Annotated in this window: 38 protein-coding genes; 25 read left to right on the top strand and 13 right to left on the bottom strand. The window is 64.3% G+C overall.

Annotated features, from left to right (window positions below):
* Positions 1–90 precede the first annotated feature (90 nt).
* From VK98_RS20485 to VK98_RS20495, 3 genes are all read right to left on the bottom strand, one after another.
* The gene (locus tag VK98_RS20485) at positions 91–498 is read right to left on the bottom strand and encodes a VOC family protein (RefSeq protein ID WP_048415810.1); all 408 of its coding nucleotides are present in this window, start codon (positions 496–498) and stop codon (positions 91–93) included.
* A gap of 334 nt (positions 499–832) precedes the next feature.
* Positions 833–2,011 (bottom strand): MFS transporter, encoded by a 1,179-nt coding sequence (locus VK98_RS20490; RefSeq protein ID WP_053077514.1) that lies wholly within the window; start codon positions 2,009–2,011, stop codon positions 833–835.
* A gap of 6 nt (positions 2,012–2,017) precedes the next feature.
* Positions 2,018–2,752 (bottom strand): hypothetical protein, encoded by a 735-nt coding sequence (locus VK98_RS20495; protein WP_048415811.1) that lies wholly within the window; start codon positions 2,750–2,752, stop codon positions 2,018–2,020.
* A 497-nt stretch (positions 2,753–3,249) separates the two neighbouring features.
* Between VK98_RS20495 and VK98_RS20500 the strand changes: the two genes are divergently transcribed.
* The 3 genes from VK98_RS20500 (at position 3,250) to VK98_RS20510 (ending at position 6,037) form a co-directional block, all read left to right on the top strand.
* Positions 3,250–3,552, top strand: coding sequence for a hypothetical protein (locus VK98_RS20500; protein WP_048415812.1), 303 nt, complete (start codon positions 3,250–3,252; stop codon positions 3,550–3,552).
* 419 nt (positions 3,553–3,971) lie between these two features.
* Positions 3,972–4,523 (top strand): GNAT family N-acetyltransferase, encoded by a 552-nt coding sequence (locus VK98_RS20505; RefSeq protein ID WP_048415813.1) that lies wholly within the window; start codon positions 3,972–3,974, stop codon positions 4,521–4,523.
* 188 nt (positions 4,524–4,711) lie between these two features.
* Positions 4,712–6,037 (top strand): PAS domain-containing methyl-accepting chemotaxis protein, encoded by a 1,326-nt coding sequence (locus VK98_RS20510; RefSeq protein WP_048415814.1) that lies wholly within the window; start codon positions 4,712–4,714, stop codon positions 6,035–6,037.
* A 235-nt stretch (positions 6,038–6,272) separates the two neighbouring features.
* Here VK98_RS20510 and VK98_RS20515 read toward each other — a convergent pair whose 3' ends face one another.
* Complete coding sequence (locus VK98_RS20515; RefSeq protein WP_048415815.1) at positions 6,273–7,736, bottom strand: hypothetical protein; 1,464 nt, start codon at positions 7,734–7,736, stop codon at positions 6,273–6,275.
* Between the two features lie 296 nt (positions 7,737–8,032).
* Between VK98_RS20515 and VK98_RS20520 the strand changes: the two genes are divergently transcribed.
* The 5 genes from VK98_RS20520 to frdD are packed head-to-tail and all read left to right on the top strand — an operon-like array spanning position 8,033 to position 12,656.
* Positions 8,033–9,358 (top strand): anaerobic C4-dicarboxylate transporter, encoded by a 1,326-nt coding sequence (locus VK98_RS20520; protein WP_048415816.1) that lies wholly within the window; start codon positions 8,033–8,035, stop codon positions 9,356–9,358.
* Positions 9,359–9,371: 13 nt separating this feature from the next.
* A complete protein-coding gene (gene frdA, locus VK98_RS20525; protein ID WP_048415817.1) occupies positions 9,372–11,156 on the top strand; it encodes a fumarate reductase (quinol) flavoprotein subunit in 1,785 nt (594 codons plus the stop codon).
* On the top strand, positions 11,153–11,899 hold the full coding sequence (locus tag VK98_RS20530) for a succinate dehydrogenase/fumarate reductase iron-sulfur subunit (protein ID WP_048415818.1): 747 nt from the start codon (positions 11,153–11,155) through the stop codon (positions 11,897–11,899). Before frdA ends, VK98_RS20530 begins: the two co-directional genes overlap by 4 nt.
* The gene (locus VK98_RS20535) at positions 11,896–12,294 is read left to right on the top strand and encodes a fumarate reductase (protein WP_048415819.1); all 399 of its coding nucleotides are present in this window, start codon (positions 11,896–11,898) and stop codon (positions 12,292–12,294) included. The genes VK98_RS20530 and VK98_RS20535 overlap by 4 nt, the downstream gene beginning before the upstream one ends.
* On the top strand, positions 12,291–12,656 hold the full coding sequence (gene frdD / locus VK98_RS20540; protein WP_082159154.1) for a fumarate reductase subunit FrdD: 366 nt from the start codon (positions 12,291–12,293) through the stop codon (positions 12,654–12,656). The genes VK98_RS20535 and frdD overlap by 4 nt, the downstream gene beginning before the upstream one ends.
* Before the next feature lie 84 nt (positions 12,657–12,740).
* Here frdD and VK98_RS20545 read toward each other — a convergent pair whose 3' ends face one another.
* Both VK98_RS20545 and VK98_RS20550 read right to left on the bottom strand, forming a co-directional pair.
* Positions 12,741–12,989 (bottom strand): hypothetical protein, encoded by a 249-nt coding sequence (locus tag VK98_RS20545; RefSeq protein WP_156187990.1) that lies wholly within the window; start codon positions 12,987–12,989, stop codon positions 12,741–12,743.
* Between the two features lie 98 nt (positions 12,990–13,087).
* Entirely contained in the window at positions 13,088–13,981 is an 894-nt protein-coding gene (locus tag VK98_RS20550) for a LysR family transcriptional regulator (RefSeq protein WP_048415822.1), read from the bottom strand.
* A 109-nt stretch (positions 13,982–14,090) separates the two neighbouring features.
* Here VK98_RS20550 and VK98_RS20555 point away from each other — a divergent pair, with 109 nt between their 5' ends.
* Entirely contained in the window at positions 14,091–15,470 is a 1,380-nt protein-coding gene (locus VK98_RS20555; RefSeq protein ID WP_048415823.1) for an MFS transporter, read from the top strand.
* An 11-nt stretch (positions 15,471–15,481) separates the two neighbouring features.
* The gene (locus VK98_RS20560) at positions 15,482–15,889 is read left to right on the top strand and encodes a DUF4440 domain-containing protein (RefSeq protein WP_048415824.1); all 408 of its coding nucleotides are present in this window, start codon (positions 15,482–15,484) and stop codon (positions 15,887–15,889) included.
* Between the two features lie 21 nt (positions 15,890–15,910).
* On the opposite strand, the gene VK98_RS20565 is transcribed toward VK98_RS20560, so the two are convergent.
* The 3 genes from VK98_RS20565 to VK98_RS20575 all read right to left on the bottom strand — a co-directional run bounded on the left by VK98_RS20565 (position 15,911) and on the right by VK98_RS20575 (position 19,202).
* Positions 15,911–17,539, bottom strand: coding sequence for a methyl-accepting chemotaxis protein (locus VK98_RS20565; protein ID WP_048415825.1), 1,629 nt, complete (start codon positions 17,537–17,539; stop codon positions 15,911–15,913).
* A 151-nt stretch (positions 17,540–17,690) separates the two neighbouring features.
* Entirely contained in the window at positions 17,691–18,653 is a 963-nt protein-coding gene (locus tag VK98_RS20570) for a sugar-binding transcriptional regulator (RefSeq protein WP_048415826.1), read from the bottom strand.
* A gap of 75 nt (positions 18,654–18,728) precedes the next feature.
* The gene (locus VK98_RS20575; protein WP_048415827.1) at positions 18,729–19,202 is read right to left on the bottom strand and encodes an RpiB/LacA/LacB family sugar-phosphate isomerase; all 474 of its coding nucleotides are present in this window, start codon (positions 19,200–19,202) and stop codon (positions 18,729–18,731) included.
* A 303-nt stretch (positions 19,203–19,505) separates the two neighbouring features.
* Between VK98_RS20575 and VK98_RS20580 the strand changes: the two genes are divergently transcribed.
* The 7 genes from VK98_RS20580 to dhaL are packed head-to-tail and all read left to right on the top strand — an operon-like array spanning position 19,506 to position 26,659.
* Complete coding sequence (locus VK98_RS20580; RefSeq protein ID WP_048415828.1) at positions 19,506–20,984, top strand: sugar ABC transporter ATP-binding protein; 1,479 nt, start codon at positions 19,506–19,508, stop codon at positions 20,982–20,984.
* A 40-nt stretch (positions 20,985–21,024) separates the two neighbouring features.
* Positions 21,025–22,017, top strand: coding sequence for an ABC transporter permease (locus tag VK98_RS20585; RefSeq protein WP_082159153.1), 993 nt, complete (start codon positions 21,025–21,027; stop codon positions 22,015–22,017).
* Between the two features lie 57 nt (positions 22,018–22,074).
* Positions 22,075–23,076 (top strand): substrate-binding domain-containing protein, encoded by a 1,002-nt coding sequence (locus VK98_RS20590; protein ID WP_048415829.1) that lies wholly within the window; start codon positions 22,075–22,077, stop codon positions 23,074–23,076.
* Between the two features lie 11 nt (positions 23,077–23,087).
* A complete protein-coding gene (locus tag VK98_RS20595; protein ID WP_156187992.1) occupies positions 23,088–24,182 on the top strand; it encodes an alcohol dehydrogenase catalytic domain-containing protein in 1,095 nt (364 codons plus the stop codon).
* 11 nt (positions 24,183–24,193) lie between these two features.
* A complete protein-coding gene (locus tag VK98_RS20600) occupies positions 24,194–24,973 on the top strand; it encodes a GolD/DthD family dehydrogenase (RefSeq protein ID WP_048415831.1) in 780 nt (259 codons plus the stop codon).
* Positions 24,974–24,983: 10 nt separating this feature from the next.
* Positions 24,984–25,994, top strand: coding sequence for a dihydroxyacetone kinase subunit DhaK (locus VK98_RS20605; protein ID WP_048415832.1), 1,011 nt, complete (start codon positions 24,984–24,986; stop codon positions 25,992–25,994).
* Positions 25,988–26,659 (top strand): dihydroxyacetone kinase subunit DhaL, encoded by a 672-nt coding sequence (gene dhaL, locus VK98_RS20610; RefSeq protein WP_048415833.1) that lies wholly within the window; start codon positions 25,988–25,990, stop codon positions 26,657–26,659. The genes VK98_RS20605 and dhaL overlap by 7 nt, the downstream gene beginning before the upstream one ends.
* 20 nt (positions 26,660–26,679) lie before the next feature.
* Here the strand turns inward: dhaL and VK98_RS20615 are convergent, their stop codons facing one another.
* Positions 26,680–28,365 (bottom strand): S8 family serine peptidase, encoded by a 1,686-nt coding sequence (locus VK98_RS20615; protein WP_048415834.1) that lies wholly within the window; start codon positions 28,363–28,365, stop codon positions 26,680–26,682.
* Between the two features lie 422 nt (positions 28,366–28,787).
* Here VK98_RS20615 and VK98_RS20620 point away from each other — a divergent pair, with 422 nt between their 5' ends.
* Complete coding sequence (locus VK98_RS20620; protein WP_197083119.1) at positions 28,788–29,162, top strand: hypothetical protein; 375 nt, start codon at positions 28,788–28,790, stop codon at positions 29,160–29,162.
* Between the two features lie 22 nt (positions 29,163–29,184).
* On the opposite strand, the gene VK98_RS20625 is transcribed toward VK98_RS20620, so the two are convergent.
* Positions 29,185–30,369 (bottom strand): MFS transporter, encoded by a 1,185-nt coding sequence (locus VK98_RS20625; protein WP_048415835.1) that lies wholly within the window; start codon positions 30,367–30,369, stop codon positions 29,185–29,187.
* 205 nt (positions 30,370–30,574) lie between these two features.
* Here VK98_RS20625 and VK98_RS20630 point away from each other — a divergent pair, with 205 nt between their 5' ends.
* A complete protein-coding gene (locus tag VK98_RS20630; protein ID WP_048415836.1) occupies positions 30,575–31,948 on the top strand; it encodes a PLP-dependent aminotransferase family protein in 1,374 nt (457 codons plus the stop codon).
* Positions 31,949–32,042: 94 nt separating this feature from the next.
* Here VK98_RS20630 and VK98_RS23920 read toward each other — a convergent pair whose 3' ends face one another.
* The gene (locus tag VK98_RS23920) at positions 32,043–32,723 is read right to left on the bottom strand and encodes a restriction endonuclease PLD domain-containing protein (RefSeq protein WP_156187994.1); all 681 of its coding nucleotides are present in this window, start codon (positions 32,721–32,723) and stop codon (positions 32,043–32,045) included.
* A gap of 343 nt (positions 32,724–33,066) precedes the next feature.
* On the opposite strand from VK98_RS23920, the gene VK98_RS20635 reads away from it, so the two are divergent.
* A complete protein-coding gene (locus VK98_RS20635; RefSeq protein ID WP_048415837.1) occupies positions 33,067–33,522 on the top strand; it encodes a hypothetical protein in 456 nt (151 codons plus the stop codon).
* 61 nt (positions 33,523–33,583) lie between these two features.
* On the opposite strand, the gene VK98_RS20640 is transcribed toward VK98_RS20635, so the two are convergent.
* Complete coding sequence (locus tag VK98_RS20640; protein ID WP_048415838.1) at positions 33,584–35,368, bottom strand: acyl-CoA dehydrogenase C-terminal domain-containing protein; 1,785 nt, start codon at positions 35,366–35,368, stop codon at positions 33,584–33,586.
* Between the two features lie 195 nt (positions 35,369–35,563).
* On the opposite strand from VK98_RS20640, the gene VK98_RS20645 reads away from it, so the two are divergent.
* The 5 genes from VK98_RS20645 to VK98_RS20665 all read left to right on the top strand — a co-directional run bounded on the left by VK98_RS20645 (position 35,564) and on the right by VK98_RS20665 (position 40,733).
* The gene (locus VK98_RS20645; RefSeq protein ID WP_048415839.1) at positions 35,564–36,115 is read left to right on the top strand and encodes a DUF2062 domain-containing protein; all 552 of its coding nucleotides are present in this window, start codon (positions 35,564–35,566) and stop codon (positions 36,113–36,115) included.
* Between the two features lie 9 nt (positions 36,116–36,124).
* Positions 36,125–36,682, top strand: a complete 558-nt coding sequence (locus VK98_RS24475) for an NUDIX domain-containing protein (RefSeq protein ID WP_048415843.1) — start codon at positions 36,125–36,127, stop codon at positions 36,680–36,682.
* A complete protein-coding gene (locus VK98_RS20655; protein ID WP_081545720.1) occupies positions 36,669–36,986 on the top strand; it encodes a PilZ domain-containing protein in 318 nt (105 codons plus the stop codon). The genes VK98_RS24475 and VK98_RS20655 overlap by 14 nt, the downstream gene beginning before the upstream one ends.
* Positions 36,987–37,384: 398 nt before the next feature.
* On the top strand, positions 37,385–39,313 hold the full coding sequence (locus tag VK98_RS20660; RefSeq protein WP_019100828.1) for a PrkA family serine protein kinase: 1,929 nt from the start codon (positions 37,385–37,387) through the stop codon (positions 39,311–39,313).
* A gap of 136 nt (positions 39,314–39,449) precedes the next feature.
* Complete coding sequence (locus tag VK98_RS20665; protein ID WP_019100827.1) at positions 39,450–40,733, top strand: YeaH/YhbH family protein; 1,284 nt, start codon at positions 39,450–39,452, stop codon at positions 40,731–40,733.
* Positions 40,734–40,809: the final 76 nt, after the last annotated feature.

Below are 40,809 nucleotides of genomic sequence, written 5' to 3' on the forward strand. Positions count from 1 at the left end.
TGAGAAAGCGGAATGTACACATGGTACATGAGCATTTCGAAGTTGTTTTCAACGCCGTATCGCCGACGCACAGCAGATCGTAAACAGGTTCTAAGGGGAGGGCGGTCCCTTCAGCTCCACGACATTGCCTTCCGGGTCCTGCAGATACAGCGAGGGGCCGTCGCCCTCGGCGCCGTAGCGCTGGGCGGTTTCTCCGGCGCTGAGACCGTGTTGCGCCAGGTGGGCGCGAATCGCGTCTTCGTCGAAAGGCTCGACGCGGAAACAGAAGTGGTCCAGGTTGCGGCCCTCCGCCGCTGGCGCGCGGCCGCCGGCTCGGCCCAGCGGCCCGTCCACCGGCACCAGATCCAGCAGCGAATGGCCGGCGCGCAGCTGCACCAGCCCCAGGTCCTCGCGCCGGCGCTCCACGGTGCAGCCCAGCACCTCGCCGTAAAAACGCTCCATCTTGGCCAGATCGCTGACGCGCAGCACGATATGGTCGATCTCCCGAATGGCAATCATGACGACTCCTTAGTTCAATGGCATTTTGTATTGTATTTGTCATGATGCGTCCGGCGCGCGGATTTGCAAGCCGACGCCGGAATTGTATTTCTCAATGCCGGCGATAGCCTGCGGAGCCTGTTCAAAGCCTCGCGAGCAGCGCTCAGCGCGCGAGGCTTCGGGAAGCGTTGCGGGTCTGGAACGGCTTCTCAGAGCCTGTTCAAAGTCTTGCGAGCAAGGGCGAGACAAGGCGAAAACTAGCGAAAAAGCGGAATGTACGTGTGGTACATGAGCATTTTGAGCTAGTACTCACCGTGTAACGCTTCACGAAGCGCAGCAGACTTGGAACAGCTTCTCAGGACGGCTGGGCGCTCGCCGTCCGCAAGCCCGGCCCGAAGGGCAGCAGCAGCAGCGCGCCGGCCAGAGTCAGGACTCCGGTCGCGGCGCAGAACCAGGCGATGGGCCTCGGCTCGCTGCTCAGGCCCAGCAGCAGGGAGGCGGAAAAAATGCCCAGGTTCAGCAGGCTGGCGTGATAGGAGTTGAGGGTGCCGCGATAGCGTTCGGACAGCGTGCTCAGCCGCGCGTGGTGCAAGGGCCCGGCGCAGCCGTAGCCGAAGGCCCACAGACAGCCGGCCAGCGCCAGCTGCCACAGCGCGGTCAGCGGCAGCAGGAAGGCCAGGATGCCCAGCGCCGCGGCCAGCGCCGCCGCCGGCAAGGCCGCTTCGCCCAGCCGCCGTTGCAGCGGCGGACCGCACAGATTGCCGGCGATGACCACCAGGCCCAAGCCGCCGGCCAGCAGGCCGCCGCCGGTGGACGTCAGCGTCAGCTTGCGCGCGGCCACTTCGGCCACCACCGCGCCGAAGCCGGCCACCCAGCCCAGCCACAGATAGCTGACGCACAGCCGCCGCCGCGCGCCGGGCGTGCGCCAGGCGCCGGCCAGCGTGGCCAGGAAGCCGCCGTCCGTCGCCCGGCGGCCGCCGTCAGAGTGGAACAGCCGCCGCACCGCGGCCCAGGCCAGCAGGCCGGCCGCCGCCAGCGCGTAATAACTGGTCTGCCAGCCGGCGGTGTCCGCCAGCCGTCCGGCCAGCGCCGGCGTCAGCACGAAGGCCAGCATCAGGCCGATGAAGACCTGGCCCAGCCTTTGCCCCAACTGGGCGCGGGGGGCCAGGTCCGCCACCAGCGCCAGCGCGTTGGGCTGGATCACCGCCGCGCACAGGCCGCTCAGCGCGGACAAGGCGACGGCGGCGTTCAGGCTGGGCGCGGCGGGCAGCAGCGCGCAGCACAGGGCGAAGCCGAGCAGGCCCAGCTGCAACGGAGGCTTGCGGCCGAAGCGGTCGGACAGCGGGCCGGCCAGCAGCGCGAACACGCCGTAGCACAGGCCGTAAGCGGCGGGCAGGTAAGCGATGGCGCTGGAGGGCACGCCGAAATGGCGGCCCATCAAGGCCATCATCGGGCCGGCCGCCACTTCGGCCGAGCCGATGATGAACATGCAGCAGAACAAGGCGGCCAGTTGGGGGCGGTTTATTCCGCCCATGCGCGCTCAGAAGAAATGGATCTCAAGCCGGATGTCCTCGATGTGTTGCCAATCTATGCCGTCCCGGCGGTAGGCGTCCGGATCGTAGACGCCGTCATCGTAAGCGTCGTCGGGATCGATGGACAAGCCGGCGCAGATGTAGCGGCGCAGATAGTCGTGGTCGCTGGGCACGATGGCGGCCTTGCCGCCGCGCGACACGTCGAGAATGTAGTTGATGTCGCCCACCTGATAGCGCTGAATCAGCGCCGCCGCCTGGCCGAAGCCGATGTCGGCCAGCAGGTCGGCGGCAAAGCGGTTGGCGCCCACCTCGAAGGACACCCGGTCCTTGCGTTTCTGCTCCGTCATCGGCGGCGGTTGATCCAGGCCGCTGCCCTGGCCGGCGGTTTCGTAATAGTGCAGCGCCGTCTGCACCCCGCGCAGGTCGTAAATATAGTCGTAGCGCTCGATGTTCTTGCGCTTGGCCGCGCAGATGAAAAAATAATGTCCGAGGCTGTGCAGGATCATGAAGGCGCGCGAGGCCGGCGACACCCCGCGGGCGAAGCGGATGTCGCGTCCCTTGATGATGGTCTTGATATTGAACGGATGCGCGTCGGTTTCGGAATACTCCAGCCGGTACAGTTGCCGCAGCTTGGCTTGCAGCCGTTGCAGCTCCTGGTTGGACATCATGGCCAGCACGGTTTCGATCTGAGCGTCGATGTCTTCGACGGCGGGGTCGTCCAGCACGGCTTGGTCTAGGTTCATGGCGAGGCTCCTTCCAAGTTGGGATCCATCTGAAGAGCGAGCCGGATCGCCGCTCGGCCCGCGGGCGCGGCGGCTTGTTGATATGGAACGGGCATGAGGGCGGGCGGCCGCGGCGGCGTTCCTGCAAAGGCAGGACGACGCTCCCGCGGCGGCTGAGCGCTTGTTCCTCCGTATTATGGCCAAGCCCGGCGCGGGAAGCGCCGGCCGAAAGGCTAGTTTCAACGCCGTATCGCCCAGGCGTGGCAGTGCTTGTACAAGCACTAAGAGCCAGTTCAAAGTCTCGCGAGCAAGGGCGAGACAAGGCGAAAACTAGCGAAAAAGCGGAATGTACTCGTGGTACATGAGCATTTTGAGCTTGTACTCACCGTGCAACGTTTCACGAAGCGCAGCAGACTTGGAGCAGGTTCTAAGTGTTTTCCGGTTTTGCCGGCTAAGGAGCTCGACGCTATATCGCTAATAGCGGGCGGACCCGCCCGCGCAGGCAGAAAGGACGGAAGATGAAGGTTTCGGAATTCTTGCAGGACGGCTTCGGCAGCTTTTCCGCCACGCGGCTGGCCTTCTTGCTGTGGGCGGTGGGCGTGTTGCTGGTCTGGGCGTACACCTCGATCCTGAAGGGCTCGCCGTCCTTGCCGATAGACAACTCGGTGATCGTGGTGCTGGGCATTCTGATGACCGGCAAGGTGACCCAGAGCTTCAGCCCCGGCGACAGCCCGCAAATCCAGGCCGCCAGCGCGCCGGCCCAGGCCGCCTCCCAAGCGGCGCCGGCGGCGCCTACCGGCAGCCCGGCCTTGAACACCTAAGAGCCTGTTCAAAGTCTCGCGAGCAAGGGCGAGACAAGGCGAAAACTAGCGAAAAAGCGGAATGTACAAGTGGTACATGAGCATTTTGAGCTTGTTTTCAACGCTGTATCGCCGAAGCACAGCAGACTTTGAACAGGTTCTAAGCGCCGGCTGTCTATCCGGCGCAGGGCGGCGGGGCCAGGCCTTGTGGCCGAGGCAGCGGGCGGCGCGCGCACTTGGGCAGTTCGACGGCGCGCCCGCGGCGCCGCCGTTCGCAAACGGATTTGGAGCCGGCAGAGGGCTTACTGCCCGCATATCGGCTTTCTATTGGCGTGCTTTCTTCTAGAATGGAGTGCGGTCTCCCGCTGTACACAATAAAGCGCGGCCGGGTCCATTTCGCTTGCAGGCGCGGGCCGGTCGCCCCATTACTGGTGCTCGTGATGAATGTGATAACCCCGCCGTCCATCGATCTGCAGGGCTTCAGCCTGCGCCCGATGGAAATGCTGGATATTCCGGACTGGTACGACTATCTGCGGCTGCCCGAAGTGGCGCCGCATCTGCGCTGGGAACTGCAATCGGCGGCGGATCTGGCTCCCCTGGTGCAGGCTTATCGCTCCGAGGAGCCGGGCGCGCCGCTGCGGCTGGCCATCGTGGACGACGATTCGGGCGGCCTGGCCGGTTCGGTCGGTTTCGACGCCGTCTGGCCTGAGGACCGCAGCGCGGAAATCAATTTCGACCTGGCGCCGGCCTATTGGGGACGCGGGCTGGGGCAGGCCGCCTGTCAGGCGGTCACGGCCTGGGCGTTTGCCGGCTGCCGGCTGTACCGGGTGCAGGCGGTGGCGCGCGACGGCAACCGGCGCGCCGAGCGGCTGCTGCGCGGCTGCGGCTTCCAGTACGAGGGCCTGTTGCGCGCTTACCGCCAGGTGCGCGGCGAGCCGGGAGATTTCAAGATGTTTGCGCGGCTGAGCATCGATCCGGACGCGGCGACCTGAGCGCCGCGCCCGCGTCCTGGTTTACGCCGCCGCAAGGCGGCTTGTTTTTTGGAGCGGCCCGGCATTTCGGCCATTGCGGGGCGGTAGGTGTTTTTACGGTTTGACATTGGCATGAGCGGCTTTGTAAATAAAGAGTGGAAGAGGAGCGCCGACGGCAAGGACGATGACTCGAGCGGAAAGGTTGCTGCATGTTCAATACGGGGTTGAAGCGCAAACTGCAGGATACGGTGGCGGAGTTGCATAAACAGCAGGGCGTGTTGCAGGCGATAGACCGCTCGATGGCGGTGATAGAGTTTTCGCCGGACGGCGTGGTGCGCTCCGCCAACGCCAATTTCGAAGCGGTGATGGGCTACCGCGCCAGCGAGGTGATAGGCCAGCACCACCGGCTGTTCTGCCCGGCGGACTATGTGAACAGCGTCGAGTACGCCACCTTCTGGAGCCGGCTGAAGCAGGGGCATTTCGTCAGCGACCGCTTCAAGCGGGTGACCAAGGACGGCGACATCGTGTGGCTGGAAGCCAGCTACAACCCGGTGCGCGACGAGTCCGGCCAGGTGACGGCGGTGGTCAAGTTCGCGCTGGACGTGACCAAGTCGGTGCAAACCGAGCTGGAGGCGCGCAACACCATGAAGGCGGTCAGCCGTTCGATGGCGGTGATCGAGTTCTCCATCGACGGCATTGTGCTGCGCGCCAACAGCAACTTCCTGAACACGGTGGGCTACGGCGAGCAGGAAATCATCGGCCAGCATCACCGGATCTTCTGTCAGCCGGAGTTCGTCAACAGCCCGGCTTACGCCGAGTTGTGGCAGCGGCTGAACCAGGGCGCCTTCATCGCCGGCAAGTTCGAGCGCCGCGACAAGCAGGGCCGCTCCATCTGGCTGGAGGCCAGCTACAACCCCATCGTCAACGACGAGGGCGAAGTCTACAAAGTGATCAAGTTCGCGCTGGACATCACCGATGAGGAAGAGGCGGCGCAGCGCGACCTGCACCTGGTGAAGGAGGCGCATCGCCTGTCCGCCGCGTCGGACGCGGCCTCGTCCGACGGCCTGGCGGTGATCAAGGACACCATAGGCGAGATGAGCCTGATCGCGGACAGCGCCGAGCGCTCGGTCAAGATCATCGAGGATCTGGACTCCAAGACCCTGCGCATCACCTCCATCGTCAACACCATCCACGAGATCGCGGACCAGACCAATCTGTTGGCGCTGAACGCCGCCATCGAGGCGGCGCGCGCCGGCGAGCAGGGGCGAGGCTTCGCGGTGGTGGCGGACGAGGTGCGCAAGCTGGCCGAGCGCACCAACGCGTCCACCAAGGAAGTGGCCGGCATGATAGACGACATCCGCAACGGCACTTCGTCCGCCAGCGAGAGCATCCATGAAATGCAGGTCAAGGCGCGGATGGGCGAGGAGCACGCCGGCGTGGCCAGCACCTCCATCGACCAGATCCGCAGCAGCACCGCCCAGCTGAGCGAGGTGGTCAGCCATTTTTCCGCGGTGCAGGGGCAGAAAACCACTTAAGGGCGGCTTCGCCGGTCGTCGCCGTCCGCGGCGTCAGAACGCCCATCCTCCGTTTGGAGGATGGGCGTTCGTCTTTAGGCCTTAGAACCTGTTTACGATCTACTGCGCTGCGTGGAGCGTTACACGATGAGTACGCCTTCGAAATGCTCATGTACCGTGTGTACATTCCGCTTTCTCAGCCGTTTTCGCCTTGTCTCGCCTTAGCTCGCGAGATCGTAAACACGTTCTTACACGCTTATTTCGCGTCGTCGGCGATGGACCACAGGAACTCGGTCTGCAGATTGCCCTTGAACATCGGCGCATTGCGCGGGACGTAGAAGTTGGTGGCGTAGCCTATCGGCTTGACCGTGCTGTCCATGTTCACCGAGGCGCCGGAGTGGCAGGTCATGCAATTGCTCTGGATGCCCAGCGTGCCTTTGAAAGTGGTCTTGGTCTTGGGGTTGTAGATGCCCACGTTGACTGGCGGCGGGGGCTGGAAGACGCGGCTGCCGAAGCCGGCCTCCAGATAGGGGTTGTACACCGTGACCGGCGAGCCGACGCTCCTGCCGCCGTTGACCGGCTGGTTGGGCGCCACCATCTGGTAGCCGATGGACATCGCGTAATGCGCCGCCGGCCAGGGCAGTTGCGACGGGCGCGCCTGGGCCACGGCGACGGAGCTGGGCAGCGGCGGCTTGGCCGGAGCCGGCGTCCAGAAGAAGGTTTGCCAAGTCCATTCCGTCATCTCGCGCGAAGTGACGTGCATCGCCATCAGAATCAGGGTGTCGCCGGGCTCCACCGGCTGTTTCAACTGTTTTTGCGCCAGGCTGGAAAACAGGGCGGCGTTGGCGGCGGTGATGGGGATGCGGATGAAGTCGCCCAGGCCGAAGGTATTGGCGGCGCTGGGGCGGCTACAGGAAGGATCCACGCTCTGAGCCCCGGAGCGGCCCGGGTTCTTGGCGTCGATGTAGACGCAGCCGGGCCAGGCTTCTTCCGGGAAGCCGCCGCTTTGCATCGCCGGCGTCGGCTTGGGCGTGCCGGGCCAGGCCGGCATCACGTACAAGGAGGTGCCCGGAATCATATTGGCCTTGTTGACCAGCTTGTATACCGGCTTGACGGTGACGGCGGTGCTTGGAAAGGCGGGAATCGACGCGTTGCCGGCCTGGTAGAGCTTGCTCAGCGCCGCCTTGGAAAACAGCTGGTTCTTGCTGGCGAAGGCGGCGGCGCTCGGGTCGTAGCCCACCATTTCAAACGAGGAGGTGTCGCGCACGCCGCGGGCGGATTGATCCTGGCTTTGGCTCAGCGCCTCCAGCCGCGCTTGCAGCTTCTCCATGAAGCCGGGAATGCGCATGAACTGGCGCGGCACGCGCAGCCGCATCTGGCGCGGAGCCGCCGCCAAGGCCGATGCGGCGTTGGCTTCCGCGTCCGCGGGCAGGGCGGCCACTTCCTCGGGCGTCAGCCAGGTCAGGTAGACCGGCGCGTTGGCGAGCCCGTACTCGGTCTGGCCGCTGGGCGTGGTCAGCGCGGCCCACAAGCCCCAGCCGTGGCGGTGGAGATTGCGGACATGGGCGGTGCTGGGCTGGTTGATCCACTGCATCAGCGTGGACTCCGGTTCCGGGAAGTTGTAGCCGGGGATGCCGGGATTGGGCAGCGGCACCGGTTGCGCGGCGGCGTAGCCTGTCAGCAGCAGGCCGGCGAGCATGGACAATTTATGGCGTTGCATCACGAGGTCTCCAAACGTGGTTTTCAACAGGGCGGGGAGGCCGCGGGCCTCTTGCCCTGTCTCTTGCGTCAACTCGACATGCGCAAGCCGCATGCAGCCCAGTTATAGTCATACGGAATATCGTGATTAGCCGTTATTAAGGTCAGTGGCGCAGGTGGTCAGGCTTGAAAATAGTCGGTTTCCAATGCCAATGGTCTGTTTTGAAATCGTTGTGATCCGGACTTGATCAAGGTCTATTAGCCGATGCTGTTAATCCCCTATAACAGCGGAAAACAATGGCTAATAGGGACAAGATCATGTGGGTTTTCTGGATACAATTCGCGCTGCTGCTGACAGCGATACTGATGGGCATACGCCGCGGCGGCGTGGCCCTGGGCATGATAGGCGGGCTGGGCGTGGCGGTGCTGTGCTTCGTGTTCCGCGTGGCGCCGGCGGAGCCGCCCATCACCGTGATGCTGATCATCCTGGCGGTGGTCACCGCCTCGGCCACGCTGCAAGTGGCCGGCGGCCTGGACTTCCTGGTGCAGCAGGCGGAGCGGCTGATGCGCCGGCATCCGCAGCAAATCACCTTCCTGGCGCCGCTGTCCACCTTTCTGCTCACCATGTGCGTGGGCACCGGGCACGCGGTGTATTCGCTGCTGCCGGTGATCGCCGACGTCTCTCTGAAAACCCGCATCCGCCCGGAACGGCCGATGGCGATGGCCAGCGTGGCCTCGCAAATGGGCATCACCGCCAGCCCGGCGGCGGCGGCGGTGACCTCGCTGCTGGCGATGACCGCCCACAGCGGCCAGCCGCTGACCCTGTGGCAAATCCTGATGGTGACCGCGCCGTCCGGCCTGCTGGGCGTGCTGGCCGCCGCCTGCTGGAGCCTGCGCCGCGGCGTGGAGCTGGACCGCGATCCGGAATTCCTGGCCCGGATGCAAGACCCGGACTTCCGCGCCTCGGTGGAAAAATCCGTCACCACGCTGGACAAGACCCTGCCGGCGGCGGCGCGGCAATCGGTGGCGCTGTTCTTCTCCGGCATCCTCGTCATCGTGCTGCTGGCCTTGTTTCCGCAATGGCTGCCGGTCAGCCAGGGCAAGCCGGTGCCGATGACCACGGTGGTGCAGTTCGTGATGCTGGCCTTCGGCGCCTTCATCATGTTCCGTTCCAACGCCAAGGCGGCGGTGATCGCCCGTTCCGAGGTGTTCACCGCCGGCATGATCGCCGTGGTGTCCATCTTCGGCATCGCCTGGATGAGCGACACCTTCGTCAAGGCCAACGAGCCGCTGCTGGTGGCCAATATCAAGGCCATGGTGGCCTACGCGCCGTGGACCTTCGCGCTGGCGATGTTCGCGGTGTCCGCCTTCGTCAAGAGCCAGGCCGCCACGCTCACCATCATGGTGCCCTTCGGCCTGGCGCTGGGCCTGAGCCCGCACCAGCTGCTGGCCATCATGCCTTCTTGCTACGCCTATTTCTTCTTCGCCTTTTATCCCAGCGACCTGGCGGCCATCAATATGGACCGCAGCGGCACCACCCGCATCGGCAAATACCTGCTCAACCACAGCTTCATGATGCCGGGGCTGATCGGGGTGGGGGTGTCCACGCTGGCGGCGTACGGATTGACGCATTTGTACTTCTAAGTGAGGAAAGCTTGTGGAAACTTACCAAGCAGACATTGTGATCGTGGGAGCGGGGGGCGCGGGCTTGCGCGCCGCCATCGCCGCCGCCCAGGCGGACCCGGCCCTGCGCATCGCGCTGGTGTCCAAGGTCTACCCGATGCGCAGCCACACCGTGGCGGCCGAAGGCGGCTCCGCCGGGGTCAAGCAGGCGCACGACAGCTTCGACGCCCATTTCAACGACACCGTGTCCGGCGGCGACTGGCTGTGCGAGCAGGACGTGGTGGAATACTTCGTCGCCCAATGCCCTGAGGAAATGGTGCAGCTGGAACACTGGGGCTGCCCGTGGAGCCGCAAGGAGGACGGCAGCGTCAATGTGCGCGCCTTCGGCGGCATGAAGATAGAACGCACCTGGTTCGCCGCCGACAAGACCGGCTTCCACATGCTGCACACCCTGTTCCAGACCTCGATCCGCTTCCCGTCCATCCGCCGTTTCGACGAATACTTCTGCGCGGATCTGATCGTGGAAGACGGCGAGGCGCGCGGCGTGCTGGCCATCGACATCGCCAGCGGCGACAGCCTGCTGATCGAGGCCGGCGCGGTGGTGATGGCCACCGGCGGCGCCGGCCGGGTGTTCCGCGAGAACACCAACGGCGGCATCGTCACCGGCGACGGCATGGCGCTGGCCTACCGCCACGGCGTGCCGCTGCGCGATATGGAGTTCGTTCAATACCATCCCACCTGCATGCCCGGCACCGGCCTGTTGTTCACCGAAGCCTGCCGCGGCGAAGGCGGCCTCTTGGTCAACAAGGACGGCTACCGCTATCTGCAGGACTACGGCCTGGGGCCGGCCGAGGACAAGCCGCGCAATAAATTCATGGAACTGGGCCCGCGCGACCGCCTGAGCCAGGCCTTCTGGTACGAGCAGCAACAGGGCCGCACCGTGGAAGGCCCGTGGGGCTCGGCGGTGTATCTGGACCTGCGCCACCTGGGCCACGCCAAGCTGCGCGAACGGCTGCCGCAAATCTGCGAGCTGGCCGAGGAGTTCCTGGGCATAGACCCGGCCAAGGCGCCGATTCCGGTGCGGCCGGCGGTGCACTACACCATGGGCGGCATCCTGGTGGACGGCCGCTGCGCCGCGCCCATGCCCGGCCTGTTCGCCGCCGGCGAGTGCTCCAGTGTCGGCATCCACGGCGCCAACCGCCTGGGCTCCAACTCGCTGGCGGAGCTGTCGGTGTTCGGCAAGGTGGCCGGCGAGGAAGCCGCCCGCTGCGCGCGAGCGCGTCGTCCGGCGCGGCGCGAGGCGCTGCAACGGCAGGCCGAGGCCGCCGAGGCCCGTCTGCACGCGCTGCGCGCGCGCGAAGGCGGCGAACGCATCGCCGAACTGCGCCGCGAAATGGCGGAAACCATGGAAGCCGGCTGCGGCATCTACCGCTTGGAAGCGTCGATGCAGGCCACCTGCGACAAGCTGGCGGAACTGAAACAGCGCTTCCGCAATGTGCACGTGGAAGACAAATCCAGCGTCTGGAACAGCGACTGGTTGCTGGCCATCGAGCTGGGCTACCAGCTGGACGTGGCCGAGGCGATGGCGCATTCCGCGCTGCAACGCCGCGAATCGCGCGGCGCCCACCAACGGCTGGACGGCTTCGAACAGCGCGACGACGCCAACTTCCTCAAGCACAGCCTCGCCGTCTACCAGGGCGCGGACGCGCCGCGCATAGACTACGGCGCGGTGAAGATCACCAAATCGCAGCCGGCGGTGCGCGCCTACGGCGCCGCCGGCCTGGCGGCGGAAGCCGCGGCCAAGGAGGGCAAGGCATGAGCGAACAGACCAAGACCATAGCGGTGATGCGCTACCGGCCGGAGCAGGACAGCGAGCCGTGGCTGCAAAGCTTTGAAGTGCCTTACCGTGACGACATGTCGGTGTTGCAGGCGCTGCAATACATCCGCGACTACCTGGACGGCGGCCTGGCCTTCCGCTGGTCCTGTCGCCAGGCGATTTGCGGCAGCTGCGGCATGATGGTGGACGGCGTGCCCAAGCTGGCCTGCAAGACCTTTCTGCGCGACTACCCCGGCGTGGTGCGCATCGAGGCGCTGCACCACTTCCCGATCGAACGAGATCTGGTGGTGGTGCTGGACGACTTCATCGCCAAGCTGGAAAGCATCCAGCCCTACATCGTGCCCAAGGAAGACAAGCCGCTGTCCGACGGCGAACACCTGCAAACCCCGGCGCAGATGGACTGGTACGCCCAGTTCAGCAGCTGCATCAACTGCCTGCTGTGCTACGCCGCCTGCCCGCAGTACGGGCTGGACGACAAGTTCCTGGGGCCCGGCGCCATCGCGCTGCTGCACCGCTACAACATGGACACGCGCGACGGCGCGGCCGAAGAGCGGATGGAGCTGCTGGCCGCGCAGGAGGGCGTGTTCAACTGCACCGCGGTCGGTTATTGCTCCGAGGTCTGCCCCAAAATGGTGGACCCGGCCAATGCGGTGAACCTCAACAAGACGGCGGTGGCCAGGGATTACTTCCTGCGCTTCGCCCGGCCCAAAGGGGGTTGCCAATGAGCAAGCGCAAACCGTATGTCCGGCCGATGGAAGGCTGGTGGCGCAGGAATCCTTACTTCATCGAGTACATGGTGCACGAAGGCACGGCGCTGTTCGTCGCCGGCTACGCGCTGACTCTGCTGTGCGGTTTGTGGCGGCTGAGCCAGGGCGAGGCGGCCTGGAACGGCTTCGTCGCCGCGCTGCAAAGCGCGCCGGCGCTGCTGCTGCACGCGGCGGCGCTGCTGATGATCGCCTACCACAGCTACACCTGGTTCAAGATCATGCCGCGCACGCTGCCGCCGTTGACGCTGGCCGGGCGGCGGATATCCGCGCTGGCCATCACCGCCGGCGGCCTGGCCGCCGCCGTGGTGTGCAGCGCCGCGCTCTTGATGCTGGTATGGGGGATGACGGCATGAAACCGGAACTGAAACGCTCTCACGCGCCCATTTTCTGGGGCTTGTTCGGCGCCGGCGGCATGCTGGCCGCCTTGTTTGGGCCGATGCTGGTGTTCATTACCGGCATCGCCGCGCCGCTGGGCTGGCTGCCGGACGGCGCCGCCGATTACGATACCCTGCGCGCGTTGGCGCAAAGCCTGATCGGCAAGGCGGTGTGTTTCGGCCTGATTGCTCTGCTGTTGTGGCACGCGGCGCACCGCATCTACCACAGCCTGCACGATGTCGGCATCCGCGGCGGAGCGCTGGCCAAGGCCTGCACCTACGGGGTGGCGGCGCTGGGCACGCTGGCGGCGGCGGGGCTGTTGCTGGCGATGGGGTTCTGAACGGCTTGTAGCCGGGGAGTGAAACGATAGTGTGCAGGGTGGGTGGAGCCTAGGCGATGCCCACCTACACTCGCCGGCGAGGGATTAGCGCACCGAGATCAACACCATCCACAACAGGGGAAACAGTAGAAACAACAGCGTGAATCCGAATTGGGCTCTGGGCGCGCGCCGGCGCAGCAGCCAGAACACCAGGCAGGTCAGCGCCAGCCAGAATCCGATGGCGAACAGCGCCAGATTGAGCATATTTTCTCCCATGCTGCCCACGTCGGCCAGACAGAGCTCGGGCAGCAGCAAGAGGACGGACAAGAGCGGTACGGCGCGTAAATAAGACATGAGCGTTTTCTTCCGGAGTGAAGCGGGCATTCTGCATGATGGTCGTCGTCTTGCCTACTTCATGTCATTGGGCCGCGACGAAATACGCCGAGGTCCGCCTAGCTCATCGCCTCGCGCTCGCGCAGAAAGTCGATGAAGGCCCGCACCTTGGCCGGCAGATGGCGGGTGCGCGGGTAGAGCGCGTGGATGCCTTGCCGCGGGAAGCCGTGGTTCGGCAACAAGCGGCATAGCCGGCCGGCTTGCAGATCGGCGTTGACCAGCCAGTCCGGAAGCAAGGCGACGCCGAGGCCGGCCAGCGCGTAGGCGCGCAAGATGGACGCGCTGTCCGATGTCAGCCGCGCCGGGTTTGGCGGCAACCAGGACGCCTGGCCGCCGTCCGGCGTGTCCACCAGCCAGGGTTGGGCCTGCTTGAGCCGGCTATGCCCCAGCCAGGGCAGCCGGCTCAGCGCGGTCAGATCGCCGGGCGGTTCTTGGAGCAGCAAGGCCGGCGCCGCCACCGGGAAAATATCGAAGCGGGCCAAGGGCACCGCGTGCAGATCGGTTTCCGGCAAACGGCCCAGGCGGATGGCGACGTCGAAGCGCTCGGCGATCAGATCGGCGTGCAGCGAGGAGGTGGACAGCTGCACCTGCAACGCCGGATGGAGCGGGGCGAAGGCCTGAATCGCCGGCGCGATCTTGGCCAGTCCGTACTCCAGCGTGGCGGTCACGCGCAGCGCGCCGCTTAGCTCTCCATGTTCGGCGCGGGCGTCGTCTATCGCCAGCCGCGCCTGTTCCAGCATATCGGCGCAGCGTTGATAGAAGCGCGCGCCGGCGTCGGTCAGCGCCAGGTTGCGGGTATTGCGGATCAACAGCGCGACGCCGACTTCCTGCTCCAGGCGTTTGATATTGAAGCTGACCACCGCGCGGCTCTGGCCCAGCGCCGCGGCGGCGGCGGTGAAGGAGCCGGCGTCCGCCACGGCTTTGAAGGTTTCAAAACGATCCAGACTGACCACGGCAGTCCCCGCTATTGTCAAAAATAATTTGACAGTCTAGCCGGCATCCGCCGGTATTTCCATTGCAATCCCTTGCCTATACTCGGCCGCTTTACCGTGGAGAGCGCCGATGTCGCTTCGTTCGAAACTGACCGTGGTCTACCTGCTGGGCTTTGCGCTGGACCTGATCAATATGTTCATCGCCAGCGTCGCCTATCCGGACATGGGCCGCGGCCTGGGCGCGTCGCTGGCGCAGCTGGCCTGGGTGGGCAACGCCTATATGCTGGGCCTGACCCTGGTGATTCCGCTCAGCGCGTGGCTGGCCGGCGCTTACGGCGAGCGGAGGGTGCTGCTGGGCTCGCTGGCGTTGTTCCTCGCCGGCACCGCGCTGGCGGGCACGGCCCCGTCCATCGAAGCCCTGATAGGCTGGCGCGCCTTGCAGGGCCTGGGCGGCGGCCTGCTGATTCCCGTCGGCCAGGCTATGGTTTACCGGCATTACCCGCCGGCGCTGCGCGCCCGGCTCACCGCCCTGATCATGGGCGTCGCGCTGATCGTGCCGGCGCTGTCTCCGGCGCTGGGCGGGGTGATCGTGGACGCGCTGTCCTGGCGTTGGACCTTGCTGGCCAGCGCGCCGCTGGCCCTGCTGACGCTTTGGCTGGCGGCGCGCTGGCTGCCGGCGGACCAAACGCCGGCGCGGCGCGGCGCGCTGGACCTGTCCGGCCTGGCGCTGCTGGCCACCGGCATGGCCTCGCTGCTGCTGGCCTTGACCTGGCTGGGCGAAAGCGGCCAGCTGCCGCGCGGCGTCGTTGCGCTGCTATTGGCCGTCGCCGCGCTGGCCGGCTACGCGCGCGCCGCCGCCGGCAAGGCCGAGCCGGTGCTGAAGCTGACCCTGTTGCGCGGGCGCTTGCTGCGCACCGCCATGCTGGTTTATCTGTTCGTGCCCGGCGTGTTCATGGGCGTCAGCCTGGCGGCGATGCTCTATCTGCAAGAGGTGCTCAAGCTGAGCGCCGCCGCCGCCGGCGGCCTGATGCTGCCCTGGGCGCTGGCCTCGGCGCTGGCGATCAGCCTGACCCGCGGCCGTTTCAACCATGGCGGCCCCAAGCCCTTGCTGCTGCTGGGCATGTTGTTCCAGAGCGCCGGCATCGCGCTGCTGGCCTTGGGCGTCCGCGGGCCGTGGCCGCTGATCGCGGCTTACGCCATGATGGGCTTCGGCGGCAGCCTGTGCAGCAGCGCGGCGCAGAGCGCGGCCTTCCTGGACATCGCGGAATCCGAACTGCGGCAGGCCAGCGCGCTGTGGAACATCAATCGCCAATTCAGCTTCGGCCTGGGCGTGGCCTTGATCAGCCTGCTGTTGAACGCGCTGACTCATTACAGCGGCGCGCCGACGGCCGGCGCCCAGGTCTACCAAGCCTGTTTCTTCATCGCCGCCGGCCTGACCCTGGCGCCGGCGGTTTTCGTGCTGCGCATCCACACCCCGGCGGTGCTGGCTCTGCTGCGGCCCAGCCACTGAGAGAGAGTCTTATGACTGACAGCAAGCCTTATTTCGACGAAGTGATTACCGCCCATGTCGCCATCCGGCAATGGTTCGCCGGCCCGGCGGACGCCGCCGCGCTGGAGGCCTTGATGGCGCGCTTCTCGCCGCGTTTTTCCATGGTGACGCCCAGCGGCGGGCAACTGGACCGGGACGCGCTGCGGCGGCTGTTCGCCGCAGCCGGCGGCGGCAAGCCCGGGCTGGAGATCGTGGTGGACCAATTGGTTTTGCTGGACGAGCACGCCGGCGGCGCGACGGTGGCGTATCGCGAAACGCAACGCCAGGGCGGCCAATTGAGCAGCCTGCGCCTGGCCACCGCGGTGTTCGAGCGCGACGCGGCCGGCGCGCCGCGCTGGCGGCATTTGCAGGAAACGTTCTGCGCCGCGGCCGCTAGTTAAGCGGCGGGCGGGAAGAGGGCGCTACAGCCGGAAGCGCGCGGTCACGCCCTGCAGGTTCTGCGCCAGCGCGTTGAGCTGGCTGGAGGTGGTGGCCAGCTCCTCCACCGTGGCGCTGTTTTCCTCCGCCATCTGCGACACTCGCTCCATGCTCTGCGCCAGGTTCAGGCTGGCGGTGCGCTGCTCGCTCAACGCGCTGGTGATGTTGCCGATGGATTGCACGATGGAATGGGTGCTGCCCTCAATCTCCTGCATGGAATCGGTGGCCTGGCCGGCGCCGTCGGACACCGTGCCCACGCTGGTCAGGCTCTGCTCCATGCTGCCCACCACCCGGTTGGCGCTGCCCTGAATCGAACCGATCATCTGGGTGATTTCCTGAGCGGAACTGGCGGTGCGCTCGGCCAGCTTGCGCACCTCGTCCGCCACCACGGCGAAGCCGCGGCCCATCTCGCCGGCGCGCGCCGCCTCGATCGCCGCGTTCAAGGCCAGCAAATTGGTCTGGTCCGCCACGTCGCGGATCACCGTGACGATATTGCCTATCTTCTGCACTTCCTGGGTCAGACCCTTCATCTGGTCCGAGGTGGCCGCCACCGAGGACGACACCGATTCGATATTGCCCACCGACGCCTTCACCGCATGGCCGCCGCGGCTGGCCAGATCGCCGGCCATCGCCGCCTGGCGCGAAGCCTCGTTGGAATTGTCCGCCACGTGGTTGATGCTGACCGTCAGTTCCTCGATGGTGGCGGCGGCTTCGGAGGTGGCCTCGGACTGGCGCTGCGCGCCGTGGGCCACCTGCTCGGACATGCTGGCCAGCTCGTGAGCGGAGTCCGACACCTCGTTGGCGTTTTTCTGGATGCTGGCCACCACCTCGCGCAGGCCCTGGCGCATCTCCTGGATGTCCTTGGCCATGGCGATGGCCTCGTCGCGCGCGTCCGGAATCCGCTCATCGTGGCCGGACAAATCTCCCTGCTTGATATTGCGCACCAGCTGCGCGGATTTCTTCAGCGGCACCGTCACCAGATTGGCGATGAACATCGCAATCGCCACCGCGGCGATCAAGGCGATCACCGCCACCGTGATCAACACCGTCACCGCCTCGCTCTGCGCGGCCTTGCTGTCCTCGATCGACTTTTGCATCAAGTCTTCCTGAAAGTCCGCCATCTCTTTCAAGGATTTCAAAAACACGTTGTTGGCCGGCGCGAAGGTTTTCATCAGAAAGGCTTTGGCTTCCTCGTTCTTGTTGGCGCGCGCCAAGGCGTACAAGGGTTCGAACTGGCCGCCCAGATTGGAGCTGGCTGCCTTGAGCTTGTCGAACAGCTCCTTGCCCTTGGGCGTGGACAGCAGTTTTTCCATCTGGTCCATATTGACGGCGTTGGCGGCGCGCAGCTCTTCCACCTTCTTGATATGGGTCTCGGTCTCCTCCGAAGTCTGCACAATGATGGCGTTGCGGATGGAGCGGCCGATGTCCAGCGTGGTGACGCTGATCTTGTTGGACAGCACGATCTTGGGATAGCGGTCCTCGGTCACATCGCGGATCTTGTCGCCTATGGTGTTCAACTTCATCATCGCCACCGCCACGATGATGGCGATCAGAATGATCAGCAGGCCAAAGCCGGCCAGCAGTTTTTGCTTGACGGTCAACTGGTGCAGCATGGAGCGCTCCCCGGTTCTGATTGTGCATGTTCCGGCGCGGCGCGCCCTGCCGGCGCGGCCGCCCTTGCTGAAACATAGTTGCCGGATTGGGCTAGATCAAACCATCCGCGCGTCTCTGCCGCCGGCGAAAGCGAAACAACAGGCTGGGGGATTAGACCGCGAGCGTTTTTCGGGTGATGTCGTCCAGGCTGATCACCGTCATCGCGTTGACCGTGGTGGTGGCCAGGGTATCGATCACCCCGGTTCGCAGCGCGCCCAACAGCGCCGTGGCCTTGGACTGCTCGCTGGCGATGGCGACGACATTGGGAATTCGCTCCAGGTCTCCGAGATGAAGGCCCACGATTCTGCCTTGCAGCGGCGTGCCGGCCGGCTGGCCGTAAATGTCGAAGAAGTCGTAGCCCATCACGTCGCCGATGGCGCCGCTGCGTTTGGCTTCCGCGATCTCGGTCGGGCTGAACCAGCCCATGCGCACGATATTGCTGTCCTCGGACAAGTCGCCGATGCCGATCAGCGCCAGATCGGCGCGGCGGGCGCGGTCCAGCGTCTGGCGCACGGTGTCGTTTTCCAGCAGGCTTTGCCGCAGCGCGGGATCCCGGATCAGCGCCGGCGCGTACAGCGTTTCGCTTTCCCCGCCGAAACGCGCCGCCAGCCGACGGCAGATATGATCGGAGTTCATGGTCTCGCCGCCGCGGTAAGCGCCGCCTATGGCGGAAATGAACGCGCACTCGCGCCGCGCGGGGGTGGAAATGTAGTCGGACACCGCGCTGATGTTGCGGCCCATGCCCACCGCCACCACCATGCCGTCGTCCAGCGTCTGGTCCAGATAGGCGGCCACCTGCGCCGCCAGCAGCGCGCGTTGCTTGTCGCCGTCCTGATGATCGATGGCGATGATGGCGCGCTGGATGCCAAAGCGCTGGCGCAGCTCCTGTTCCAGGCCGTTGGCGTAAGCCGGGTGCTGGCGCACGCGGATTTCCACCACGCCTTCTTCCTGAGCCTTGCGCAACATGCGGCTGACCGTGGCGCGCGAAATGCCGAAGCGCTTGGCCAGCGCCTCCTGAGTGTGGTTGTCCACGTAATAAAGGGTCGCCAGTTCTGTCAGCTCGTCTTGAGTCATGCCTTCCTCTTTGTCAGGCCGCCGGCAGAGGCGGGGCCGCCAGTTTATGCCAAATCGGCGGAGCGTGGTCTGGCCTCAGCTCGGCTCGTCGCCGCCGTCGCGGCGAGGAGTGGCCTGTTCGTATTGACGGATTCTGTCCAGTTTAGGCTGCGACGCCCCGCCGTCAAACCGCGCCTCCAGCCAGGTGTCCACGATGCGTTTGGCCAGCTCCGGCCCCACCACGCGCGCGCCCAGGGTGATGATCTGCGCGTCGTTGCTGCGTTTGGCCCGCTCGGCGGAGTAAGTGTCATGGCATTGCGCGGCGCGGATGCCCGGCACCTTGTTGGCGGCGATGGCCATGCCGATGCCGGTGCCGCACAACAGCACCGCATGGCTGTAACGGCCGGCGATGATTTGCTCGGCAACGGGAATGGCGATGTCGGCGTACAGCGCCGGCTGGCGGTCGTACACCCCGCAGTCGCTGACCTGGCGGCCTTGCGCATGCAGATGGCGCAGCAGGGTTTCCTTGAGGTCGAACGCGGCCTCGTCGCAAGCGATGGCGATATGCATCGGGCTCTCCTTGGCTTGGGTGGGGTGGAGCGCGGCTAGCGCTGCTGCTGATTACAATGAACGTAATTTCAATATTTGAAAAGTTGTTCATTGTTGTTGCTCAAAAGACACCGAATTTTTATTGCAGGCGCAGCATGCGGTATTTTGCCGGTCACTTAAGTGTTTAACTAAATATTCTCATTTTATAACAGCTATTTGCGTTGCAGTGCACGATTGTTGTATCGCTGGTTTGAATTGACCTTGGCAAAAATCGCTGCGTAGCATGTGTTCAGTTTTTGATCATTTGTTCTAGCGGAGGCGCAGATGGAGAGCGTGCTGTTGCAAGCAACGGACATTGCCAAGTCCTTTAACGGCGTAGAGGCCCTGCGCAATGGCCGCCTGGAACTGGGCGCCGGCAGCGTGCATGCGCTGTGCGGGGGCAACGGCGCCGGCAAATCCACCTTTCTGGGCATTGTGATGGGCTTGTTGCGCAGAGACGGCGGCAGCCTGCGGCTGCGGGGGAGGGAGGTGGATTTCGCCTCGCCGCTGGCGGCGCTGAACCGGCGCATCGCCATGATCTCCCAGGAGTTGCTGCCGGTGCCGGGCATGAGCGTGGCGGAAAACCTGACCCTGGGCCGCGAGCCGCGCCGCTGGGGCGTCTTGGTGGACCGCCGCCGCCAGTTGGCCGAGGCCGAGACGCTGTTGCAGCGGCTGGGTTTCGATCTGGACCCGCGCTGGCCGATGTCGCGGCTGAGCCTGGCGCAGACCCAGCTGGTGGAAATCGCCAAGGCCTTCAACCGCGACAGCGACATCCTGATCATGGACGAACCCACCTCCTCGCTGGGAGAGCGGGAAACCGAAGCGCTGTTCGCCGCGGTCCGCCGCCTGGCCGCCCACGGCGCCGGCATCATCTATGTGTCGCACCGCCTGTCTGAGATTTTCGAGATTGCCGACCGCTACACCGTGTTCCGCGACGGCGCCTTCGTCGAAAGCGGCCGGCTGGCCGATATCGACCGCCCGCATCTGGTGGGCCAGATCGTGGGCCGGGAGCTGCGCGGCGAGCGCAGCCGCCGCCCGGCCGCCAGCGCCGAGCCGTTGCTGCAGGTGGAGGGGCTGGGGCGGGACGGCGAGTTTCACGACATCAGCCTGGCGGTACGGCCCGGCGAGATCGTCGGCATCTACGGCCTGCTGGGTTCCGGCCGCAGCGAGCTGCTCAACTGCCTGTACGGCTTGAGCCGGCGCCAGCGCGGCAGCGTGCGGCTGGCCGGCCGCGAAGTGCTGGCCAGCCCGGCCGGAGCCATCCGCGCCGGCTTGGCCCTGGTGACGGAGGACCGCAAGGACAGCGGGCTGGTGCTGTCGGCCTCGGTGGCCGACAACATCTCCTATCCGGTGCTGCCGCGGCTGGCGCGTGGCGGCGTGGTGCGGCGCGCGGCGCAGCGGGCCCTGGTGACCGACTTGTGCCGGCGTTTGCGAGTCAAAGCCGCCTCGCCGGCCATGCCCGCCGGACGGATGAGCGGCGGCAATCAACAGAAAGTGGTGCTGGCCCGCTGCCTGGCCGCCCAGCCGCGTTGCCTGCTGTGCGACGAGCCCACCCGCGGCATCGACGAAGGCGCCAAGCGCGAGGTGTACGCCTTTCTGGACGAGTTTGTCCGCGGCGGGGGCGCCGTGCTGCTGGTGTCGTCGGAAGCGCCGGAAATCCTGGAGTTGAGCGACCGCATCGCCGTGTTCAAGGCCGGCCGGCTGGTGGCGATGCTGGACGGGGCGGAGGCCAGCCAGCAGGGTTTGCTGCACCTGGCTTCCTGAGCGCCGCCGTCACCAAGAAATCACCAGAAAAGGAAAACCGATGGACGATTCCCTGAGCCCCAAAGCGTCGGCCTTCGCCGCGCGGCTGCCTGGACGCGCCGGCTGGCGCGCCGCCCTGTCGCGCTACGGCATCGTCGCCGCGCTCTTATTGCTTTGTCTGCTGCTGAGCCTGGCCAGCCCGTATTTCCTCAGCTGGGACAACTGGGCCAACATCCTGCGCCAGACCTCGATCAACGGCATCCTGGCGGTGGGCATGACCTTCGTCATTCTCAGCCGCGGCATTGATCTGTCGGTGGGCGCGGTGCTGGCCTTCGCCGGCATGGTGGCCGCCAGCCTGGCCACCCGGCCGGAAGCCGGCGTCGCTCCGGCGCTGCTGGCCGGCCTGGGCTGCGGCCTGGCGCTGGGCGCGGTCAACGGCCTGCTGGTGGCGCGGCTGGCGGTGCCGTCCTTCGTCGCCACCCTGGGCATGCTCAGCGCCGCGCGCGGCCTGACCTACATCTACAGCGACGGCATGCCGGTCTCCAGCCTGCCGGACGGCTTCCGCCTGCTTGGCCAGGGCGAGTGGGCCGGGCTGCCGCTGCCGGTGCTGATCTTCGCGCTGGTGGCGGCGCTAGCCTGGTTCGTGCTGTCCCGCACCGTGTTCGGCCGCTACGTCTACGCCGTGGGCGGCAATGAAAAAGGCGCGCGCACCAGCGGCATCCGCACCCGCTGGATCACCTTCTGCGTCTACCTGATCGCCGGCGGCCTGTCCGGGCTGGCCGGCCTCATCCTCACCGCCCGCACCACAGCGGCGTTGCCGCAGGCCGGCGTGGCTTATGAGCTGGACGCCATCGCCGCGGTGGTGATTGGCGGCGCCAGCCTGTCCGGCGGCGTCGGTTCGGTGGTCGGCACCGTGATGGGCGCCCTGATCATAGGCGTGATCAACAACGGGCTCGATCTGATGGGGGTGTCGTCCTATTACCAGCAGTTGATCAAGGGCGTGATCATCGTGGCGGCGGTGTTGCTGGACGGTTCTCGTCACCGGCAAGCCTGAGCCAAACGCCTAGTCCGCGCCGGTGGCGGCGCACCCTTAATTAAGGAGGAATGGAGCATGCAACGATTCAAACTCGGCGCTGCGGCGCTGCTCTGCGCGCTGGCGCTCCCGGCCTGGGCGGCCCAGCCGCTGCGCATCGGCGCGGCGGTTTACGGACTCAAGGGCGAATTCATGCAGATGTGGGTGGACGCGCTGAAGCGGCATCCGGCGGTGAAGGACGGTTCAGTGCAGATCACGGTGTTCGACGGCCGCTACGACGCGCTGACCCAGAACAACCAGTTCGACACCATGATCACCCAGAAGTACGACGCCATCCTGTTCGTGCCCATCGACATCGCCGCCGGGGCGGAAGCGGTGGCCAAGGCCGCGCGCGCCAGGATTCCGGTGATAGGGTCCAATACCCGCGTCAACGGCGACCAGCTCACCGCCTATATCGGCAACAACGACACCGTGGCCGGCGAGCTGCAGGCCGAAGCCGTGGCCAAGGCGCTGAAGGGCAAGGGCAATGTGGTGATCATGGAAGGCCCCATCGGCCAGTCAGCGCAGCTGGAGCGCAGCGCGGGCAACCAGAAGGCGCTGGCGCGTTATCCCGGCATCAAGGTGCTGGAGCGCAAGCCGGCCAACTGGTCGCGGGCGGAGGCGCTGACGCTGATGGAAAACTGGCTGACCGCGCGGCCGGGCCAGATCAACGGCCTGATCGGCCAGAACGACGACATCGCGCTGGGCGGATTGGAAGCGGTGCGCGGCAAGGGCCTGGACCCCAGAAAGATGCCGGCCGCCGGCATCGACGGCATTCGCGACGGCATCCTGGCGGTGAAAAACGGCACCTTGATGGTCAGTTTCTTCCAGGACGCCAAGGCCCAGGCGCAGGGCGCGCTGGACCTGGCCCTGCGCGCGGTCAGGGGGCCGTCTTACCAGCCGCGTTCCGACATCTGGCGCGAATACGCCAAACCCATGCCCTGGGCCGGCGGCGCGGCCAAGCGTTACGACGTGCCCTGGACCACCATCACCCCGGCCAACGCCGACGCGCTGCTGGCCAAACTCAAGCCCGGCGCTTGAAGGAGGCGGCCATGAGCGCAAGCGAAACCCTCATTCCCGCCGCCATGCAGGCGGTGGTGGCCTACGCCCCGGGCGATTACCGGCTGGAAACCGTGGCGGTGCCTGAACCGGGGCCGGGTGAAATCCTGGTCAAGGTGGAAGGCTGCGGCATTTGCGCCGGAGATCTGAAAGCCTATGACGGCGCGCCCAGTTTCTGGGGCGACGAGAACCAGCCGGCCTACATCAAGGCGCCGATGATACCCGGCCATGAATTCATCGGCCGCATCGTCAAGCTGGGCGTCGGCGTGACGCAGTTCGCCGTGGGCGAGCGGGTGATCTCCGAACAGATCGTGCCGTGCTGGGCCTGCCGTTTTTGCCGCCGCGGCCAGTACTGGATGTGCGAGAAACACGATCTGTACGGCTTCCAGCACAACGTCAACGGCGGCATGGCCGAATACATGAAATTCACCAAGGAAGCGATCACCTACCGGGTGCCGGAGGCGCTGCCGCTGGAGCAGGCTGTGCTGATCGAACCCTATGCCTGTTCCTTCCACGCGGTGCAGCGCGCTCAGATCCAGCTGGGCGACGTGGTGGTGGTGTCCGGCGCCGGCACCTTGGGCCTGGGCATTATCGGCGCCGCGCGCAAGGCCGGGCCGGGCAAGCTGATTGCGCTCGATCTGTTCGACGACCGTTTGGAACTGGCGCGCAGCTTTGGCGCGGATCTGACGCTGAACCCGCGCCGCGACGACGTGAACGCCGAGGTAAAACGGCTGACCGACGGCTATGGCTGCGACATCTACATCGAAGTCACCGGCCATCCAAAATCCGTCAGCCAGGGCCTGGCCATGCTGCGCAAACTGGGCCGTTTTGTGGAAGTGGGCGTGTTCAAGGATCCGGTGTGCGAAGACTGGAGCATTATCAGCGACCGCAAGGAGCTGGACATCCTGGGCTCCCACCTGGGGCCTTACTGCTACCCGCACGTGATCGACGGCATCCTGGACCAAAGCCTGCCCACTCAGGGCGTGGTTACCCACGCGCTGCCGCTGGCGCGCTTTCGCGAAGGTTTCGACCTGGTGCGCAGCGGCGACCGCTCGCTCAAGGTCATGTTGTTGCCGGGAGAGGCCTGATGGAGAACGCAATGGAAGGAAGCGCAAACCGGGCTTGGGACGCCGGCTTCAAGCTTGACGGCAAGGTGGCCCTGGTCACCGGCGCCGCCGCCGGCATCGGCCTGGCCATCGCCGAACGGCTGGCGGAACTGGGCGCGTCGGTGGCGCTGGCGGACCTCAGCGGCGGCGTGCATCAACGCCTGGCGCAGCTGGCCGGCGGCCCGCGGCGTCACCTGGCGCTGGTGGCCGATCTCGGCGTCAGCGGCAGTGCCGAGCAAGTGGTGAGCCAGGTGCGGGCGTGGGGCCAGCGGCTGGACATCCTGATCAACAACGCCGGCATTGCGCTGCTGGACCGCGCCGACGACGTCACCGAAACGGCTTGGGACGCCACCATGGCGCTGAATCTGAAGGCCCCGTTCTTCCTGGCCCAGGCCGCCGGCCGCGTGATGCGCGGGCAGGGCGGCGGCCGCATCGTCAATATCGCCTCCCAGGCCAGCGTGGTGGCGCTGGAGCGCCACAGCGCCTACTGCGCCAGCAAGGCCGGCCTGGTGGCGCTGACCCGGGTGCTGGCGGCGGAGTGGGCGGCCTACGGCGTCACCGTCAACGCCATTTCCCCCACCGTGGTGGCCACCGAACTGGGCCGCCAGGCCTGGGCCGGCGCGGCGGGCGAGGAAATGCGGCGGCGGATACCGCTGGGCCGCTTCGTCCGCCCGGACGAAGTGGCCGCGCTGGCGGCCTACCTGGCCAGCGAACACGCCGCGATGATCACCGGCGAAAACCTGCTGATAGACGGCGGCTACACCGCCTTATAGGAGCTGCACCATGAACCGCATCCTCAACCATCCCGATCGCATGGTCGAAGACATGTTGATCGGCTTCCTGGCCGCGCATGGCGACAGCGTCGCCGCCACCGCCAACCCGCGAGTGCTCAAATCCATTTACGCCGGTGAGCCGGGCCGCGTCGGCATCGTCAGCGGCGGCGGCTCCGGTCACGAGCCGGCTTTTCTCGGCTATCTGGGGCGTCATCTGCTGGACGCCGTGGCCGTGGGCGAGGTGTTTTCCTCGCCCAGCGCCAAGAGCTTTGCCGACGCCTTCGCCGCCGCAGACGACGGCGCGGGCGTGGTCTGCCTGTACGGCAATTACGCCGGCGACAATATGAACGTGAAAATGGCGATGCGCCTGGCCGAGCAGGCCGGCGTGAGGGTAGCGGCGGTGGTGGCCAACGACGACGTGCCCTCCGCGCCGGCCAATGAGAGCGAACGCAGGCGAGGCGTGGCGGGAGAAATCCTGATGTGGAAGGTGGCCGCGGCCCGCGCCGCCGAGGGCGGCAGCCTGCAACAGGTGGCGGACGCCGCGCGCCAGGCCATCGCTCACACCCGCAGCATGGGCATCGGCTTGTCCGCCTGCACCATTCCGGCGGCGGGCAAGGCCAATTTCCACATCGCCGACGGTCAAATGGAAGTGGGCATTGGCCACCACGGCGAGCCCGGCGTCCAGGTGCTGCCCACCGCCAGCGCCAGACAAATGGCGGAACTGATGCTGGAAACCCTGCTCGCGGACCTGCCGCTGCGGCGCGGCGACCGGGCGGCCTTGCTCCTGTCCGGCATGGGCGCCACCCCGTTGATGGAGCAATACATTCTCTACGGCGAGCTATCCGCTCAACTGCAGGTGCGCGGCATCCAGGTGGACCGGCCGCTGGTGGGCAATTACTTCACCGCGCTGGAGATGATGGGCGCCAGCGTCACTCTGATGAAGCTGACGCCGGAACTGACCGCCGGCCTGGACCACCCCTGCCAATCCCCGGCCTTGACGGTGGGAGCGCTGCCATGTTGAGCCCGGACGCAAGCCTGCCGTGGGCCGCCACCGTCCAGGCGGTGCCGGCGATGATAGAGACCATTCGCAGCCAGCGCGACCGCCTCAGCGAAATCGACGGCGCGATTGGCGACGGCGACCACGGCGTCAATATGAGCAAGGGCTTTGGCCTGTGCCGGCAATCGCTGGACGCCTTGCCGGCTTTGCCGCCGCTGCCGCAGGCATTGCAGCTGCTGGCCCGCAGCCTGATGGACGACATCGGCGGCTCGATGGGGCCGCTGTACGGCAGCCTGTTCCTGGCCATGGCGGACACGCTGGATTCTCGGCCCTGGCTGGATGCCGCCGGCTTCGGCGCGGCGCTGGCCGCCGGCACCGAGGCGGTGCTGGACATGGGCGGCGCGCGCGCCGGCGACAAAACCCTGGTTGACGTGTTGCTGCCAGCACGGGACGCCTACCAGCAAGCCTTGGCCAGCGGGGAGGGCTGGTCGCAGTGTCTGCAGGCGATGCAAGCGGCGGCGGCCCAGGGTTTGGAATCCACCCGCATGATGCAGGCTCGGTTGGGACGCGCCGCCCGCCTGGGCCCGCGCTCCGTTGGCGTGCTGGACGCCGGGGCCGCGTCATGCGAATTACTGCTGCGCACCCTGGCGGCGGCTGTGCTGCGCGCCGTCAAGCCGCCTGCCGACTGAAGGCGCGCCGCCGCGGCGGATCAATCGACGGGCAGGGCCGGCGCGGGCTGCGGCTTGGCCTGGGCCAGCCGCTTGGCGATAAGTACCGCGTTTTCGGCGTTCACCCGGCCATAGCCGTAAAAACGGCTATGGCCCTTGCCATCGTACTGGCCGCCTTCGCCATCGCCGGGGTGCGCAATTTTGTCGCAACTCTGCGCGATGATGTTGCGCACCTCCTGCCAGCCCAAGGCCGGATGTGCCGCCAGGATCAAGGCCGCTACCCCCGCCGCGCCGGGGCAGGCGCTGGAAGTGCCGCCAAAATCATCGGTGTAATTACCCCACTGGTCCCCGCTGTCGATGCTGCCGGAATTGTAGCCGGCCCCGCCGCTGCGATCCGAAGTCCAGATGCCGCGGCTGCGTGGCGGCCGGCTATCCGGCTCCGGTTCCGGCCGAATGCTCGGGTCCGGGTGCGAAAAATCGGCGCTGGGAAAAGCGCACCAGACCGCCTGGCCGTAATCGCTATAGACGCTGCGCCGGCTGTACTCATTGCAAGCCGCCACCGCCGTCACCTTTTCGTAGCTGGCGTAACCATCGTTATCCACGCTTTCATTGCCATTGCCGGCCGCAAAAAAGATCACGCAACCCTTGCCGCCTCGTCCTTGCTGGACGGCGTAATCCAGCGCCAGCCGCGTGCTCGCCGGCAAGGCCGCCACTTGGTGGTGCAGCGGGTCGGTCGGGTCGAACCAAGCGCCGTCCCTTGGCCCCCAACTACAACAAATAATGTCGGCGCCGTGATTGGCCGCCCATAAGAAAGAGAAGGCCTCCGCCATCGAACCCAAATCGCTGGCCAGGCGGATCGGCATCAGCCGCGCCTTGGGGGCCACCCCGCTGGCGCCGTAGCGGCCGCTGGCGCAAGCCACGCCCGCCACCGCCGTGCCATGGTTGTCCCACGCCTGTTTGGGCCGGGGGTCCGTGCTGGCGGCGGGATCGCTGACATCCGCCGGCGCCACGATCTTGCCCGGCTCGGCAAACTCCGGATGCTCGATATCCACGCCGTCGTCGATCACCGCGATCACAATCCCTTCGCCCTGACTCAGGCGATGCGCCGCCTCCACATTGGCGCTGGCGTCGATTTCCGCCTGATAACTGACCGTGGTTTTCTTCAGATGCCACTGATTCGGATGAATGGCGCGCCGCTTGCGCTGGCGCAGCAGCTCAGGGTGGCAATACTCCACCTCCTTGCGCTGCAGCAAATCCAGCGCGGTTTGAAACACCAGTGTGCCGCTGCCTTCCTTGGCCGCGGCAAAATAAGCGTTGGCGGCGTAGCCCGGCCGCTGCTTCACCGTGAGGCCGGCGGCGTGGAGGATGGCCAAGCAGCTTTGCTCATCCAGCGAATCAATAAACTTGATGAAAATGTTCTCGGTGTAAACCACCGGCTCGCCAGTGAGCCGGTCAACCAGCGCGCTGCCGGCGAAACGCACCTCGGGCAAACCGCGCAAGCTGGTTTTTCGCGTATTGACGGATTGCTGGCCCGGCGGAACTCGATACACCTCCAAACCCGCATCCGGAAACTGCAATACCAACTCGCCACTGGCGATGCCGGACGGCACCGTGGCACTGAGCTTGGTGGAAATGGGCTGATTGTCCCGAGTGCGTACGGCAATTAAATCCTTGCTTTTTTCCAGAAAAAACGAGGGCTCATTCTTTTTGCCAAATTTGACTTCCATGGGGAATCCTCTGTTGGTGTTTAGCGAAAAACCAGAGCAAAAACCAATCGCCGTCAATCTCATGCATTTGATGCCGCATCGCGTGTCGTCGCCGCAGAAAATGATGAGTAATCATGTGCATAAATTATGACGGTCCTGATTTGGAGTCCGAGTTTTTGATATTAATTTCCCCCGGCTGCACATAAAAAACAAAGCAAGGACAAAATGCACACATAGCGATGCTATTGTGAGTACGAAAAACCAGCGGTGAATATGGGGCAGGCAAATAGTGTGGGCTTTGAGATTTAATTATCTAATTGCGATTTATATATTCTGTTGGTGAAATATTTTGATGCCAACTATTTGGCGATGCGTTTTTTGCCCTGTCCAATCTGGCCCACGCCGTCGAATGCCGGGCCATCCCCAGCGTCAAGACCAGCGGCGTGTCCGCCAACAACAATGCGGCGGGCGGCCACCTCAACCAGCACATCTACGGCGCCACCCCGCCGGCCGGCACCAGCCAGGTGGGCAAGACCCTGTTCACCAGCGTGGAGGAATACACCGGCTTCTGGAACAACTACGTGGACCCCAAGAAATACACCGGCGTCGCCGTCCAGTGTTCCGGCAACCACGCCCGCCAGAGCGTCACCGTCTACAGCGTGCTGAAGAAGGACAAGATAGGCGGCTATAGCTGCACCGCTGCGGACGCCACGGGCAGGTGCACCGCGCAGACCCGCTCGCAATTCTCCAGCGTGCAACTGGATTTTGAAGTGGTGCGGGGCAGTTGGGTCTTGCTGACCGCCTATCCGGTGAACTGAGCGGTCTGGCTGGACTAATCGGCTAATCCCGCCGGTTGGCCGTGGCCATGGCGGGCGTGACGTCGTTTGCCGCTGCGCTCCGTCCAATCGCCGGCGCCACCATGGCCGCGCCGGCGGCCAGCGCCAGGCCGAACAGCAGCAAGGCCATGGGCGCGCCCAGGCGGTCCAGCAGCAGGCCGGTGAAGATCACCGGCAGGCTGAAGCCGATATAAGCCAACAGAAAGAAACCGGCGCTGGCGCGCGGTTTCTCCGCGCCGGCCAGCGCGTTCACCGCGGACAAGCCGCCCAGATAAGTGAAGCCGTAGCAGGAACTGCTCGCGCCCAGTGCGCCCAGCAGCACCGCCGCCAGCGAACCCTGGGTTGCGCCCCAGGCCAGCAGCGCGTAGCTGGGCGGCAGCACCAGCATGCCCAGGCGGGCCGCCCGGCTAGGCGGCATCGCGCGGGCTAGCGGCTGGAACAACAGGCCGCAGCTGATCACGGTGAAAGTGGAAAAACCGGACCAGCGCGCCAGCCCGTGCGCGGCCAGCACCGAAGGCAATAAGGCGATCACCAGCCCCACCGCCGCCCAGGCCAGCAGAATGGCCAAGCCGAAGGGTAGGCTGCCGGCCGGGAAATAAGGCGGGCGCAGCATTGCCGTATGGCGGCCGCGCGGGGCCGGGTCCGGCAGCCCGGCCACCGCCAGCAGCGCCGCGGCGGCCAGCGCCAGGTGCAGCCAGAAGCTGGCCGGCGTCAGCGTGCTTTGCCACAGCAGGCACAGGCTGGTCAGCGCCGCGCCCAGGCCGAAGCCCAGCGAAGTGCTGGCCGTCACCCACAGCGTGGCGCGGCGGCCGTCCGGCTCAGCCATCAGCTCGCTCATATAAGCAGCGCCGGCGGCGGAAGCCAGCGCGGTGCCGCAGCCCAGCAGAAAACGCGCCACGGCCAAGGCCTCCAGCCGCGGCCACAAGGCCATGACGGCGGTGGCCAGCATCGCCAGCGTCAGCGCCGCCAGGATCAAGGGCTTACGCCCCAGCCGGTCCGGCAGGCCGCCTAGCGCCAACAGCACCGGCAACACTCCCAGCACATAGGCGGAAAACGCGGTGGCGGTGGCCGCCGCGCCCTGGCCGGCCAGCTGCGCATAAGCGGTGTACAGCGGCGCTTGCAGATTCACCGCGCAAGTGATCAGGCACAGGCCGAAGGCCAGCCGGGCAGGGTGGCGGCGCGCGTTCATGCGGCCTCCGGGAATAACAGGGAGGCGGTGGAGCGAACAGTGGGGGCGAACAGTGGAACAGTCATAAGCTATGGCCTGGCGATGAGGAGAGCGCGGCGGGCCGCGCGGCACACCACTATCCGGCCGGCCTATGACGACAACAAGTGACAGCGACAGTCATTTGCGCTTAACTGTTTGCTCGTTATCAGCAAACAGTGAGCCCGCCATGCGGCTAGAACTCGACCGCGCCAGCCGGCAGCCGCTGGCGCAACAAATCGCCGATCAACTGCGCGCCTGGATACGGCGCAGCCGCGTCCGCCCCGGCACCCGGCTGCCCTCCATCCGCCAACTGGCCAAGGAGCAGCAGCTCAGCCAATCCTGCGTGATCGACGCCTACGATAGGCTGGTGGCGCTGGGTCTGCTGGAATCGCGTCACGGCGCCGGCTTCTTCGTGGCAGCGCCGCCGGGCCGCGAGGAAAGCGAATGGCGGGAAACCATGGAGCCGGCCTGGGGCCAGTTCAGCGACAGCGGCGAGCAGCTGAAGCTGGGTTGCGGCTGGGTGCCGGACAGTTGGCGGGACCAGGAAGAACTGGGCTACGCCATCCGCCACATCACCCGCTGCCAGCCGTCGGACCTGTTCGACTACAGTACCCCGCTGGGCCTGCCGGCCTTGCGCCGACAACTGCAGCAGCGGCTGCGCCAGATCGACATCTATGTGGAGCAGGAGCAAATCCTTACCACCAACGGCGGCAGCCACGCGCTGGACCTGTTGGCGCGCGCGCTGCTCAAGCCCGGCGACACCGTGCTGGTGGAAAGCCCCGGCTACTACAATCTGTTCAACCTGCTGAAATTCCACGGTATAGAAATGCTGGCGGTGCCGCGCGCCGGCAACGGGCCGGACCTGGCGGCGCTGGAAGCCATCCTGGCCCGGCATCGGCCCAAATGCCTGTTCATCAACAGCCTGTTCCACAACCCCACCGGCACCTGTGTGACGCCGGCGGTGGCGCACCGCCTGCTGCAACTGGCCGAGGCCCACGACTTCCTGATTGTGGAAGACGACATCTACGCGGATTTCCAGAACCTCCCCGGCGTGCGGCTGGCGGCGCTGGATTCGCTGCGGCAGGTGATCTACGTGTCCAGCTTCTCCAAAACCCTCAGCTGTTCGCTGCGCGTCGGCTATGTGCTGGCCCAGCCGGAGCTGATCCGCCAGCTGGCCAATATCAAGATGTACACCGGCATCGGCACCCAGCGCTTTGCCGAATGCGTGGCGGCCCAGCTCTTGTCCAGCGGCGCTTACCGCAAGCTGACGCAAAGGCTGCGGCTGCGGCTGAACCGGCAAATGGCCGCCACGCTGCAAACGCTGGAAGCCAACGGCTGGCAGGTATTCGCCGAGCCGCAGGGCGGCATGTTCGTCTGGGCACGCACCGGCCGTCACAGCTTTGAGGATATGCAGGCGGAAGCCGCCAAGCGCGACGTGCTGCTATCGCCGGGCAGCGGCTTCATGCCCGGCGGCGAGGATAACGACTGGCTGCGGATCAATGTTGCTTATGCCGGCGATGCGCGGGCGCTGGGGTTTTTTGAGATATTCAAGGTTAGGTGAGCGATTGAAAACGGCATTCACTTAATTAGGCTACGCAGTTTACCTTGTGGAGTAGATGTCTATCCATTTTTTTTCTCACAAAAATTAAGGGGATCTAGATGGTGATTTTTTCTATGCCAGGTGATGTTAATATTTCTTTCTCAATGTTGCTAAGCCTTGTTTCGATTGATATGTTGTAATTGTCTTGTTTCTTGTATTTTGTAATAATTATTTGTTTTTTTGTGTGTTCGTTGGTTATTAGTTTTTTTATTTCCTTGGTAAGTTTTGGGTATTTTTTGCTCCAAAGATAAATGTCACATTCATAGTTGAATGCATTTGGAGGGTGGGGGCTGTCAGTAGGTAGAGCAGGATTGTTGGAAACTCCAAATGCATTTGCAGTTAAGTTGCTGCTACCTATAATTCCGAAAATTGGTTCTTCGTTGTGTTTTAATAAAAACACTTTTGCGTGCCATTGAAATTTTTTCATAATGTATGGGGTGATTTTTACCCCATTATTTTTTAGATTGTTATAAAAATTTATGTATGATGGCATCCATGCTTTGTTATGTATTCCGATTGTATCTAGCTGAATTTTGTTTTTTTTGAGAGCAGCGATGAAGCCTGGTTCCAAAGATGCTTGATATGTTGATTTTCCCTTGGGTGTTCCTTTGTTTTCTTGAAAAAAACCTGAGCATATCAAAGCATGGGTTCCTACTCCTGTAGCAAGTGAGTGAATAATCGCATCTCGATAGAGAGAGTGTGTTTTTGATGTGCGTAAGAATATGGCGATTGGCATTTTCGTTTAAAATTCTAGTGCTAATATGCACAGTTGTTTTTTTAAATAGGAATTACTAATATTTTTAAACTATCCAATGATATCAGTCTTTTTATTTCAATGTCATTACTTTTGGGTTGGTAATTATTTTTGGCATCCGGTATTGCTGCTTAGTGGCCATTTCTCTTGACCCTTACCATCGTGCTAAGCAACAATCCCTCCGTGCCGTTTCATCCCGGCACTGGGCCGTGAGAACCCATCGACTGCAGGCGAGGTGCTGTTTTCAGCACGTTTTCCAAACTTGCGTTGCGTCTGCCTGACCGGCAGCTGCTGGTTTTCACGCACTTCTAGCAAGAGGTTGCCCATGTCTGATTTCTCTAAACCCCGCCGTTCCCGCTACCGCTTCCCCTCCAGCGAAGCCAAAGACCTCCGTCTGCCCTTTGTCCGCCGCGTGCCGGGCCGTACCTATCCGCATTACTGGCAGCCGGCGGAGCCCCAGGATTATTTCGAGGCCTGCGCCATTGGCCGTCAGTACGCGGCGCATCTGGCGCAGCTGTTGAAGAACAATCGCCAGCACGCGGCGCGCGGGCTGTTGTTCCGTATCGCCAGCGATATGGATTTTGCCGACAAGAGTTACCGCATCGGCCTGTGCAAGGGCTTCTTCAATTATCTGGAGATGCTGCTGAACCTGGCGGTGGAGCGTGTTGATCTGGCGCAGCATGTTGAGGCGGTGCAGCAGCTTTATCTATGCCTGGAGCAGTTGGCGGAGGCGCAACAGCAACAGCGGCGCAAGAAGCGCGGCCGGGGCCGTCAGCGCTGAGCGCGTTCGCCATGAAAAAACGGCCCCTAGGGGCCGTTTTCGTTTCACACTCTAAAGTGGTTCAGAACGCGAAGTGCTCGTCCTGCAGCTCCATCAAGGGCTTGGCGCCGGCCTTGAGCTTGGCCAGCAGGCTGTGCACTTCCGGGAACAGCTTGCTCATGTAGAAGCGGCCGGTCAGGATTTTGGCCTGGTAGAAGGCGTCTTCGCCCCCGCCCAGCTTGGAATGAGCCACTTCCGCCATCCGCGCCCACAGCCAGGCGTAGCTGAGGTGGCCGATCAGGCGCAGGTAGTCGGTGGCGGCCGCGCCGGCTTCGTCGCGGTTCTGCATGCCGGCCATGCCTATGCCCATGGTCACTTCGCCCACGTCTTTCAGCAGCTTGGACAGCGGGGCCACGTAGTCGGCCAGCTTGTCGTTGCCTTCATTGGCCTGGCAGAACTTGTGGATCTGCTTGGTGAACTTGCGCAGCTTCTGGCCCTGGTCCATCAGCACTTTGCGGCCCAAGAGGTCGATGGCCTGGATGCCGTTGGTACCTTCGTAGATCTGGGAGATGCGGCAGTCGCGCACCAGTTGTTCCATGCCCCATTCGCGGATGTAGCCGTGGCCGCCGAACACTTGCATGCCCAGGTTGGCGGCTTCGTAGCCGTTGTCGGTCATGAAGGCCTTGGCCACCGGGGTGAGCAGGGCGACGAGGTCGGCGGCGTCCTGGCGGGCGTCGGCGTCCGGGTGTTTGTCTTCAATGTCCAGTTGCAGCGCCAGCAGGGTGGTCAGCGCGCGGCCGGCCTCGGTGTAGGCTTTCTGGGTCAGCAGCATGCGGCGCACGTCCGGGTGGACGATGATGGGGTCCGCCGGCTTGTCCGGGCATTTGTCGCCGGTCAGCGAGCGCATTTGCAGGCGTTCGCGGGCGTAGGCCAGCGCGCCCTGGAAGGAGGCTTCGCCTATGCCCAGGCCTTGCATGCCGCAGCCCAGGCGGGCGGCGTTCATCATGGTGAACATGCAGGACAGGCCCTTGTTGGGTTCGCCGATCAGATAGCCCTTGGCGCCGTCCAGGTTGATCACCGCGGTGGCGTTGGCCTTGATGCCCATCTTGTGTTCCAGGCTGCCGCAGGCTACGGCGTTGCGGCTGCCGTCGTCATGAAACTTGGGCACGATGAACAGGGAGATGCCCTTCACGTCCTTGGGCGAGTCCGGCAGGCGGGCCAGCACCAGGTGGATGATGTTGTCGGAGAGGTCGTGTTCGCCGGCGGAGATGAAGATCTTGGTGCCGGTGATGTTGTAGCTGCCGTCGCCGTTGGGTTCGGCGCGGGATTTGAGCAGGCCCAGGTCGGTGCCGCAGTGCGGTTCGGTCAGGCACATGGTGCCGGTCCAGCTGCCGTCCACCAGTTTGGGCAGGTAGGTCGCTTTTTGCGCTTCGGTTCCGTGGGCATGAATGGCAGAATACGCGCCGTGGGACAGGCCGGGGTACATGGACCAGGCCACGTTGCTGGAGCACTGCATTTCCATGATGGGGAAGCCCAGCGCTTTGGGCATGCCCTGGCCGCCGTAGGCCGGGTCGCAGTCCAGCGCGGGGAAGCCGAGTTCACAGTATTGCTGGTAGGCTTCCTTGAAGCCGGGCGGGGTGGTGACGGATTTGGTGGTGCTGTCGTAGTGGCAGCCTTCTTCGTCGCCCTGGCGGTTCAGGGGCGCCAGTTCGCTTTCACAGAATTGGGCGGCGGCTTCCAGATAGGAGCGGAAGATGTCCTTGGTGGCTTCTTCGTAGCCGGGCAGGGTGGGGATGATGTCCTGTACCTTGATCAGCTCGTGAAGCACGAAATCGAAATCCCGCAGCGGGGCTTGGTATGCAGGCATGGGTCTCTCCTGTAATGTTGCGCGGCCTGGCCGGTCCAGGTCTGTTGTGGTTGAAAGCGCCCTGCGCTTGGGCGGCAAATTCATTCAAACGCTTGTTTAAATTATCGTCGTGGCTTTGACAAGCTTTTCGCGCTTTCCCCGCCGATGAGTGTGGTTTAACGGCAACGAGCGCGGACAGGGGTAAAAACATTCCAGATGACTTGGCTTAGACGCAAGATACGTAAATGGGTTGCTTACCGGCACCACTGGTTTCAAAAGCCGGGCCTGCGCCGGCTGGCGCCTTACCTTGACCGGCCGGCGTATTGGTCGCTGAACCGGCGCAAGGTGGCCATGGGGGTGGCGGTGGGTTTGTTCGCCGGCCTGATGCCGGGCCCCACGCAGAAGGTGACGGCGGTGGCGCTGGCTTTGCTGATGCGGGTGAATCTGCCGGTGGCGGTGTTGATCACGCTGTACACTAACCCTTTGACCGTATTGCCGCTGTATTTTCTGGCTTATGCTTATGGCAAGCTTTTACTGGGCAATCCGGCTGCGGGTACAATGACGCCGCCGCCCAATTGGGACCGGATGAGCTTGCCGGATTGGTGGCACGCCTGCCTGAACTGGCTGGCGGAGCTGGGCTGGCCCTTGCTGGTGGGATTGCCGGCGCTGGGCCTGACCTTTGGCGTGATCGGCTACGCGCTGACGCGGCTGCTGTGGCGCTGGGCGGTGATCAGCGCCTGGAAAAGCAGGCATTGCAGAACACTTTAAGGGGTGATTGTGGATCTGGTTGAAAAGCAGTTGTCGTCGGAGCTGGTATATCAGGGCGGTTTTCTCAAGGTTCATAAAGACGAGGTGGCGCTGCCGGACGGCGCGGCGTCCACGCGCGAATACATTTTGCACCCCGGCGCGGTGGCGGTGCTGGCGCTGACGCCGGACGGCAAGCTGGTGCTGGAGCGCCAGTACCGTTATCCGGCCGGCCGCGAGTTTGTGGAGATTCCCGCCGGCAAGATAGACCCGGACGAAGACCCGGCTGCCACCGCAAGGCGGGAGCTGCTGGAGGAAACCGGCTACGCGGCGGAGCGCTGGACTTATCTGGGCACCGCCTATCCGTGCATTGGCTATTCCAATGAGCGCATCAGTTATTACCTGGCGGAGGGGCTGAGCCAGCAGGGCAGCCGGCTGGACGAGGGCGAGTTCCTGGAGGTGTTGACGGTGCCGGTGGCGCAGGCGATGGAGATGACGCTGAGCGGGGCGATCTGCGACAGCAAGTCCATCGTGGGCCTGCACTGGCTGGCGGCGCATCAGGCCGGGAGGATGCCGGGTGTCGCCGTTTGATCCTTACCGGGATCGACGGCGCGGGCGCCGCATCAGCATGGGCTGCAAGGCCCGCATCCGTTCTTTGATCAGCGGCGAAACCCATTACGGCGAGTGCGTGGATCTGTCGGTGGACGGCATGGCGCTGCGCTCGTCCTTTGTGCCGCAGTTTGGCGAGCGCCTGTCCGTGATCGTGCTGGCCCCGGGGGTGGGCGGCATGCCGGGCAAGCCGCTGGAGGCGGTGGTGGAGGTCAAGCGCTGCAACGAGGTGCAGCGCGGCCGCATCTATGAAATCGGCGTGCGCATCGTGCAGCGCAAAGGCTGAGCGCCGCCGGCCGCGCCGGCGCGGCGCATTCTTTATATTCCTTTCTCTTTGTCCGCCCGCGGGTTTGGTCTAAATGTTCCGAGCGCCACGCTGGAAACGTTTGATTCTCAAAGCGTTTTTTTTGGGCCGATTTCCGTTTACTCCCGCTTACATGCCGCTCGTCTCCCGTTACAAAAAAAAGCTGGCGGAATTCACCATCCATTTCAAATACTTGTATTGAATCTGGCTCACGATCTCATATTTTGTGTGCAGGCGCGGTTTTGCCCTGCCAGGCTGTGCGTTATGCTATACCCAGAAAAAGAAAGCCGGAAACAATGTGAATACTCTAATTCAGCAAGGGGAGCAGCGGTTGCCGCGTGCATATCGTTTGCGCCTCTGCTACCTGCCAGGAGAGAGCCATGCACCCGGATATCTTCAGTCACTACGCTGCTCGTTACGACAAGACTCGTGAGGAGGAGTACACCATCCAGGAGTACCTGGAGCTCTGCAAGAAAGACCCTGGCGCTTACGCCACCGCCGCAGAGCGCATGCTGGCCGCCATCGGCGAGCCGGAGCTGGTGGACACTCGGCACGATTCGCGTCTGTCCCGCATTTTTTCCAACAAAGTCATCAAGGTCTATCCCGCGTTCCGTGATTTCTACGGCACCGAGGAGGTGATCGAACAGGTGGTGTCCTACTTCCGCCACGCCGCGCAAGGCCTGGAAGAGAAGAAGCAGATCCTCTATTTGCTGGGCCCGGTGGGCGGCGGCAAATCGTCCATCGCCGAGAAGCTGAAAGAGCTGATGGAGCTGGTGCCGTTCTATTGCCTGAAAGGCAGCCCGGTCAACGAGTCTCCGCTGGCGCTGTTCAACTACGACGAGGACGGGGCGCTGCTGGAAGAGGAATACGGCATTCCGCGCCGTTATCTGAAGAGCATCCCCAGCCCGTGGGCGGTGAAGCGGCTGCATGAGTTCAACGGCGACATCGGCCAGTTCCGCGTGGTCAAACGCTATCCGTCGGTGCTCAAGCAGATCGCGGTGGCCAAGACCGAGCCGGGCGACGAGAACAACCAGGACATTTCGTCGCTGGTGGGCAAGGTGGATATCCGCAAGCTGGAGAAATACGCGCAGGACGATCCGGACGCTTACAGCTACTCCGGCGGCTTGTGCCTGGCCAACCAGGGCTTGCTGGAATTCGTGGAGATGTTCAAGGCGCCGATCAAGGTCTTGCACCCGCTGCTGACGGCCACCCAGGAAGGCAACTTCAAGGGTACCGAGGGCTTTGGCGCTATTCCGTTCGAAGGCGTGATCCTGGCCCACTCCAACGAGTCCGAGTGGAAGCAGTTCCGCAACAACAAGAACAACGAGGCCTTCCTCGACCGGATCTACATCGTCAAGGTGCCGTATTGCCTGCGCGTGTCCGACGAGATCAAGATCTACGACAAGCTGATCCGCAACTCTTCGCTGGGCCGCGCGCCGTGCGCGCCGGGCACGTTGAAGATGATGTCGCAGTTCGCGGTGCTGTCGCGGCTGAAAGAGCCGGAAAACTCCAGCCTGTTCAGCAAGATGCAGGTGTACGACGGGGACAATCTTAAAGACACGGATCCCAAGGCCAAATCCATCCAGGAATACCGCGATTACGCCGGGGTGGACGAGGGCATGAGCGGCTTGTCCACGCGCTTCGCCTACAAGATTCTGTCCAAGGTGTTCAACTTCGATCACAGCGAAGTGGCCGCCAACCCGGTTCACCTCTTGTACGTGATCGAGCAGCAGGTTGAGCGCGAGCAGTTCCCGGCGGAAACCGAGCAGAAGTATCTGACCTTCCTGAAGGAGTACCTGGCGCCCAAGTACGTGGAGTTCATCGGCAAGGAGATTCAAACCGCTTATCTGGAAAGCTACTCGGAATACGGCCAGAACATCTTCGACCGCTACGTCAGCTTCGCGGACTTCTGGATTCAGGATCAGGAGTACCGTGATCAGGACACCGGCGAGATCTTCGACCGCACCTCCCTGAACGCGGAGCTGGAGAAGATCGAGAAGCCGGCCGGGATTTCCAACCCGAAAGACTTCCGCAACGAGATCGTCAACTTCGTGTTGCGGGCGCGGGCCAACAACGGCGGCAAGAACCCCACCTGGACCAGCTACGAGAAGCTGCGCACGGTGATCGAGAAGAAGATGTTCTCCAACACCGAGGAGCTGTTGCCGGTGATCTCCTTCAACGCCAAGGCCAGCGCCGAGGACGCGAAGAAGCACGAGGACTTCGTCAACCGCATGGTGGAGAAAGGCTACACCGCCAAGCAAGTGCGTCTGTTGTGCGAATGGTATCTGCGAGTGCGCAAGTCCTCGTAAGCCATCGCTGATCCGGCGCCGCCAGGGCGGCGCCGGAAATCGCCCGCGCGGCCGGGCGGTGAATAGATAACAACAGCAAGCCAGGCGATGGCCGCCAGCGCGCGGCCGCCGCCGGCACAGGCAAAGCGAGGTGCTTATGTCCCACATCATCGATCGGCGCCTCAACGGCAAGAACAAGTCCGCGGTCAACCGCGAACGGTTTCTGCGCCGTTTCAAGGCCCAAATCAAGGAGGCCGTCGCCAAGGCGGTCAAGGGGCGCAGCATTACCGACATCGAGAGCGGGGAGAAGGTCTCGATTCCGGTAAAGGATATTTCCGAACCCGTTTTCCACCACGGCAAGGGCGGCATGACGGAAAACGTGCACCCGGGCAATGAGGAGTTCGTCAAAGGCGACCGCTTGCCGCGGCCGCAGGGCGGCGGGGGCGGCGGCGGCAGCAAGGCCAGCCAGGACGGCGAGGGCGAGGACGACTTCGTGTTCCAGCTGTCGCGCGAAGAGTTCATGAACGTGTTCTTCGACGACTTGGCGCTGCCCAATCTGATCAAGACCCAGCTGATGGGCATTGAGGAGATGAAGACGGTGCGCGCCGGCTACACCAACGACGGCACGCCGGCCAACATCAATATCGTGCGTTCGCTGCGCGGCGCGCTGGCGCGGCGGGTGGCGATGGCCGCGCCGACGATGGCGACGCTGGGCGACGCGGAGGAGGAACTCGACACCCTGATGGAGGATGACGAGGACAACACTCTGGAAATCCGCGAAAAACGGCAAAGCATTCACCGGCTGCGCGAGCGCATCGCCAGCATTCCGTGGATTGACCCGTTCGACCTGCGCTACAACAACCGGGTCAAGCAGCCCAAGCCCACCAGCCAGGCGGTGATGTTCTGCATCATGGACGTGTCCGGCTCCATGGACGAGCAGAAGAAGGACATGGCCAAGCGCTTCTTCATCCTGTTGTACCTGTTCTTGCAGCGCAATTACGAGAAGATCGAGGTGGTGTTCATCCGCCACCATACCAGCGCGGTGGAGGTGAGCGAGGAGGATTTCTTCCACTCGCGCGAATCCGGCGGCACCGTGGTGTCCTCTGCGCTCAATCTGATGGCGGAGATCGTCAAGAAGCGCTACGCCGGCAGCGAATGGAATATCTACGCCGCCCAGGCGTCCGACGGCGACAACTGGGACAGCGATTCCGCCAACTGCGGCCGCATCATGGAGGAAGACCTGCTGCCTTACTGCCAGTACTTCGCCTACATCGAGATCACCGAAGGAGAGCCGCAAAACCTCTGGTACGAATACCTGAAGGTGCAGGAACGCAACCGCCAGTTCGCGATGCAGAAAATTCGTTCGGCTTCCGACATCTACCCGGTTTTCCGGGAACTGTTCAAGCGTCAGCCGGCCAATGGCCGCGCCGCCACCGCCTGAGAACGTGTTTATGATCTCGCGAGCTAAGGCGAGACAAGGCGGAAACGGGCGAAAAAGCGGAATGTACTCGTGGTAC

The sequence above is a fragment of the Chromobacterium sp. LK11 genome, assembly GCF_001043705.1.
GTDB lineage: Bacteria > Pseudomonadota > Gammaproteobacteria > Burkholderiales > Chromobacteriaceae > Chromobacterium > Chromobacterium alkanivorans.

Excerpts from the sequence above, each read along its gene's own strand:
- VK98_RS20665 (WP_019100827.1), top strand. The coding sequence starts at position 39,450 with ATGTCCCACATCATCGATCGGCGCCTCAACGGCAAGAACAAGTCCGCG.
- VK98_RS20485 (WP_048415810.1), bottom strand. The coding sequence starts at position 498 with ATGATTGCCATTCGGGAGATCGACCATATCGTGCTGCGCGTCAGCGAT.
- VK98_RS20560 (WP_048415824.1), top strand. The coding sequence starts at position 15,482 with ATGACTGACAGCAAGCCTTATTTCGACGAAGTGATTACCGCCCATGTC.
- VK98_RS20595 (WP_156187992.1), top strand. The coding sequence starts at position 23,088 with ATGAGCGCAAGCGAAACCCTCATTCCCGCCGCCATGCAGGCGGTGGTG.
- VK98_RS20600 (WP_048415831.1), top strand. The coding sequence starts at position 24,194 with ATGGAAGGAAGCGCAAACCGGGCTTGGGACGCCGGCTTCAAGCTTGAC.
- VK98_RS20590 (WP_048415829.1), top strand. The coding sequence starts at position 22,075 with ATGCAACGATTCAAACTCGGCGCTGCGGCGCTGCTCTGCGCGCTGGCG.
- VK98_RS20575 (WP_048415827.1), bottom strand. The coding sequence starts at position 19,202 with ATGCATATCGCCATCGCTTGCGACGAGGCCGCGTTCGACCTCAAGGAA.
- VK98_RS20640 (WP_048415838.1), bottom strand. The coding sequence starts at position 35,368 with ATGCCTGCATACCAAGCCCCGCTGCGGGATTTCGATTTCGTGCTTCAC.
- VK98_RS20585 (WP_082159153.1), top strand. The coding sequence starts at position 21,025 with ATGGACGATTCCCTGAGCCCCAAAGCGTCGGCCTTCGCCGCGCGGCTG.
- VK98_RS20605 (WP_048415832.1), top strand. The coding sequence starts at position 24,984 with ATGAACCGCATCCTCAACCATCCCGATCGCATGGTCGAAGACATGTTG.
- VK98_RS20535 (WP_048415819.1), top strand. The coding sequence starts at position 11,896 with ATGAGCAAGCGCAAACCGTATGTCCGGCCGATGGAAGGCTGGTGGCGC.
- VK98_RS20490 (WP_053077514.1), bottom strand. The coding sequence starts at position 2,011 with ATGGGCGGAATAAACCGCCCCCAACTGGCCGCCTTGTTCTGCTGCATG.
- VK98_RS20515 (WP_048415815.1), bottom strand. The coding sequence starts at position 7,736 with ATGCAACGCCATAAATTGTCCATGCTCGCCGGCCTGCTGCTGACAGGC.
- VK98_RS20520 (WP_048415816.1), top strand. The coding sequence starts at position 8,033 with ATGTGGGTTTTCTGGATACAATTCGCGCTGCTGCTGACAGCGATACTG.
- VK98_RS20625 (WP_048415835.1), bottom strand. The coding sequence starts at position 30,369 with ATGAACGCGCGCCGCCACCCTGCCCGGCTGGCCTTCGGCCTGTGCCTG.
- VK98_RS20635 (WP_048415837.1), top strand. The coding sequence starts at position 33,067 with ATGTCTGATTTCTCTAAACCCCGCCGTTCCCGCTACCGCTTCCCCTCC.
- VK98_RS20545 (WP_156187990.1), bottom strand. The coding sequence starts at position 12,989 with ATGTCTTATTTACGCGCCGTACCGCTCTTGTCCGTCCTCTTGCTGCTG.
- VK98_RS20505 (WP_048415813.1), top strand. The coding sequence starts at position 3,972 with ATGAATGTGATAACCCCGCCGTCCATCGATCTGCAGGGCTTCAGCCTG.
- VK98_RS20495 (WP_048415811.1), bottom strand. The coding sequence starts at position 2,752 with ATGAACCTAGACCAAGCCGTGCTGGACGACCCCGCCGTCGAAGACATC.
- VK98_RS20645 (WP_048415839.1), top strand. The coding sequence starts at position 35,564 with ATGACTTGGCTTAGACGCAAGATACGTAAATGGGTTGCTTACCGGCAC.
- VK98_RS20530 (WP_048415818.1), top strand. The coding sequence starts at position 11,153 with ATGAGCGAACAGACCAAGACCATAGCGGTGATGCGCTACCGGCCGGAG.
- VK98_RS20630 (WP_048415836.1), top strand. The coding sequence starts at position 30,575 with ATGCGGCTAGAACTCGACCGCGCCAGCCGGCAGCCGCTGGCGCAACAA.
- VK98_RS20500 (WP_048415812.1), top strand. The coding sequence starts at position 3,250 with ATGAAGGTTTCGGAATTCTTGCAGGACGGCTTCGGCAGCTTTTCCGCC.
- VK98_RS20660 (WP_019100828.1), top strand. The coding sequence starts at position 37,385 with ATGCACCCGGATATCTTCAGTCACTACGCTGCTCGTTACGACAAGACT.
- VK98_RS20510 (WP_048415814.1), top strand. The coding sequence starts at position 4,712 with ATGTTCAATACGGGGTTGAAGCGCAAACTGCAGGATACGGTGGCGGAG.
- frdD (WP_082159154.1), top strand. The coding sequence starts at position 12,291 with ATGAAACCGGAACTGAAACGCTCTCACGCGCCCATTTTCTGGGGCTTG.
- dhaL (WP_048415833.1), top strand. The coding sequence starts at position 25,988 with ATGTTGAGCCCGGACGCAAGCCTGCCGTGGGCCGCCACCGTCCAGGCG.
- VK98_RS23920 (WP_156187994.1), bottom strand. The coding sequence starts at position 32,723 with ATGCCAATCGCCATATTCTTACGCACATCAAAAACACACTCTCTCTAT.
- VK98_RS20580 (WP_048415828.1), top strand. The coding sequence starts at position 19,506 with ATGGAGAGCGTGCTGTTGCAAGCAACGGACATTGCCAAGTCCTTTAAC.
- VK98_RS20565 (WP_048415825.1), bottom strand. The coding sequence starts at position 17,539 with ATGCTGCACCAGTTGACCGTCAAGCAAAAACTGCTGGCCGGCTTTGGC.
- VK98_RS20555 (WP_048415823.1), top strand. The coding sequence starts at position 14,091 with ATGTCGCTTCGTTCGAAACTGACCGTGGTCTACCTGCTGGGCTTTGCG.
- VK98_RS20615 (WP_048415834.1), bottom strand. The coding sequence starts at position 28,365 with ATGGAAGTCAAATTTGGCAAAAAGAATGAGCCCTCGTTTTTTCTGGAA.
- VK98_RS20570 (WP_048415826.1), bottom strand. The coding sequence starts at position 18,653 with ATGACTCAAGACGAGCTGACAGAACTGGCGACCCTTTATTACGTGGAC.